The organism is Psychrobacter sp. AntiMn-1, from assembly GCF_001854065.1.
Taxonomy (GTDB): Bacteria; Pseudomonadota; Gammaproteobacteria; order Pseudomonadales; family Moraxellaceae; genus Psychrobacter; species Psychrobacter pacificensis.
The window spans coordinates 2825903-2883573 of record NZ_CP012969.1 but is presented as its reverse complement, the minus strand read 5'-3'; the positions used below and the strand labels follow the sequence as shown (position 1 = coordinate 2883573).

Below are 57671 nucleotides of genomic sequence, written 5' to 3'. Positions count from 1 at the left end.
GTTTCAGAGAGCGTTTCGTAAGCGTAAATATGACGAACACTCTGACCTGGCAGTGGTCTGGCAGCAACAAGACAAGCGTTGTATATAGCTCCATGGTCAAGGTGTAGATCGCCTTTGTGAGGTATATACATGGTATTTATATTCTTTTCTTTTATTAATAAGTTTAAGGCATTAGCAATTTTATATTGCGGATACTGCTCTAACTGTGGTGCAGGAAAATCATAAAATATTGTTTCTTTTACTTCTAATATCTTATGGGATTCTAACGCCTCAGCTCGAACAGACTCTATTCTCTCAGTGCTAAAAAGCTCGGGCGCACCCACTGCAGCATTCGTCATAATTGCAACGTATACATTATCTCCTTGGCGCACGTGTTTTGCTATTGTGCCACCGCATCCTAAAACCTCATCGTCAGCATGAGGCGCTACTACTAAAATATTTTTCATGATATTTTCCTAATAAGTTCTTGCAAATCTGCAATTTGTTTTTTTAGTTCGTATATTTCAAGTTCAACTTTATAGCCTAATAAGCTTCCTACTCTCAATTTAATCGAATCATCAAAAATAACTGAAACCCAAATCAGGCCATCACCTGTCTGAACCAAAAACTCATCTTTATTAGATTTTAAGATACGGCCTTGAACACCTTTTATTTTTAGATCTCTTTCTACTCTACTTGCCTTTACTTCTATTTTTTTCATGCCCGAATAAGTAAAAGCACCAGGATGTGGCTCAGATGCCGCTTTGATTAGACGGTCTATATCGTAAGCTGAGTAAGACCAGTCAATTAACCCATCTTCAGGCTTTCTTATGCCAAATTCTGTCACCATTAAGGCATCTTGCTCAACAGCTATTAATTTACCACTAGCTAACTGAGGTAACAAAGAATCTAATGCTACACTCATAGCTTCATGTATTTTATCTTTAACACTTTTAGCATTGTCCTCGCAAGAAACCTCAAAACTTTCTTGTGCTAATATAGCACCAGCATCGGCAGCTTCTTCGAGCATAAAAAAGGTAGCTGCGCCTTCTCGAGCCTCATATACTAACCAAGCCAAAGGAGCACGCCCTCTACCTTCAGGTAATTTTGTCGGATGAAAGCCGATGGCACCCAATTTAGGCGCATTAATAATGTCTTTAGAAACTAATTGAGATATACCAACGACAAACAAAAAGTCAAGATTTAATGCCTGAATTTTTTCAACATATTCATTAATTTTAACAAATGGAGTAAAGCTAATTGAGTGCTCTAAACAAAATGGTTCTAAATTACAATGTCCACTAACAAATTTAGTATTCTTAGGCTGATGACCAAATACTTCTACTACATTTAAGCCATAATCACATAACTTTTTCAGGGTTAGGGCGCTCGATCCAACACCACCGATCAATCCAACTCTCATTATTTCTTCCCCCATTTTTCACCAAACAGAACTATAAGAGCCGTTTTAGACATAATCTTTAAGTCTAATAAAAATGACTGATCTTCAACATATTCTCTATCAAACTCCCAACGCTCTTCCCAAGCCAAATGAATATTACCATTTACTTGTGCTAATCCAGTTAAGCCAGGACGAACTAACAAACGTTTTTTTGCGCTCTCATTGAAATCCTTTATCAGATTTGGCAAGCAAGGTCTTGGACCCACTAAAGACATATCTCCCTTAACGACATTAAACAGTTGAGGCAACTCATCTATTTTTAGTCTACGTATTACTTTGCCAACTTTAGTTACCTCAGGATCATCGTTAAATGTCTGCTTACTATCTCTTACATTGTCCGTCATACTTCTAAACTTATATAAAGAAAACAACCTACCTTTTTTACCTACTCGTTGCTGTTTAAAAAATAGCGGTCCTTCACTAGTTAGCTTTATTACTACCGAAGTTATAATCAATAGTGGTGATAAAATAACTATAAAAAAGGCACTAATCAAAAAATCAAAAGAACGCTTCATAAAAACTCTCTATTTCAATTTATTATTTTCATTAGAGACTATATCTAAATATAGATCTCACTTAAAAAATTTCAATTTCTTAACAATATGCTATTTCTTATAAAAATCTAAATAACTTCTCCACACCTTCTTTTGATCAAAAAACTCAACTGCCCGCTCTCTTGCTAATTTGTAATAATCTTCTGTTTTATTGCTAGCAGCAATGGTATTAATAGCTTTAATAACTGATGCTATATCTTTAAACTTGAATCTTCGACCAGTAATATCGTCTTTTACACTATCCTTGACCCCAACTACGTCATAAGCAAATGTCGGGATACCACAGCTAGCAGCTTCAATGGCCACGTTACCGAAACCTTCCCTGTAGCTTAAAAATAGATGCAAATCAGAACATTGAAAAATTTCATGTATCTCTGAAGTATGCGGAATGTAATAACCCTGTTTATTATCAACTATGTGTTCAACTATATCTTTCGAGGCTTTGTCTTCAAAACTTCCAACAAAAAGAAATTTAATATTTCTATTTTCTAATTTTTCTGCTAGATTATTTATATCCTCAATACCTTTGTCCTTACATACCCTACCTACAATACAAACTATATAATCACTCAAAGGAATATTAAGCTTATTTCTTAGCTCAGAGCGCTCTTCTAAACTTATAGGTTTAAATAACTCCGTATTTACTCCATTGAATGACCCCGACCCTAGCACCTTACCCTTTTCATTATTAATTAACTGCTCATCTCTACATTTGTCTAAAAGGGAGTTTGAAACGAATAAAACCTCATTAGAAGCAGCGAAACTTATTTTATCAAAAGATTGGAATGCCTTTTTCTTCAAGCCTTGATAGTTTTCATAAACTCTTCCTTGAACAATAGCAACTCGTCTATTTTGCAAACTACAAAAACTGGCTATACTACCTAATAATAACGCTTTAGGTGTCGAATAAACAACCAAATCAAAGCGATTGTAAGACAAAAATAACGTCAAACTTGTTAGGCAGATGAAGTCATTGAATATTGAGGGTTTTCTTACTAAAGGAAGTTTGATGACACGACCTATATTACGTCGTTTCAAATATTCAACTTCCTCTGCACTACCTCCACAGATTAGAGTCATATCTAATGGGCCTGACTCTTTAAAATACTCAAGTTGACCTTTACATAAAACATTGAAAGAAACTGCATCAGTCATTATAAAACAAGTCTTTTTGGTCATTACTATTTACCTCTGTCATTCTTGACATTTATTTCTAGAAAGGAAAAAGTGAGGGTTTCAGATTCTATCATTTAATCACTGCCGAACAAATCTCGAGTATAAACCTTATGACGTACATCGTTTAGCTCTTGCGATTCGCGATTACTAAGAATTATATCAGCCTCTTTCTTAAAATCTTCTAAGTCAACAATAACTTTTGAACCAAAAAAATCATCTTCCTTTAGAACAGGCTCATAAACTACTACTTCAATACCTTTAGCTTTAATTCGCTTCATTACTCCTTGCATTGCACTAGCTCTAAAGTTATCTGATCCTGATTTCATGATTAGACGATAAACACCCACAACTTTAGGTTGCCGTTTTATTACAGCATCTGCAATAAAATCTTTACGAGTACGGTTGGCGTCAACAATTGCTTTAATAATGTTATTTGGCACTTCATTATAATTAGCCAAAAGCTGTTTAGTATCTTTCGGTAAACAATATCCACCATAACCAAATGAGGGATTATTATAGTGACTACCAATTCGTGGATCTAGCTGCACTCCTTCAATTATCTGGCGACTATCTAAACCTAATGTTTCTGCGTAACTATCCAACTCATTAAAATATGCTACGCGCATAGCTAGATAAGTATTTGAAAAAAGTTTGACAGCTTCTGCTTCCGTACTCTCAGTAAATAATACGGTTACATCTTTTTTAATAGCAGCTTCTAGCAATAGATCAGCGAACTTTTTCGCTCTAGTTGAACGCTCACCAATAATTATTCTTGAAGGATAAAGATTGTCGTATAATGCTTTTCCTTCACGTAGAAACTCAGGAGAGAAAAGTAAATTATCGGTATTAAATAGTATTTTTGCTGACTCTGTATAACCCACTGGAACAGTGGATTTAATTACCATTACTGCTTGAGGATTGACTTCTAAAACAGAACGGATGACATCTTCAATACTTTTTGTATTAAAGTGATTAGTCTTAGGGTCGTAATCAGTTGGGGTCGCAATAATAACAAAATCAGCATCAAGATAGGCTGATTGAGTATCTAAAGTAGCTCTAAAATTTAAATCACCTTGATTCAATAGCGACTCAATCTCCGAGTCTTCAATAGGTGACTTTCTATCATTTAGCAACTTAACTCTTTCTGAAATAATATCTACTGCTATTACTTCATTATGTTGTGCTAATAATATTGCGTTTGATAATCCTACATAACCTGTACCAGCTACAGCTATTTTCATTTTTGATTTCCTAGTTTATAAAAGCTACAGTACCAGTCCACAAACCTATTTACTCCTTCCTGAACTTTAATCACTGGACGATAGTTGGTTCTAATGAACAATGCTTCGGTATCCGCCCAAGTACGAGATACATCACCTGGCTGCATAGGCATATAATTACAAATTGCCTGCTTATCCGTTGCTTGCTCAATAGCTCGAATGAAATCCATTAATGCTACAGGACTGCCATTACCTATGTTATAAACCTTATGTGGAGCTTGACCAAATTCAGTTTCAGGGGGTAGCTCGAGTAATCTAATGATACTTTCAACAATATCATCAATATATGTAAAATCACGTTGCATATTACCTTGGTTATACACATCAATAGGTATATTTTGAAGAATGTTTTTAGTAAATTTAAATAACGCCATGTCAGGACGGCCCCAAGGGCCATATACGGTAAAAAAACGTAAACCTGTAGCTGATAAACCGTAAAGATGAGAATAGGTATATGACATCAGCTCATTAGCTTTTTTAGTAGCGGCATACAAACTAACAGGTTCATCAACTCTATCGGTTACAGCAAAAGGAGTTTTAGAGTTCTCACCATATACGGAGCTAGATGAAGCATACAAAAGATGTTTGACTTCACTATGTCGACAGCCTTCTAATATATTAAGATGCCCAATTAGGTTCGATTCAGCATAAGCATGTGGGTTTTCTAAAGAATAACGAACTCCTGCTTGAGCTGCTAGATGAATAACGGTATCAAAACTCTCTCGTTTAAATAGTTCAGCTATACCTTCACGGTCAGCTAAGTCTAATTGAATAAAATTTACATTAGAAAAAACAGACAAATCATTCAATCGGGCACGCTTTAAAGAAACATCGTAATAATCATTAAGATTATCAATACCAATTAAATCATGACCCAAAACCGCTAATTTTTTAGCGACAGCATGACCAATGAACCCAGCCATTCCTGTTATAAGTATTCTCATAATATCTCTATTACTCTTTATTCAGATTTATTACAATGTCAGTTATCAAAACTCAATGATGTATAACTAATTTTGTAATGGGGCTACGATAAAAATCCAATTGAAAAGCTATTAAAAACTCTATTGGCTAATAAGATTATTTATAATATGTGCATTTAGGGACGTTACAAATACTTTAAACATAAACATAAACATAAACATACTACTCTAACGACTTTTCTATCCCTAAGCTAAATTTCTCTAAATCGCTACTATTCAAAGCTATATTTCTTCTGCTTATTAAAACACTTTCTTTGTTTAAAGTACTTAAACCAAGATATATAGTTCCTTTGACAGTTAACATAATAGTAGTCTTTGTAAGATAATACTTTGATAATGAGTATTTGTTATTAATCAGCACTTTAAACAAACTGGCAGAAGACTTAAAGTACTTTTTGTAGTACGAACCTTCAACTTCTCTATAGTATAACAAAGGAGAGGCAACAGCAAAAAAATTAGACCTATGCTTGGTCCTGTTCCAAAGCAATATGTCTTGAGAGCGTTCAGCAAATTCGTCATATCTATTAGATTTAAACCATTCGGTTTTTGCTAAGATAGAAGGGTGAATGAAACCTTCAACCTTTATTAAATCTTTAGATATTTTTCCTCTTACGCCTAAAATATTATTATTCTCATCAATAGATATAGCGTTAGAACCAAGCACATCTATATCGGGATTAAGTTCCATAATTTCGAATTGCTCTTCTAATCTAGAAGTATGCATTATGTCATCTGCATCCATCCGAGCTATATACTTAGTTTTTGCAAGATCTATTATTTGATTCAAACGTTTCGCAAGCTTTTTATTGCTTCCATCAGATACGATTATTACTCTCGGATCTTTGGCATATCTTTTCGCTATTTCTAGAGATCCATCTGTTGAACCGTCGTCAATCAGAATCAGGCACCAGTTGTTATATGTTTGATTGAACACAGATCTAATAGATTGATCTAAGTATAAACTGTCATTATGAAATGGAATACCAACTGTAATCATACTTTCAGACATTGAGAAACCCTAATTTTGAGAGGAGCTTTTGAAATTAAATTACGCTATAATGTTAAAATAAACAAATAGAGAAAGTAGTATAAAAAATAGTAATATAGTTCTTATAGTATTAGAATAAGAGCTTAAGGCTGGTGCAAGAAGAGGGGTAATTACAAACCATCCAAAAAGACCAAATCTATCTGAAAAATTCAATTGAAATGCCATGAAGAATAAAAAACTACTTAAACAATAAAATTTGATTAAGAAGTCGTAGAAATTATCATTCAAAGTCTTTCTTATCCTTAAAAATAGAGTAAGGAAAATTAGATTGAATATTACAAAATCAGGCCTAAAGCCAACTCTGTATCCATAATCCTGTACTTCTAAGTAACTTACTCTCCTATCACCAGCACCTTCTAATATATCTCCTAAAATTGGAGATATATTAAGTAAACTAAAATTTAAAGATGAAAGTAAAATACCAATGAAGAATAAAATCACGTAAAAGGCAACTCCAACTCTATTGAAAAGCAAAATACCCAAAGTAAAAAAAATGGGAATAACTGCCGTTGAGTGGAAACCCAAGCTAATCAAGAAAGAGATTGCTATTGCTCGGTAATCTTTATTTGGAAAATAGGATAGTCCTAACAAAAAAAACGATAGTGATACGCCCTGTCTAACAATATTTATAGATGTACTTAAAGAAAAAAACAAACTTAAAAAAACAAAAAAAACAAAAAGAAAATTTGAATTAAAGTTTACTGAGATTTTTTTTAGAGATCTATAATTCACAACATAAAATATACTCGAAATTACCAATAAGAAAACTTGATAGCTATTAAATATATTTCTTATTAACCCCATAATATAATAGAAAATAAAATCTGCTCTACTCTCTAAAAGTTTATTATCATATAGCCATACTCTATAATAATTTCCTGTATCAGTTCCTACGTCAAATGCTCTAAACCCTACTAAAAATATGAGTATAAATGTAAAGAAGCTAACTACATATTTAGAAACACTAATTATTTTTTTTGATTTATAAGAAACCTTATAATAGTTTTGATATACAATCAAAAAAAATGTACAAAAAGCAATACATAAATAAATTGTACTGTAAAGAAGATGGAAAAGACTATTATTAATCATTTAATATAAAACTCTTAATATTTATAGCATTAATTGCTATTTGCTAATTTTAAGAATGGTAGTTAAATAACCAACTCTTCTAAATAATATTACGCTAACCATTAAATGAATAATAAATTTTTGAAGATTCATCAGCTTTTTAACTGGATAAGTTTGTATAAAAATGAGTTATTTTTTTTGCATTTTCGGAGACATCAAAGCCAGCTAAACTCAACTTGCTCATTATTTCTTTTTCAGCGCATACTAGACTTCTTGTCTGCTGTAATCTTTCAACCCATTCTTCTACGGAATTAATAGGAAGGAAATCAATTAGCTCTAATCCTAAATCCACTTCAGGTGATACTTTTTCTGAGACTATCGTAGTTAACCCCACGACTTGGCTCTCTACTAGTACTACTGGAAAGCCCTCACTCAAAGATGGCATGATCATATAATCTGCTCCCGCCATCAGTTCGGTAATATCAGTACGTAACCCCAAAAGCTTGACCTTTTCTGATAACGATTTATCTTCTATCTCTTTGCTAAGAGCAATATTTAATGGGCCATCCCCGATAATATAAAGCGTAAAGTCAATCTGTTTCTCTTTAAGGCTTTCAGCAATACCTAATGAAAACTTATGGTTCTTGACTTCTATCAAGCGCCCTACTTGTATAATCTTTAGTTTATCATCATCGAATTCATCAGCTATATAATGACGTGAGTTCTTTGCGACTTCTATCATTTGCTCTATATCGACTGCATTTTGTAATAAGAGCACATTCTCTGTAGTACCAAATAGATAATTAGCAGCTAATTCACCACAAGCAATTTTATGATTAGCTATTTTACGATTTACTAATAACGCCCATTTTTCATAAACCTTTCTAGATATGTTTGAAGTGTTACCACTACTATTATGAGAATGTGAAATTCTATGTTTGACTCCTGCATTTTTAGCAGCAAGTAAATGAAACGCATTGCTTAGTGACATATGTGCGTGCACAATATCATATTCAGGACTACTGCGTAAGAATTTCTGTAGTTTCAACATTCTATCTATTTGATTACTTGCTATAATAGGAATGATTTTGCCGCCTAGTTTTTGAATCTCAAAATCGTAATCACCAACTTCATCAGTAAATGTAACAAAATCAAATTGAATTTTATTACGGTCTATATGCCGATATAAATTCATTAGCATCGTTTCTGCGCCAGCTCTATCCATTTTCCCTACAATATGCAATATTCTCTTCATACTAAAATCTCAAGCCAGTTCTGTTTAAAATTATCTAAACTATATTTTTCACTATTTTTTAGAGCGTTATGATGTAGATTTTTATAAAGAGTCTTGTCTTTAGTTATTGATTCCATTGCTTGTAAAAACGAAACTTCTTTATTTCTATAGTCAGCTATTAAAGCTGAGTCATCTAACAACTCTAAGACACCTGGTAGGTGATCAAATACAATAGCTGGTAACCCATAGGCTTGACTCTCGATCAAAACCAGTGGCGTTGCCTCTTTCCTTGACGGTAATAAAAAAACAGAGGCTTCTTTATAAAAACTCTTTATATCCTTAACCTTTCCATATAGCTCAATATTCTTAATATTCTTAGTTTTAACTAACTGTTCTAGTTTGGTTAATTGATTAGGCTTGATGCCAACTATACGTAGCTTCCAATCAGTATCCATAGCTTGCCATGCTTCAAGCAATATATCAAAACCTTTAACTTCTATGTCGTTACCAATAGCAAGGAACGTCTTTAAATGCGATTTATTCGATGTTTCTATATCCTGAACATCTATTGATAATGGATTATATATTAACCTACATTTATCCTTAATACGGCTATTGTACTCTATCCAAGACTTTATTTCGTGCTTAGAGAGTAGCACTATTTTTTGACAACGATATACCCCATAATGCCTAGAGACAGTAAATAATGGTTTCTTAAAGTTATCAGTGATGGAGAAGTGCTCCCAAAGTATCAGTTTGGTAGTCCGTGGTAATAACAAGCTATTAAATAAAATTGAATTAGAGTCTAAGTTAATAAAGTATTTAGTTTTATTAAATTGTAATATATTATAAATATCTAAAGTTCTTTTGACCAAGTTTTTCTTACCACTGGGCAACACAACAATCTGAACACGGGGATCTAGATGAAAGAAAGAGTCTCCTTCGTCACTTATAAATATAGTAATATCAAATTGATCTACCAATAAGTTAGACAGACAACAAAGCATGCGCTGAGTACCACCTGAATTTTTTAGATCTGATATCAAAAAAGAAATATTTTTATTCATAATATTTATTCACATATTCTTTAAGATGAGCTTACTACATCAACATTAGACCTCTTGCAAAAGTCATAGTTTAAGCTCGGAATTAATGATACCAGCAAACAGCTTCATTCTAAGATCATAGCGCTGACGACGGTTGCGATATTTATGAGCCACGATTTTAAACAACTTGATTAAGCCTATTTTATGCTCAACCACAATACGGAACTTTGCCAGATAGTGATTGGCCTGTTTGCATATCTCCAGTAACTGACCACCACGAGGTTTCTTAAATGGTGTGAAAGTTTGGTTATGTAACTTTGCTATACCCTGATAACCACTATCGGCTAATAGCTTGGCGTCACAAGGTAACCAGTCAGGACAAGTATCTTTATACAGCTTAAAATCGTGGATTGACCCTTTACAGGTTTGCACATCAAGTATCAAACCAGTTTGCCAATGAACGATAACCTGCGCTTTTAAGGTGTGTTGTTTTTTCTTGCCGCTGTAGTAGTCTCTTTGGTTTTTTTTGGACGCTCAATAGGGGTTTCGGTGGCATCGACAATGACGACTGACCAATTGATGTCCTCATCGACACGACTAGGCAACTTTTTAGGCAATTCAAACTTGCCAGAGTCAATCAGTGTGTCTTCTACTTTACGAATGATACGGCTAGCAGAAGACTCATGAATACCAAAGTCCATACTGATATGATAAAGCGTGCGGTATTCACGCCAATAAGTCAGGGCGAGTAGTATCTGCTCCTTAAGACTGAGCACACTTGGTCTGCCTGATTTGGTCTTAGATGCTTCATGCTCTTGCATGGCCTCAAGCATGTCATAAAAGGTGGCTTTATGAATGCCAGTGTAGCGTTTAAAACCAGCGTCACTTTGTTTGAGTAGCTTATCTATGTTTGGCATATCTATTAAGTAAGTAGAGTTCAATAATATACGTTGTGTCTTACAACTACTTTTGCAAGAGGTCTATTATAGAGTACTATTAGTTAGTACAGTATACTATTTTAAATACATTTAAAATATTGTTAAAACTTAAACTCTTTGATGAAAATTCTATATTAATATTTAATTTGAACTATAATATAAGCTACTAAAATATATAATGATAAACTATAATCTATTTATGATAAATAATCATAACTTGAAAAATTACCTACTGAATAATATTAGTACTATTAAAATCTAAGCTTTTTATATTAATAAAGTCATTTATAATAAATAAAACTAAACAACCCTTTTAAGTTTCAAGTAATTTAAAAACTTATATAGTCTTATTATATAATTCATATGTAAGATATCGGATAAAACCAACACCTTATGTTTTGAAGTAATTGCATTATCAAATATAAGATATTTTGTCGATTCAGGAAAAATATTTCGTTGAGTTATATTAGAACCTAGTAACACTCTAATTTTACTTTTATTCTTAATATGTGCTAAGAAACTATTATCATACTCATATTCATATAAATCACATATTTTATCAATTACTTTTATCGATGATGTTATTGAATCGTAGGTTATATTATTTGTATAAGAAGTTTCTACCTGTCTATAAAAGTAGACAATTTCATCAGTTATAGAAATCTTAACATTTTTTTTACTCAAAACCTTCATTAAGAACAGAAAATCTTCCATATAATTTATATTTTCTTCAAATTTAATATCCCTACAAAGATTTATTGATATCAATTTATTCCATAAAGACGCATGGTATTTCCCAGTAAAAATATTTTGAATAAACTCTTTTTTATTCAGTGTGCTGTGGGTTATAATGCTTTCAAATGAATTAAATTCTTTGATATAGGAACCGACTGCTATGTTTGAGTTATTATCAACTATTGACTTATAAAGATGCTCTATTGCTTCTTGTTTCATTAAATCATCTGAATCACAATGTATTACATATTCACCCTTCACACTTTCTAACCCCAGTTGTCTAGCTGCGGCTACTCCTGAATTAGGTTGATTAATTAGCCTAAATCTCTCATCTTCTTCACATACTTGCTCAGCAATTTCTTTACTTGTATCTGTGGATCCATCATTTATTAAAATAACTTCAATATTCTGGTAGGTTTGAGAAGCTATACTAAATAAACATTCCGATAAATAAAGTTCAGCATTATAAATAGGAACTATAATTGAAATCAAAGAGTTTTTATAATTCATAACCTATACCTTTTAAATAAACATAATGTGATTATATTTAATTACTTGCATTACTATTATTTAAATAGTTGTTTAGACATTCTAATATCAATTCTTCAGAATATCTTTTTTTAGGAAGACTTGCTTTTTTTGCTATGTCATGATAGTCAATATTGTCAATATCTTTTGATTTAACTCTAACATGCGATACTTGTGTTTGATCGATTGTTGAAAAAAAGTCTCTAAACTTGAAGTCATTACCATACAAATTGTCATCGTAAATTTCTAACCATACCCAAGGTATGTTGTAAGCTTGCGCAATAATAAGTCCGTGTAGCGACGTAGAAATACATACTTTAGACGAGGCGATTAAATCTACCACACTTTCCATATCGTTCTGTACATCTATGATCTTTAAACCTTTTTTATAAACGTTGTTTTTTGAGAAATCGGCTTTATGTTTATAATGAGGACAGATACCAATTTCTTTTGTTTCACTTATTAATGGTTTATAGAATAATGGCAAAATTAAAGCAGGATCTCCATATGCATCTTGATTAGAAATTTCTATACCAATTTTTAATAAACATTCAGCAGTTTTGGAGCCTCTAACCGATAAAACTTTCGGATTGTACATTCTAAGGTTCTTCGCTTGCTCAGTTGTAGGCTTATGCATTAAGCCACTGCCCCATATAACCATATCTTTCCTGTCAAGCATTTGAATAATACTTCCAACAGCCATAACTCCTGGGCTTTTTAGGTTCTTAATGTTTAGGATTGGCTTAGCAGTTATTTTAGAAACTAAATATGGGCCAACAAGATCTCCAAAGTTGAGCTTGCTATCCCAATAGTACACTGGCATAAAACCTTGTGATTCTTTAGATTTAAAGTCAAAGCGAGCTTGCGTATTCTCAAAAAATACCGATACTGATGTATCTTTATTTGAATAATTACGAGTAATTTCTATTAATTTTTTTGGAGTAATTTTTTTTATTATAGGCTTAATGCTCGTACTATTTTTTAAAGTATTATAAAAATCATTTTTATATTTCATTTCTATTCTTCCAATTTTATTGTCATTAGCTGTTAACCTACGAATAACAGCCTTAATGTATAATATCTCACATATGAATTGTAAGTAATAAACCAACGAAAAAAATATCAGTTATAGCCTTTTTTTTATTTGGCGTACTATTACATTTCTCTCAGATTTTCCAACTCCAAAAGTTACTATAGTAACTAAAGTTAGTATAGATATAAACACTGAATCTAGCCAAAACCCTAAAGTATCTAATATAAGAATGAAAAATAAATAATATAATATTCCTACTGAAGCAACTATCAACAATCCACGTCCTATTACCTCTTTGAGATATTCCTTTATCGGAAGAGATATTAAATTTTTAAGGATTAACAATCTTGCTAAAAAAGCAAATATAGAAATTACTATACCTACAAACAATACTACATAGGGCTCCCCACCCAACTTTAAAACAAGATAAGAGATAGGCAAGTTTAATAGCAATATTCCTCCTACTAAAGTTTGATACAGCTTTATTTTCCCAGTTGCTTGTGCAGAAGTCATTAAAGGAGCAGATATGCAATTAATAAGAATGTTGATTATAGTAAGTCTTAGAAATATAGAAGTATAGTCAGGCGTAGAGCCTAGCCATATATTTAAAACTAAATCTGTATTTACTAATATAGGCACAGATAGAAAAAATAGTAGAAAAAAGTTATATTTTGCCCCGTAGCATACTAGTTGGTGCATATACAACATATCTTTTGCTGCATATGATTTAATAATTTGAGGGTTTATAGCCACTTGTAAATTTTGTACAAAACTATTTAATGCGCCGGAAGCTTGTGTAGCAATAGCTGTAGCAGCGTTTACGGCAGGCCCAAAGAATATATTTAAAACTACATTAACTCCTTGAGAGCTCATAACCGAAGCAACATTACCCCACATATTCCAGCTAGTAAAAGATATCATAACGCTAAATATTTTTTTATCCCAAAAGAGTTTGAACCTAGAGTCCAAAAATTTATTTTCACAATAACTTTTATAAATTAAAAATATTATTATGGTTACTATTAAGCTTAATACTCCGTATATGATCAGTTTGTCTGTACCAAACCATGTAAGCATAAATACAATCAATAGTTTCAGTACTACACTAATAATACTTACCCGAGCAAACACACTCATTTCTTCGTTAGCAATGATCATTGCATTATAAGGTACACTGATTATATTCACCATGAAAGAGATAAGAGCTAAATGAAAAACCCATTCAGCGGCAAACATCCTATCCATTGGTATTGTCATTTGCGTTTTTAAAAACCATAGTCCAATGGTTTCTCCTAGAAAAAATATAGTTATAGCAATTAGAATATGAATATTCATACTCATGCTAAAAACTCCGCGTACATCTTTGGTCTGCGATTTACCTAATTCAAATGTAAGAAACCTTTGAGTAGCTGAGGACATGGCACTATTTAAAAAACCAAGCATCGTCACAAAACCAGCAACTACATTATATATACCAAAGTCTTCAACTCCTAAAGTTTGTAATATAACTCTTGAGGTATATAAAGCAACGCCCATGGTTAATAGCATACGGAAATATAACATTCCTGCATTTTTGGCCATGCGTTTGTATTTGTTATTTTCCATTTTAGGTATTAGCAATAATATCGTTCACATACCAAGGCATCGCTTTCTCGATACCTTCAATGATATCAAACTGCGGATCATAGCCTAACGCATTTTGTATTTTGCTAATATCAGCCTGACTATGACGCACGTCTCCTGCTCTAAAATCTCGATAGACGGGTTCTCGAGTGTAGCTGACTCCGTTAGCACTTAAATGTTCTTTAAGCGCTGAAAACAGTGTATTAAGGGTAGTACGACCACCAACGGCTACATTATAGATTTGGTTTTTAGCTTCTTCGGTAGCAGTCGCTGCCAAAATATTGGCCTGTACCGCATTTTCTATAAAATTAAAGTCGCGACTGGTATCGCCATCACCATTAATGAATACCTCATCACCTGCGATCATAGCAGCCGTCCACTTTGGTATTACCGCTGCGTATGCGCCATCTGGCGTTTGACGCTTGCCAAAGATATTAAAATAACGTAGGCCAATAGTATTGAAGTTATAAGTACGCGCAAATACCTCTGCGTATAGCTCATTGACATATTTGGTCACCGCATAAGGCGATAACGGATTACCAATAGCATCTTCTACTTTTGGCAATGCTGGATGATCACCATAGGTCGAGCTACTTGCCGCATATGTGAAACTCGATACTTGAGCATCGCGAGCAGCCACTAACATATTCAAGAATCCTGAAATATTAGTGTGATTAGTGTTGATTGGATCAGCAATAGAGCGCGGTACTGATCCGAGCGCAGCTTGATGCAGCACATAATCAACACCTGCGCATGCTTGCTCGCAATCGGCTAGCTCACAGATATCACCCTCTATAAAGCTAAACCTTGACCACTGCTCCGCGCTGACCACGCCCTGCACTTCATCGAGATTATGCTGAAAGCCAGTGGCGAAGTTATCTAGACCCACTACCTTTTGCTCTAACAATAGTAGTGTCTCAAGTAGATTGGAGCCGATAAAGCCTGCTACCCCAGTGATTAGCCACGTTTTAGGCGTCTGGACTAATGTTTCTTTGACTTGATTATAGGTTGTTGCTGTCATAGTGTTTCTCATATGCTGTTCTAAGTTAGCTTTAGCTTATAGACGAACATCTGTATCTTCTTTAGCAAACACATACTTCAGATCATAGAGCACATGACTCTCCTTACCCAAGCTTCTAATATACGCAATACCCATATCAATGAACTCACTGTGAGCAACCGCTAGAATGATACTGTCATAATGGTTCAATGCTGGCTGCGCTATTGGCGTAATATCGTACTCGCGCTCCGCTTCCGCATTGTCGATCCATGGATCATAGACATCGACCTCAATATTGTATTCTTGTAGCTCATGAACGATATCAATAACCTTAGTATTGCGGACATCTGGGCAGTTCTCTTTAAAGCTCAAACCTAAAATGAGTACTCTCGCGCCTTCGACTTGAATACGCTTTTTGATCATAGTCTTGACCAATTGCGTCACCACATACTCACCCATACTATCGTTTAGACGACGACCAGCTAAAATAATCTCAGGATTATAGCCGATAGCTTGCGCTTTATGGGTGAGATAATACGGATCGACACCGATACAATGACCGCCAACTAAACCCGGACGAAACGGTAAAAAGTTCCACTTAGTACCAGCAGCCTCTAACACCGCCTCGGTATCGATATTCATCTTATTAAAGATCACCGCTAGCTCATTGATCAGCGCAATATTGACATCGCGTTGGGTATTCTCAATGACCTTAGCCGCTTCTGCTACTTTAATGCTTGGTGCCTTATGTGTACCAGCGGTAATAATCAAGTTATAAACACTATCGATGAAGTCTGCGACTTCAGGTGTAGAACCTGCAGTTACCTTCAAAATATTAGTAACTCTATGCTCCTTATCTCCTGGGTTGATACGCTCAGGACTATATACTGCATAAAAGTCCTGATTAAAGATAAGTCCAGAAACATGCTCCAATACTGGAATACATACTTCTTCAGTTGCGCCCGGATACACTGTGGACTCATATACTACGATGTCGTCTTGTTTGAGCAAGCTACCAATAGCCTCTGAAGCCTTAATCAATGGGGTGAGATCTGGCTGTTTATACTCATCGATAGGTGTTGGTACAGTCACAATAAAGAAATTGCATTCTTGGAGATCCGCTATTTCTGAACTGAAACTCAAATGTGTTGCTTGAGATAACTCTTCATTATTTATTTCTAAAGTATGATCTGTACCTGATATTAGTTCAGCTATACGATCAGTATTAATATCAAAGCCGACAACTGAGTGATGCTTACCAAATTCAACTGCCAATGGTAGCCCTACATATCCAAGACCGATGACCGCAATTTTCGAATTTTTAATATTGTGCATAAGTTTTCTGGTGATGGTTCAAAAAGTAGGCTAACATTAGACATACCCATGATTGATGTAAAAGAAAGCTAAATCAAAGGCTTTAAAGTGATTTTCCAGCTTTTTAGAAAAGTTACAACTTCGCCTAAATGCTCGCCTTACTCGATGTCTGATAGTGCAATTATTACCTTCAATACCGACCGTGAAAAACTTGCCAATGACTTGGGTAAAGCCCTTAAAACCAGTAACAAAGCTATCCCAGGTATCACTAGCGATTTTAGCACAACTTACGCCTAAAGCTTTCAGCTTAGCTTTAAGCTTTTTGACAGTGTTAAGGTCTCGTTTTCCCCACACATAGGCAACAATTTCACCTGTGTCACGGTGATAGGCATAAATTAGCCATTGTTTGTTGGTCTTTTTACCTACGAATGTCCAAAGCTCATCTACTTCAAGACAGTCATATTGCCTTTGCTTGGGGGTTATTTGGTAGTGACACTTTTTTAGGGTGGCTAGTACTTTGCCTTTGCTAATTTTTTCAACGCAAGCGATGTCTTTTATGCCACTGCCTCGAACCATAAGATGGCGTATTTTGCTATCTTTTTGGGAGTGACAGCCTTGGTACGTTAAGGCATGGTCGCCAATAAACTGCCGTTTGCAGTCTTTGCATTTATAGTTTTGTTTACCATAGCTTTTGAAGCCATTTTTCTTTATACTGTCACTTAGACAGGCTGGGCATTTGATGTATAGTGTGATTTGCATTTCACTATTTTATCAATTTCTCAGCCTGTTTTTTTTCAGCCTACTTTTTGAACCACCACCAGTTTTCTCTGTATAGTATCTATCAATCGATATTACTAATTAGTATAACCATCAGGGTTTTGAGATTGCCATCGCCAAGTATCTTTCATCATGTCCTCAATAGACCTTTGGGCAAACCAATTTAGTTGTTGATGAGCTTTAGTCGCATCAGCATAACAACTAGCAATGTCACCAGCTCTTTTCTCTACAATTTGATAGGGAATGTTAGTGTTACTGGCTTTTTCAAATGCTTTCACCATATCTAAAACAGAATGGCCGCTACCAGTTCCTAGATTCCATACATGGTATCCTAGATTGTTAACTATATAATCTAATGCTCTTAAGTGCCCTTCAACCAAGTCCATAACATGTATATAATCGCGTATACCTGTCCCATCATGGGTAGCATAATCATTACCATAAACAGAGAGTTTATCTCTTTTACCAACTGCAACCTGAGCGATATAGGGCAAAAGATTATTGGGAGTGCCATTAGGGTCTTCACCTATCATGCCACTCTCATGTGCGCCAACTGGATTGAAATACCTCAACGTAGCTACTGCCCAAGTAGGATCAGACTCTACTACCTGCATTAGCATTTGCTCTACCGCCATTTTTGTATAGCCGTAAGGGTTCGTAGGCATATACATAGGGCATTCTTCAGAAATTGGTAATTCGTCTGGATCGCCATATACGGTAGCAGAAGAGCTGAATACTATTTTCTTTACGTTGTATTTTTGCATAGACCTTAATAGTTGTAGGCTTCCGCTAATATTATTATCAAAATACAACAATGGTTTTTCGGTACTTTCACCTACTGCTTTTAGACCTGCAAAGTGGAGGACAGCGTCGATATTATATTTATCAAAAATACTATTCAGGCATTCACTATCTCTTATATCACCTTCAATAAATATACACTGCTTATTACTTAGAGCTTCGACTCTCTTGATAGACTCGTAACTACTATTTAATAGGTTATCTAAAACAACTACTTTATGATTCGATTCTAGTAATTTCAGTAGCATATGGGAACCTATGTAGCCTGCTCCACCTGTTAATAGAATCATAGAAAGCACCTTATAAAATTTAATTCTGTTTTCGAAGAGTTTTACTAAAATGTTTGATTATGAAACCGATTGATACCCTGCGACAAAATAGCGAAACTCTTGTTTAAGCCAATCAACATCATAGTGCTGCGCTCTTTGCGCAAGCTCGTTCAATGTCTTTTCTATATCCGCCAAAGGAAAGCTAGATTCCATCGCTTGCATAATGAGCGGATGGTCGGTGTCTTCAACATTGTCTTCACCGATGATCAGCTCCTCATAGAGCTTTTCGCCTGGGCGCAGTCCAGTATAGGTGATTTCGATATCGCCATAGGGATGGGCTTCGTCTTTTACTTCAAAGCCGCTTAACTGAATCATACGGCGGGCGAGATCAACGATTTTTACCGGAGCGCCCATATCGAGGACAAACACTTCCCCACCTTTTGCCATTGCTCCTGCTTGAATCACTAAGTTTGCCGCTTCCGGTATCGTCATAAAGTAACGTGTGACATCTGGATGAGTCACAGTTATCGGCTTACCTTGCGCGATTTGCTTGGTAAATACGGGAACTACTGAGCCTGATGAGCCGAGTACATTACCAAAGCGCACCATACTGATAAGGGTATGATTGTTATTAGGGTTGTTCTTTTGACTCAGCGCCTGACAGACCAGCTCTGCTAGACGCTTCGTAGCGCCCATAACATTAGTCGGTCTTACCGCTTTGTCAGTAGATATCAAGACAAAGGTCTCTACCTTGGCTTCGATTGCAGCGCGGGCACAGTGATACGTGCCTTTGCTATTATTTATCGCACCTTCAAAAGGGTTATGCTCGACGATAGGCACATGCTTGTAGGCTGCTGCATGATAGACCGTCTGAATCTGATAACGTTTGAGTACACGTAGTAGATTGGCTTCATTAGTGACGTTACCAATGACGGCGATGACTTTGATACCTTGATAGATGTCTTTGCTAGCGACTCGAGCGATCAGCTCCTGATGAATACTATAAAGCGCAAACTCAGATAGCTCGTAGAGTACCAAAACCTTGGGCTTATTTATGATAATTTGCCGGCACAATTCGCTACCGATAGAGCCACCAGCACCGGTGACCAGTACGCATTTATCAGTGATATTATATCGTAATAAGCGCTCATCAGGCTCGACCGTCTGCCGGTCTAATACATCTAAGATATCGACTTTGCGCATACTACTGACAGTCACTTTACCATCGACTATCTCTTCTAGGCTTGGTAACTCTTTAATTTTAATCGAGATGCCTTCTAGCTTATCGATGATCTGCCGCTTGCTAGCACGGCTGATAGAAGGAATAGCTAAGAACACTTGCGAGATATCGAGCTTAGACACGACCCTCACTAGCTCATCAGCACCATAGATGCGCTTGCCTAACACATAAGCACCAGTAAGCTGAACATCATCGTCAACAAAAGCCACGACATTATACTTATGAGAGTTTCTGAGGCCCTCTAACAGCTCTTTACCCGCCTCCCCTGCACCATAAATGATGACATTATCAGAGTCATCATTGAGCTGACGCTGCGGCCGCTGACCTTGCCAACGTGCAAGTAGCTCGCGAATAGTTAAACGACTATTCCAAAGCCAAATAAAGAACAAAAACAAGTATAGAATAGGTACTGCCCGTGGCATACCGGGTATCAGATCAAGATAAAGAGCCCCTTGCGCGATGACGATCAGCAATAAGAACAGTTGTAGTACTTTGCCCATCGCCGAATCAAAGAAACTACGCGCAACACCTTTATAAAAACCTATAAGGTATAAACCAAACACCGGAACTAAAGCATACAAACATAGCGCAACTGGGCTAATATGATTGCCCATATAGCCATAGCGTGCTGCAATAGCGAAATATAAGCATACCGCTGACATCATAAAGTCAGCCGTCATCAAGATAGCTTGCTTAGCGCTGCGCGGTAGCGCTAGTAGATACTCAGCAACCCGTTGCGACCAGCTGGTCGCTTCCTGGTGCTGCTGAGTGCTAGTATGCTTGGACTTTATCGACATAATGAACAACTATTCTATTTATACTTTATAGGCTTATTTAAATATTCACAAAACCATAGTTAGCTATTATTACCATAGGCATAGCTATAGTGATAACTATATTTACTCATCAAGCCCTGTTGTACGTCATTAAGGACAATGCCATCGACTTGAATATCAGCCTTATGCATCTGCTTGATTGCATAAGCCACCTGCCCTTCTACCGATTGATCGTAGCGCGTGACCATCAGTACTTTATCCGCGTAATGCGACATAATCATCGCGTCTGAAGCCGCTAAAATAGGCGGCGAATCGATAATAATATAATCGTAGTGCTCATTAAGCTCGGTCATCATCTGCTCAAACTTATCACCTGAGAGCAAGGATGATGGGTTCTTAGGATGCTGTCCACGCGGCATAAAGTCGATGTTATCTATAGAGGTCGGATGTATAACCTTAGCTAACTCGATTTGCTGCGCTAAGTAATCCCCTAAGCCATTGTCAGGCGTCATATCGAACATTCTATGCAGCTCACCCAAGCGCATATCCGCATCTATGATCAACACCTTTTTATCGAGCTGTGAGAATACTTCAGTTAAGTTAGAAGAGATAAATGACTTCCCTACCCCTGGGCTCTCACCGGTGATTAAGATAACTTTAGCACGTTCACCGACTTTGCCTACTACTGGCATACCGAACATTAAGTTTGTTCTTAAGCTCTTTATCGCCTCGTAGCTCAAGCTATCGTTATCGACATGGGCCAATAGACGATTTGGTGACTTATTCTTCTTCCGTAGTCTGGTTAACAGTGGCGAGCGCGGAATAGTCGCAATGACTGGTACACCGGTCTTAGCCTCAAGGCGCTCAGGATCCTTGACTACGTTTCGTAATAAGTTTTTAAGCAGTACTAACATAGTTCCTAGCATGCCACCTAATAATAGCGCTAAGATCATGATTTGTAGCTTTTTAGGGGCGATAGCGTCAAAGGTGTTAATAGGCAAGTCAATAATACGTGCAAAGCCTGTTTGACCTGCTTTGGCTATTTGTAGCTGTTGATAGTTCTTAAGTAGATTTAAATAGATTTCTCTATTTATCTCGGTATCTTGTGATAACTTTAAGAACTCACGCTGTACTTCTGGTAGACCCGCAATGGTATTATCAATTTTCTGCTTGCGAGCATTCAATACCGCTATTTGCTCATTGATTTGAATAACCAGTGGATGCTCGTCAGTGTAATACGTTGTGAGATCTGCTTTTTTTAGCTTAAGCTCACTGAGCTGTGTGTCAATTTGAGAGTTCTCTGCTAATAAAATCTCTGCTTCTTGGCTGACATCGATGGTACCGTACTTAGTTCGAAACTCATTAAAAACTGCCTCAGAATCTTCTAGCTTTTTTCTTAGTAGCGGAATTTGAGTTTCCATAAACTCAAGCGTTCTAGTCGTATCTTCGGTACCACGAGACTGGTTTTGACCCACATAAGACAGGACGATTTCTTTTAAGATAAGACTGGTCTGCTGCTGGTTATTGCCGGTCATAGACAGCTCAATAATGCCAGTCTGTTTACCCTTTTCAACTACCGATAGCGCGCTATTTATTGTATTGGTAGTCTTTTGTAATGATTGCTTAGTCAGGCTAACAGCATGACTATTATCAGGTAAATCGTTTACCGTAATCTGGATCTGGCCATCCGTCCCTTTAAACTGATGGGGCTTGTTAAGCTGACCTTTAAACTCATCAAGTTCATTACTAAGTGTAAAACCTGTTTCAGAGCGAGTGAGAGTAAATGACTGATTTAAATAGCCTTGCGAGACATTGAATTGACTGATACTGGCTTGACCGTCTGTCGTAGTTAAGGACACTCCTTCTGGCGTATGTATAGCGGTATTTGTACGGTCATTGACAATTCTATCTATAGCGCCTACTTCAGGATCAGCCAGGTGGATACGTAGATGTAGCGAGTTAATCACCGGCTCTAAGATCATTCGAGAACGGATCAATTCAGCTTCCGCCTGCGCTTTGCTATCCTCAGCGCCGATTAGCTCTGAGATATCGCCGCCAAGCGCTGATATTCCTGATGACTTTTCATCGATCTGTATTAGAGCTTCAGATTTATAGGTCGGATTGACATAGCGACTATATAAGATACCAATCAATAGTCCCAGTATGGCAAAAAACAGTATAGTCTTCCAACCACGCAATAACGCTAATAGTAGCGCCATTAGGTCGATTTCATCGTCTTCTTTTTCGACAGCCGTTTTGGCACTATTTTGTGAATCTATAGTCATAACTTTGGGTTCATCATCTTAGATTAGTAGCTCAATATCAGTAACTCGATATCACTTAATTAGGGGTAAGCAGTTAGCTAATTTTATCAGCCCAAGGTTTTAGGCTATCGAAGATATCTTGCCGCGCCTTTTCAAACACAGCAAGATCATGGCGATATGGATCAGCGATGTCTTTGTCGATCCAATGACCAATACGGAAAGTCTTACCGCGGCAATGCGGCCAACGATCCTCAATCCATTTGCTTTGATTATTAGACATCGTCAAGATTAAATCCGCGCGCTTCACTAACGTCTCATCGATCTGTTTGGCAATATGCGCAGACATATCTATGCCGAGCTCTGACATCACTGCCAAAGCGTTAGGATCAGCACCATTACCGACTACAGCAGAGAGCCCAGCAGAGTCGATTGTCTTATTAGGATACTGCTGCGTAAGAGCCGCCTCAGCGATAGGACTGCGACAAATATTGCCTACGCAAACCACCAAAATATTATCAAATGCCATAATATTTGCCACCTATAAGCTTGAAACGCTTCTAATTGCTGAGGTTGAAGGAAGCAATGCACTGATCACACGGTTCCAACGCGTCAGGCCAGTTGGATCCACATAGAGAATATCATTAGGCTGCATCTCGAAGCGATTGGCCAGTGCGAGGCTAGTCAGACTTTGCATATCAGCATAATAAATATTGGTACGCTGGTAGTTTGGATTGTCACGGACTACATATACTTTGGCCGCATTAGCAGTAGCAGAGTTCAGACCTTTAGATCTGCCTAACACTTGCGCTAGGCTCAGCCCTTGCTCTAAGATAGGCACCGGCTCAATTTGACCAAACTCGCCTAAAACATAGACAGTGTTTCGATCTTGGCTATTAACATGAATAGAGTCACCGTCTTGGATATAGATCTGATTACCCGAAGCGCCTATCTGCCGTAGATCGCTTAAACCGATATTATAATTACGGCCATTACGGTTTAGTACGATACTGTTTGAATCGCCGGTCTCTGTCGCGCCGCCCGCTTTGGAGATCGCACTATATAGCGATACAGGCGCATCATCAATAGCAAACTCGCCAGGCTGTTTGACTTCACCATCGATAAAGAATTTATTACCGCGATAATTGATAATTTTCACTTGTGGATCAGAGTATTTCAAATAGCGTTGCAGTTGACTTTGTAAGGAAGCGGTAAATTGCGGTACGCTCAATCCTGCCGCCTTAACTCTACCGACTAATGGAAACTGCACAAAGCCTTGTTGGTCTACTGGGTATCCTGCAGATGCAGGACTATTATTGTTGCTAGATGAAGCGATATTCATATCTGGATAACCCACTAAATTAATAGCTAAGATATCACCTTGAGAAATACGGTACTCTTTTTTCTTTGAGCTCGCTATAAGCTGATAGATGTCATTCGTAGGACGGCTGACTTGTGGAGGCGGCAAGGTCGCTAAGTTAAGCGGCTGGATATTGAACTGCAGACCGTTTTCGGCAGTAAAGTCCCCTACTGGCGGCAAATCACCTGCTTGCAAGCCTGAATTGATCGTCGTCGTCGCGCATCCTGCAGACCATAAAGTCATGAGCAATAAGCTCGAGGTGCTTAATAGTTTAAAGGATTGACGCATAATGAAGACCTTTATAGAACATGATGACAGATAAAAAGTATAGATAACAACGATATATTACTAGTTTAGTAAGGCATTTATACTATAAAAAAAAGCCATAATAACATAATTGGTTAAAATTTCATCTATTGTTATTATTTTTGTTCACTTTTATCTACACTATTTTGTAGATATTATAGTCACTGACTACTGCTTTGTCGTTCAAAGTAGCGTAAAATAGCCAATCTAACTTTTTACATTGAGAAATGTAAACCCACCGACTCAAGGACATTAAGATGAAAGACGAAAAATTGCAAAAAGCACTCGCCCGTATGGGCCTTGGCTCACGCCGTCAAATGGAAGAAGTGATTAAATCAGGTCGCGTATCTGTTAATAACGGTCCAGCAACGATTGGTGACCGTGTCACACCAGGCGATGAAATACGTGTGGATGGTCGTCAGATCAAATATACCGCCGAAAATGAAAAGCGTCGCCGAGTGATCGCTTATTACAAGCCTGAAGGTGAAGTCTGCTCAGCAAAAGATCCAGAAGGTCGTCCGACTGTGTTTGAGCGCTTGCCAAAGCTCACTCATGATCGTTGGGTCATGGTTGGACGTTTGGATATCAATTCAACTGGCTTACTATTATTTACCAATGATGGTGAGATGGCGCATCGCCTGATGCATCCCTCTAGCGAAGTGACGCGTGAATATGCCGTTCGTGTGTTGGGTGAAGTAACTCCTGATATCGCCCGCAACTTGACTGCTGGTGTCATGTTAGAAGACGGCATGGCGCAGTTTGACGACATCAAAGAAGGCGGCGGTGAAGGGGTTAATAAGTGGTATCACGTTCAGCTCAAAGAAGGTCGTAACCGTGAAGTACGCCGCTTGTTTGAGTCACAAGGTCTGAAAGTTAGCCGCCTATTGCGTACACGTTACGGTACGATTGCCTTGCCAAAAGAGTTACGTACAGGTCGTTTCTTAGAACTCGATAAAAAAGAGATCAATACATTGACCGATTTGGTGAGCTTACGCCCACGTTATGGCACAGGTCTATATGGTGCGGCTAAAAAAAAGCAAGAGCGTATCAGAAACAAGCCGCTTAAAGCGCGTCGCACGGACACTCGTAATGACAATCGCAACAGCAGCGCGAAGCCTAAAAGCAGTGTTAGCCCTGCCAGCCGCGGTACGCGTAATAGTCGTGACCGCAATGATAAGCGCTAATTCAATTGATTTAACATTATTCTAAGTTTTTGATAGATTTAGAATAAACATAAAAAAGGGGTCAATGACTATTCATCATTGACCCCTTTTTTTATGTATTTTTTACAGGCCTCACAGTGACTCAGTATAAAAATAACGCCTCAGCTATCGTGGGTATTAATATAATGCGTCATGACTCGCAGCTCTTTTAGCTGCTCCTCGTCCATTTGTGCCAGTAGTCTATCCAAACGCTGTTCGATGTTATCTAAAACACTTTGCAATAACTCACTAGCCTCTAACCTCTTTTCACTATTCTCATTAGTGACATTTATATTTGTTAATTGGTAGTGAGTGGCTAGCATTTCGGGTAGCCGAGTTTGCAGCATTTTGTTCAACACAAACTGTGCTTCTGTTATGGCAGGTGTTTTATGTTGAGCTTGTAATGCTGCCTGATAAGCTTGATAGCTACTCACTTTGTTATCGATACGCTTTAATTGCCGTAGCTGCTGATCTGACAAGCTTTTTAAGTGCTTTTTATTTAAGTTAAGCTGTTCCCAACTTAACGTAACCAGTGACAATGGCGCATGATCATCTTGATATATAAGCACACCTGGAGTAATACCGACCGCTTTGTGCAATGCATGCCAGCCTTTTCTACCTAGATAAAAAGTCGTGACGGTCGTTACAATACCGATGCCTATTAATATACTCATAACTGCTCGCTACTCATCACTCAATTCTATGTATGACTACTTATCGTTGGCACTTAGCGTTTAATATCTTCTGCTACTGGATTTTTTACATCCGTGCTACTCAAAGTAGGTGACTCAATAGCCTCTGTTTCCTTACTGAGATTACTCAGCGGCTGCATTGTTGAATCCATATTTGGTTGATCAAAACGCGTTTGCAGATAGCGATTGGTCGCGAGCAGTTTTTGCCCATCTTGATGGTATGAAGCATTGAGTAAATCGTCAAACTGGGTATTGATCGTCTTAAGCACTTCTAACAATGCTTGTTTGCCAGTGACATCTGAATGTTTGATTTTGGTGGTATCAGCACGCGCGCCATCTGCCACATCTAAATCATGCAAGCGGCGATAGTCTGCCACAGCTTGCGGAATGTGTCGGTCCATCAGATTTTGGATCATAATATAAGTTTCAGTGACAGTGTCTTTATCATCAATTTTACCGTCATTATTGGTATCACCATAGATCAAGCGGAGTTTTTTGCCTTTTCGATTGAGTTGCTCAAGTGCTGATTTGACTTCAACGGGTAGGCTTTTCTCTGGTATATAGCCCAGTTGCGGCATGGCAGTATATTCCAGCATTTTGGGCGCGGTCACTTTTTTGATACCACGATACCCCAGATATAACCCAGCGGCCGGCAGCACTCCGTATAATACAAACATCACTAACATAGCAGTCACTTGGGTCATCGGGTTTTCCTTATTGTTTTGACAGAATAGTTTGGCAGATTTCTTGTTATTTTAATCAGTATTTTCAGCTAGGCGGTTTTAGTGTCATCAACTTTATTGCTTAGCACTGCTTTTATTAAACAAAAAAATAAGGCTCTATGAAAGCCTTATATTGTTATACATTGAGTCTGCACTGTTTTTGGATAATCTTTTATTTTATAAAATACGCTAGCTTTGCGTGCGGCTCTTGACGTAACGATGGGTTGAGGCAAGACGATTTAAAACGGTTTGATGCAGCTCATCCAATAGCTCATCAAGCTCATAATCAATTTCTAAAAACAAATCTGTCAGCATATCGCCTGCGGTCATCTTGCCTTGTACCATATTGTTTTTGGTGCGATGCGGACTAAAGCGCTGCAACTGCTCATAATGATGTAGCGCTTCTGGGATGCTCTCGGACACGAGCTTATCAATGACAAACTGACGTTCATTATGTTGCTGCTGCTGTTGCTCGTTTAGCTCACTACTCCACTCACGATAGCGTTTTAGCTTGCCATTGATACGATCTAATATCGCAACGGCTTCGATGGGCATAGCGTTTAGGGTGGCCTCATCGACCACATCAACAAGCTCAGTCATAATCGGACAACGTCCATGTTTGAGATACCATAGAGTATCTGGGGCAAAAGGTGGTCTGTTGGTCGGGCGCATGTGAGCACGATTGGACAAATAGCGATCAGTCAGCGGGGTTGATGAGTGAATATCATTTACCTGCGCCAATGCATCACGTATACGGTGTACCCGCTCAGGTGGCGTTAATGCAGCACGCTCGTGATTTGATTGAGTGCCGTCATTATTATGATGGATATCGATATTATCACTATTGTCATTTAAATTATGGTTAACACCCATCTCCTGCGCATTTTTGGCAGCTAACGTTGGTAGGTCATCTTGCGCTTGCCCAAATGACTTTAGCATTCTTGTCAAACTGACTACCATGACTTGCTCTGCCCCTCATCCAGTACACACACGTTGTGCTCGTATTGCATACGTTCATTCAATAGCGTATCTTAACAGGTTTTTGCTGACCTGCCAGTACGCAAAGTGTCAACATTTCTACTCTCTCCGCTCACTTCCTAAATGTTAAGCGCCTTGTTATGAATGCTCCCGATTATCTCTCTGGTTTTTTGCTTGGGTTATCGCTCATCATCGCCATTGGTTCTCAAAATGCCTTTGTACTCAAACAAGGTCTCAAACGTGAGCACATATTTTTTGTTTGCCTATTTTGTGCGGTAAGCGATGCGCTGTTGATATCAGCAGGTGTTGGTGGATTTGGTGCGGTCACCGCACGCTATCCGCATGTGATCGATATCGCAAAAATAGCAGGCGTTTTATTTTTATTAGGCTACGGCTTACAGAGTTTGTATGCCAGCGTACGCGTATCTCATGCGCTGACGGTCGAGGGACAAGTGGTGAGTAGCTTAAAAAAAGCGCTGCTGCTCTGCTTTGGCTTTACGTGGCTAAATCCACATGTCTACTTAGATACATTGGTGCTCGTTGGGATGGTTTCAACTGGCGCGGCTAGCAAACTTACCTTTGCCATTGGGGCAATTAGCGCGTCATTCTTTTTCTTTTTTGCGCTCGGTTACGGTGCACGCCTGCTCAGGCCGTTATTTGAAAAGCCAAAAGCTTGGAACATACTCGATGCGTTGGTAGGACTGCTGATGTTATATCTGGCTTGGCATTTATACCAAAGCTAAATACAATATTAGGCATTAAATCTAGATAAATTAAGAGGATTTTAAATGCTCAATATTAGACACAGAATAAATAGCTTAGATTAAAGCAGGAAACAGTGTGCGCAGACCGCTAACGATAATCTCGATAGACACGGCTGCTAATAGCATACCCATGATTCGGCTCATAATATTCAGACCGGTATCACCGAGCAAGCGGCTGATACGACCAGCAGCCATCAATGCCAAGTAGCAAAATAAACTAATGAAGAGACCAGCAATGATGATGGCAGATACCTGCAAAATGCCTGAGACTTGCGATGAATAAATAATAACGGTAGAAATACCACCTGGTCCAATCATCATCGGTATCGCAATGGGGACCACTGCGGATGCCATCGTCGGCAGTGCATCTTGCACGTGGTCAACATCGAAGTTCTCTTGATCAGGCTTAACAGGGTTGCCTTCACCGTTCATCATATTTAGTGAAATCAAGAACACCAATATACCACCAGCCAGCTGAAACGAGCCAATAGAAATACCTAGTGCTTTTAGTAAGGTCTCACCCGCCACCGTAAAAAAACTGATGGTGATAAAAATGGTCAGACAGGCAACGCGTGCCACCTTACGTCGATTTCTCATCGAATAGCCGCGAGTCAAATCCAAGAACAACGTCAATGCGCTAAATGGATTGATCAATACCATAAAGGCTAGGATTATCTTGATAATTTCAGTATTCACTGAGCGCTCGCTTGTCTATTGATACCACTGGTGCAAAAAGATAAGGCCATCGTGCGAGTGCGACGATGACCCAATAGGCAATTCATAATAGCATTGTAACATAGGCAGATAAGCGAGTTAAATCATTAACTTTGCTCGGTTACCCTTCTATGTCATCTTGGCGAAAAATCTAGCGAATATAAAAGCTATGACTCAGATAAAGCTGAAATAATTGATGGCCTATGCACTAAAATCTAAGCCAATATCCAAAGCGGTAGTACTGTGCGTTAGGTAGCCCATCGCGATAAAATCAACCCCTGTACTGGCGGCGGCTCGTACCGTTTCAGGCGTAATACCACCGGATGCTTCAGTCTTTGCGCGACCTTTACACATAGCAACCGCTTGCGATAGCGTTTCTGGCGACATATTGTCTAGCAATACCAAACTCACACCCGCCTCTAGCGCCTGCTCTAATTGCTCTAGTGTATCGACTTCAACCTCAATCGGAATCAGATGCCCAGCAAAGTGTTGCGCTTGCTCGATAGCCGTCTTTATATCACCGGCAATGGCGATATGATTGTCTTTGATTAAAATCGCATCATCCAGTCCCAAACGGTGATTGCGACCGCCACCGCAGCGTACCGCGTATTTTTGTACAATACGCAGACCTGGAATAGTCTTACGCGTACAAGTAATTTGTGCCGGATATTGCGCCACGCTATCGACAATCTGGCGGGTCGCAGTCGCAATACCGCTAAGATGCGTCATGAAGTTTAATGCTGTACGTTCTGCTGTTAGCAGATGGCGTGCATTACCTTTTACAGTAGCCAATACGGCACCAGCGGCGACTGTTTCGCCATCCTGCACTTGAGCCACAAACTCAATGCTTGCATCAACTAAGGCAAAAGACAACCGCGCCAAATCCATACCGCATATCACACCTGATTGTCGTGCCTTAATTTGTAGCTGGGCTTGTATATCTGCTGGGATAGTGGCTTGCGAGGTGACATCACCACGCCTGCCCAAATCTTCCGCTAGCGCATCTTCTACCAAAGGTTTAAGCAATACGTCATCCAATACTGGCTCTTTTTCAATTGTCATGTTTGACCCTTATGTAGGCGTAATATGAATAAAAACGTCCAAATATTTAAACTCAAAATGAGCATAAATATAGCGTAAAGTTGACGCTCCTGCAAGGGAAGGTGAAAAAGTTTTTATTGAGCAAGTCGATTTCTATATGAAATTGACCTAGCTGTATTTGTTAGTAGCAATTATTTACGCTTAGGAAGTTTGCTGTCCATCAATAAGCTTTGTAGCTCGATATCATGGCGAAAACGATAGAGTTTGGCGGGGCGACCACGCTGAGCACTACTACTCTCTCCTGTCTCCATCACAAGATTCTGAGATTCCAGCAAACGGCGAAAGTTTTGTTTGTGCAAGCGTATGCCTGATAAGGCCTCAACACTTTGCTGCAATTGGGATAAAGTAAACACATCTGGCATCAACCCAAAGATAAGCGGTCGATATTCAATCTTGGCGCGTAGTCTGGAGATAGCGGTGGCAATCACGCGGCGATGATCGTAATACATCGGTATGCCGATACGCTGAGACCAGTCGCTTGGCAATTGAACCGTTTGGTAATTAGGCGGATAATTGGGCGCTTCTGGTATCAGTCCTGCTTCATACAGCATCTCGTAGCGCAGCAGCACATGCTCTGCGATCCATTCTCTGCTTTCATCAGTCTTATCGCCAACTGGTTCAGTTTCTATGAACTCGCTATCTGTCAAAAACTCTTCGCTAAGTCCCCAGCACAAACCAATACGTTGACGCCTGCGCTGCCGGGCAATAGAGTCTTCGGCGCTACTCGCCCACTCCAATAGCATAGGGATGATAAAGTCCATAATGATACTAGGCATACCATCCAAATGATTTTCCCACGGGAAATAATCATACCAATTTCGCCATAGCGCTTGGCTTTGCAATGCCTGCATTTGAGTTTCTTGTACCAGACCAAGGTAGCTGACGTACACCAATGCATGACCATCAACGTTACGTCTGTTGGTATCAACAAAGGTATATAGCTGCTCTAAATATCCGAGCGGCTGCTGCGTCTGCTCTTCTACCCATTGACGCACGCCTGCCTGTAGCGAGCGATGTAATGGCATAAGCGGCCCATTTGGCAACAGTTTGCCTTGGTCAACGGTTAGGACACGAGCGATATGATCGGTAATCGCGACCAATACAGCGACCACTTCAGTTGTGCCGCTACCTTGCTGGTGCGCATGTGAATAAGACAACGTCATAGTTTTGGGGATTATCCTGTCTCTTTAAAATGGCATAAAAGGGTTCTCAAGGCTGATAATGATGGTACGCCTCAAATCTAAAACAGTATAACGTGAATCTTGAAATATCATAGTCTGGCGTTGTAATCAGACAACATCAAAATGGTCCTTCTACTATCAAAGATGGTGCAGAAACATGCTAGAGAATCTCTATCACATAACCAAGAATAAATGATGACAAATGATGACAAATGATGACAACAGAGGAAATAAATCAGTAAACCTATAAAAAACACTTGTATTTATACTCAAAATGAGCATAATTAAAGACCAATTAAATTTATTTAACCAAACATCTTGTTTTAGCACACCATTTATCACTATAGCGCCAACAGAGGTTGCCATTATGAAAAGTTATCCTTACGACGCACCCATCATGAGTACCGACAATCGCATCGCCACTCAGATGAACATCGAATATGCCAGAGCAAAAATGCCAGCAGACTTGCCTCGTGCTGAAAGACTCGTGGTTGAAGAAAACATCAAAAAACTCTTAAAAGACAATAACGCGGTACTCGTTGCACACTACTATGTCGATCCTTTTATCCAAGACTTAGCCCTTGCGACAGGTGGCTGCGTCGGTGACTCGCTTGAGATGGCTCGGTTTGGACAAGCCCATAGCGCCCAGACCCTAGTTGTCGCTGGTGTACGCTTTATGGGCGAATCAGCAAAGATTTTAAGTATGGAAAAAACCGTGCTCATGCCAGATTTGGAGGCGGAATGTTCGCTCGATTTGGGTTGCCCTGCTGACGAGTTTTCCGCATTTTGTGATGCCCATCCTGAGCGTACCGTGGTCGTTTATGCCAATACCAGCGCCGCGGTAAAAGCCCGCGCTGACTGGGTTGTGACATCATCGGTCGGTATCGATATCGTCCGTCATTTGCATGCACAAGGTGAGCCGATCATCTGGGGGCCTGACCGTCATTTGGGCAAATACATCGCTCGTGAGACGGGTGCAGATATGCTGCTTTGGCAAGGGTCTTGCCTCGTGCATAATGAGTTTAAAGCCACTGAATTGCTGCAATTAAAAGCCGAACATCCAGAAGCCAAGGTCTTGGTACATCCTGAGTCGCCCGATAGCGTGGTGGCACTTGCTGATGTTGTTGGCTCAACCAGTAAACTGTTGCAATCAACGTATGAGATGGATGCTGACACCTTTATCGTTGCAACTGACCTAGGCATATTGCATGAAATGCAAAAACGCTCACCGAACAAACGCTTTTTGGCAGCGCCTACCGCTGGTGAAAGTGCGAGCTGTAAGAGCTGTGCCTTTTGTCCTTGGATGGCGATGAATGGCCTAAAAGGTATCGAGCAATGCTTGACCAATAACAGCGGTGAGGTACTAATGACGCCTGAGCTTGCCGCCGCTGCTAGAAAACCCTTACAACGTATGCTTGATTTTGCTGAATCGCAAAAGCAACGTGTGGCCGCCAGTGGCGATATCGTCCAAGATCGTGCATTGTTTGCCAATGTTGGGGCAGCCTAGCATGAGTAAGCCGCTCTCAGCCAATCAAACCCGTACCACCATCCCTGATAACTGTATTCCTGATAACTGTAGGAGTAGTCGCATGAGCCATATTGTCAAAACTGACGTCCTTATCATTGGCGCTGGACTGGCAGGCTTGAGTACAGCGTTATCGCTACCAAAGTCACTGAATATCACGGTTTTGAGTAAAGCGGCACTTGAGGTTTGCTCAAGTCACTATGCTCAAGGTGGCATTGCCGCTAGTCTAGACAAAGATGACTCTGTGTCTGACCATGTTGCTGATACCTTAGTGGCTGGTGCCGGGCTCTGCACACCCGATAATACTGCCCGTATCTTGGGTGCAGGACAGCAAGCGGTTCAGTGGCTATGCGCGCAAGGTGTCCCTTTTACGCAGAACTCACCTAACGCTTTGGATAATACAAGCGCACAGGAATTTTCTCAGTTACAGACTAGCGACTTGCATTTAACAAAAGAAGGCGGTCACGGCTGTAGACGCGTCGCCCATGCGGACGATGCGACGGGTCGACACGTGATGGACGCATTAACCATCAAAGCGCAAGCTGCTACCAATATCACTATTTTGCCTTATCATGAAGCGCTTGAGTTACTGACACTGCCTATAGCGAGCGACAAGCCTTTTTTTACAGATAATAGCGATGCTAAGCATTGCCGAGGGGTGCTTGTCTTTGATCATATCAATGGGCGCCCGCTCACCTTTCATAGTCGTGCAGTGGTACTGGCTAGTGGCGGCTTAGGTCAATTATTCAAGCGTGCCAGCGCGCCTAACGTCTGCGTCGGTGATGGCGTGATGATGGCATGGCAAGCAGGCTGCCGCTTGGCAAACTTGGAGTTCATTCAGTTTCACCCAACAGGCTTAGCGCTAGATGACAGCAGCTTTTTGATATCTGAGGCACTGCGCGGTGAAGGTGGACGGTTATATTGTCCAAAGACGGGTGTCCGCTTTATGTTGGACGTGGATGCCCGTGCTGAATTGGCACCGCGCGATATCGTCGCTCGGGCGATAGCCGCGCAGATTGATAACAACGGGCTTGGCTACGTGCATCTTGATGTCAGTCACTTAGCCACTGACTTTATAAAAGCGCATTTCCCGCAGATTTACCAAACGCTATTAACGCTCGGGATTGATATCACGACAGATCCTATTCCAGTTGCCCCGACTGCGCATTATAGCTGTGGCGGTGTGGTGACTGATGCCAATGGATTGACGGATGTACCAGGACTTTATGCGGCTGGTGAAGTCGCTTATACAGGGCTACATGGGGCGAACCGCTTAGCAAGTAATTCGTTGTTGGAGTGCGTGGTGGTTGGTCGTAATATCGCAGACCATTTGCCTCAGTATGTCACCCGTTTAGCAAACGCAGAGAAGATGAATAATGATGCTTATCGTGACATAAATCAATCCGTCATTGAATCTTGGTCAGTGCCTACGCTCACAGATGCGCATTCAATTATTTTGACTGATACGTTATTTACAGCGTCCGAATATGACAATGATGACAAGCTATCTGGCGCTGAGGCGGACATGACCAAAATCACTGCCGCACTAAAAGTGCTCATGACCACTAACATGGGTATCACCCGTAGCGCGGGACAATTAGAACAAGCATTAACCCAAATACAAAAGTGGCAAGTTTCGCTTGCCAGTACTGAGCTTGGACAACAAAATATCATTAAAAATGACAGCCCCACGAACATACATGAGCTGGCATATTTTCAATTAACCAGACAGCTTGCTTTAGCGACCTTAATTATTCAGTCTGCTTATCAGCGTATGGAGAGTCGCGGCGGACATTATCGCCATGATTATCCAAAGCTATCGGATATACCTCGGGCAAGTGTGGTTGAGCCGCAGCGTGAGCCATATCAGCAACATATCTCCTCTGCTCAATCTATAAATATATCGAAAACGCTAAACAATATGTGGAAAACGTTGATTGCTTGACGGAGCAGTGTGCACATCAACGTTCTAGAAAAAGTCAGCCAATAGCAGAGATTGATTGACTTGTCGCAAGTCCTATCAGCTCACAAAATATCAATCAATGTAGGCTACCTAGTGGGTTTTTAGTATTCGGTCAGGGTTATGGTACAATCGCAAGCTTCCTAAAATGTCTTGTTAAAATCGCTGCGAGCTGACCACCATGCAAAGCCTAATTACCCTCGTTTTGGTCTTGATGCCAATGTTTATTGGCTTTGCCATTCCGTCTAACCCAACCATGACCAAACTAGCCGATACAGGCTTGTCTTATTTGGTCTATCTTATCTTGGCACTGATCGGTATTGAGCTATCACAGGTAGAAGGGCTGGGTAACCAAGTTGGCGAAATTGCACTGTACGTGACTGTCTTATCCATATTGACGATAGGCACAGGATTGTTTGCACTGATGGTTTTTGATCATGTACGACCGTGGCATGCCAAAAAACCAAGCGTCAAATCTAAAGAGCATCGTGTCAGTATTCGAGGTAGCCTATTACAGGTCGTCTGCGTGGTAATTGGGATGGTGATTGGCTACTTCTTGCCTGCTGACTATATGCCGCCTGAAAACTCTATGACGGTCATGCTGATGATTTTGATCTTGTTGGTCGGTATTGGCTTAAAAGGCTCAGGCATTACACTAAAAGAAGTCATGCTCAACAAGCGCGGCGTCGAGATGAGCGTCATTTTTACGCTATCGGTGTTGGTTGGTGGGCTTGTGTTTGCCTTACTATTTACCGATGTGTCGTGGACGAAAGGCTTGGCAATGGCATCAGGGTTTGGTTGGTATTCGCTATCCGCGATTGTCATGACCGATGCTTACGGCGCGGTATGGGGCAGTGTCGCGCTATTTAATGATTTGATACGGGAATTTTTTGCGCTGCTATTCATTCCTGTATTTATGCGCAAATATCCTTCGGCTGCGGTGGGGCTTGGCGGCGCGACGAGTCTCGATTTTACCTTACCGATTATTCAGCAATCAGGCGGTCTCAAGGTCGTGCCACTAGCGATTAGCTTTGGCTTTTTGATTAATATCATCTCGCCGGTGCTGATGGTGGTGTTTTCGGCGTTGGGGTAGATACAGATTTTTAAGATTGAGTACGATTTAGAACTCGTCACATATCTTTGAAGCTGAGTCAACCGGATCATTATAAGCGTTTATTTTTGGCTCTGTCGCTAGTCCATAGACTCGACGATTCATGGATTTTCCCTCTTCGGTGTCAGCTGATGCAATAGGCGCTCTGATACCACAGTCAAAAGTACTCAAACGACTAGGCTTGATGTCGTGTTTTAAAATAAGGTAGTTTTTGACCATCATAGCTCTATTTTTAGATAAAGCACTTAACGCCTGCCCCATTTCATCTTTCGAAATATGAGCTTCAATTTTCATAGTAGCGGTATCGTACTTATTCATCTGCTCTGCTACTTTATCAAGATCAAGCTGGTACTCTTTTGATAACTCACTACTGTCTTTGGCAAAAAAGGCTCGGTATTCCATTTTTAGACCGACACCAATAAGAGTAAATGGACAGCCTCTATCATCCACTACTGTATGAAGTGGCGTTTGTGGACACTCGTCTATATCACCAAGCACTCCATCGCCATCGGAATCCAAAACTGCCGGAACGACGGGCGCTACGATAGGCGCTTGCTGATTAGCCGTTACCGATTGCAGTGCAGCTTGACAAGCTGATAACGTAAAAATACTGCTAAAAATACCCATAGCTAAATAAACTTTTGATGTCATGGTAAAGTCCTTTTTAATAGATCTCTTGCAAAAGTACCAGTTCATTGACTTCCACTGACGGAGTTACAAGGGCTGACGATGACTTATGCAAGAAGTCTAATAATTATTTTGTCCTTTTAAAAAAAGCTACATTTTCACTTATCAGGTTCAGTCGCAAGCGCATAAACTCGACGATTAAACATATCGCCTTCTTCACTGTCTGAAGGCGCAGTTGGTCTAGTTGCGCCGTACTCAACTACCGTGATACGTTTAGGTGAAATATTAAACTTTGACATCAAATAGTTTTTAACGTTGTCGGCTCGAGCTTGCGCCAGTGGATTGGATTTGTTTAAATCGGCGCTATCAACCTCACTTTTGGAACTGTGACCTTCAATCCGTATCGTTGCTGTCTTATGTTCTTGCATTCTTTTACCGACATTATTGAGTTCATCTTGGTACTTTGGCAAAAGCTCACTGCTGTCTTTATCAAAAAAGGCGCGATACTCGATTTTTAAACTCATGTCAGGTCCCATAATGAAGTGGCAGCCTCTGTCATCCACTACTACATTACTTTCCATTTTTGTATTTGGACATTGGTCGATGTCATCAGGCACGCCATCGCCGTCTGAGTCCAAAACAGGAGTCGCAACGATATTTGTTTGCTGACTAACCATTATTAATTGCGGCGCAGTTTGACAGGCGGATAATGCCAAAGTGCTGCTAAAAATAATAATTGCTGAATACATACATTTTTTCATGACCAATTCCTTGTTAAGTTAAACCCCACTCGCCTGCTTCGCAAACAGGCGCATCAACGGCTTAATTTTGCCAACGCGGTACATGCCTTCGCTACGCAGTTGCTGAATAGGACGAGTTTGTGCAAGCGACCCTGCAAATAACCAGTTCAGTGCCGAAAAGCTGTGCATCATCAGGCTATTATGCGGACGACGCGAGCGCTCATAATGACGCAGCGTTTGATTACTGCCCCACAGCGTGCCGCCACTACGGGTAAAGTCATGCATCAACTGCTCACACAATACTTTTACATCGAGCATACCGAGGTTCAACCCTTGGCCTGCTAGCGGATGCACGCCATGGGCGGCATCACCGATGAGTACCAAGTTATCAGCGACGTAGTTTTTTGCTTGTTGTGCTGCTAAAGGAAAACTGGCGATGGACTCAATCTGCTTTATAGCACCCAGCTCGTAATGACTTGCCGCTGCGAGTTTATCTGCGATAAAGCGGTCGTCTTCCTCTATTAATGCCAATGCCTGATTGGGCGGCAAGGTCCATACGATAGATTGCCAATGTTGTGGATTTGCCTTATCGTCATCAGTAATATCCGCTAGCGGCAAGAGCGCTAGCGTCCCCGTTGGCAACATGGCTTGACGAGCAGTCGCTTGATGTGGTTTCTCTGTTTGAATCGCACAGCAAATCGCGGTTTGATTATAATCGAGCGTATCAAGTCCAATGCCTGCTTGTTGACGGACAAATGAGCCACGCCCATCAGCACCAACCAACAGACGCGCATCAATCGCTGTCCCATCATCCAAGGTCACACGGTAACCTTGCTGTGCACCTAGCCAGTCCATATTGACCACTTTATGCCCAGCGATAACGGTCAGATAGTCGCTGACATCCGCTTTATGCAAACGCTGCCATAAGGCGTGCTCAATAACGGCTGGCTCCACCATACTACCGAGTATCTCAGGCGCAGCGCTTTGGTCATGACTGTCACCAAATAATAGCTCGCCCATGCCGTTCAACTGCCATACCTGCATTTGCGAATAGTCGGCTTTACGCTTGGATGCGGTAATGTGTTGCCACGCGCCAACCTCTGTAAGCAAATTAATACTCGCCAAACTAAGCGCATAGACACGCGCGTCACGTTTGCCCAGCACCGCTTGCCACGCAGACTCGTCACGGGCAGGACGGGCATCAACCAAGGTCACTGGCATTTTGTTCTGCACCAGCTTTAGCGCGAGCGTCGCGCCAACGATACCGCCACCGATAATCAGCGTATGATTGTTTTTCATAAGGTGTCTCTCAATATTGCTCAATATTAGAATGCTTATTATCAATCTCAATTACATATAGTTGATTCAGTTTAAAAGAGAGACAAGGCAACCGAGTGCAGATGTATAGGCAATACTGCAAGCGAGGTTAACGCTGTCACTCTTTTAAAGAGGATTAACTATAGCGCTATGACTTTAAACCCATCGCGTAGGTTGCCACCAATGGCTTGATATTTGGCAATTTATCAAAGGCCAGTAATGCCATATTACGTACAAACTTAATGGCGGGATTAGGATGGGTAAAGCCATGTACCACGGCATCACAGAATCGAATCACCCGCTTTTGATCCGTTTGACGCGCTTTTTCATAGCGCTTTAGTAGTTGTGCATTACCGATGTCTTCGCCTTTGAGCACTTGTGCGCTCATCATTTGCGCCAATACATGAGCATCTCGCATACAAAGATTAAAGCCTTGACCCGCGACAGGATGCAAAGTATGAGCGGCATTGCCCATGATAACGCAGCGACCCTCGACCTGCTTATCTGCTAGCACACGCGATAACGGATACGCGCCGCGGCGACCAGCGGCGACAAACGTGCCCGCGCGTTGTCCAAACGCTTGCTGTAGCGTCTGCAAGAACTGCGCGTCGTCTTCTAGATATTTGGTTTCTTCACCTGTTGGACAGACCCAAACCACAGATCGTCTATAACCTTGTTGATAGGTGTCATTGCCGTCGCCCTCTGGATCTGTCAGTGGCAGCACAGCTAGCGGCCCTGCTGGGCTAAAACGCTCAATCGCTACATGCTCATGCGGTCTATCGGTCTCTACCACACCAACGATAGCGGTTTGCTGATAGTCATAGGTTGTGGTGCCGATATTTAACAACTGACGTACCGTAGAGTCGCGCCCATCACAAGCGACTAACACGCTGGCTTGTAGCTGTTGCTCGTTTTCTGCTGCGTCATCGTTGCTAAAGCTCAGCATCACGCCATCCACTTGTTGGGCAACGGTATTAACGCTGGCATTATCAATCAAGGTAATAAGTGGTGACTGCTGTGCGGCTAATAAGAGCTTACGCCCTAGCCACGCGTTCTCAATGACTTGTCCAAACGACTCTACTTTCTCCTCGGCTTTGTTGAGCTGTGCGCGCCCAAAGCTACCTTGCTCACTAATTTGCACGCTATCAATTCGGCAGGCATGGCTTTGCAATTCATCCCACAATCCAATCTCTTGATAGATCTGTACCGTACGCCGAGATAACGCTGTATTACGACTGTCCAAATAATGACTGCGCGTACGGTCATCGGTCGGACTGATGGTTGGATAACGGTTTTTTTCTAATAGCGTGCTAGCAATGCCGTGATGCGCCAGTAGTAAGGCAAAAGACAAACCGACATGACCGCCACCGACGATAAGCACTTGCTGGTCGGTGATTGCTTCTCTTCTTTCAGGTAGGCTTTTAGAATTGGATAAAGGTGAACCTGTCTCTTGCATCGTTGTTGTTCCTATTATAATTGTTGGGCAGACACGTCTTTAGCGATTGATAGTCGTTTTATTGGATAGCCTTTATCTGGTAAAGGCCGCTTCTGACTCAATCGTAAAGTGCTGTAATATCGCTCATAGATTACCACAAATTGCCTATCATGCTGCGCTCTTAACCGTAGACAAATCGTTCGTCCATCCTCATCGCAAGCAAGGTTTATATCGGTAAAATCAGTAAAAACTCAACTTATCAATATTTCAATGCGAGCGTTACTTTTCACTGATGATGTTATCTAACCGATAAATGAACTTAATAGACATGCTGTTGACTCGATTTAGAGTAGTGTGTTGATTGCAATCGACATACAAAAAGAACGCTATCTGCTCAATGTATCGCTTGAATTTTAAAAATTCTCTACCATAATGAAGGCAAGACTTTTATTTATTATCTTCCACAAAACCAACAATAATATTACCGTCATTTTTAGTATTTACTATAACTACTCAACACCCATATAACGCTACTAACTACTTTATCTCTGAAACCCGTGACGCTATCAAAATGAAATCACAGCGCCGGGCATACAATACAAGGATAATCGCTTGACTGATACCATGAGCCGCCGTATAAAGTTTGAATCCCTAACGCCAACACAGCTCAAAACCGTGCTTGGCGAATATAACAACCACATGAAATACATCCAAGAACGCCTCGATATCAAAATTATGCAACGTCAAGGCGATTTTTGCTTAAGTGGCGATGTGACCGCTGTCGAGCGCGGTGAACGTATTATCTATAAGATGGTCGATGAAGCCCAAAACACCAAGGATATCAGCGCAGAAGAACTGCATCTGATTATCCAATCTAGCATCTCGCGTGATGAGGATATGGACGACGATGAGCAGGATGATGATATCGAGGATGCAGAATCAGATGAGGCCAATGAGTTTACGCCCGTCAGTCTGCGTACGCGCAAAGGTCGCATCATACCGCGCGGTGGCAACCAGCAGCGCTATGTAAAAAACGTCTTAAGCTCTGATGTGTCGTTTGGTATTGGCCCTGCTGGTACTGGTAAAACCTATCTTGCGGTCGCTTGTGCAGTCGATATGCTAGAACGTAACGAGATTGAGCGTATCCTACTCGTACGTCCAGCCGTAGAAGCTGGCGAAAAACTAGGCTTCTTGCCTGGTGATTTGACGCAAAAGATTGACCCTTACTTGCGTCCATTGTATGACGCGCTCTATGAGATGATCGGGTTTGAGAAAGTTGGCAAGATGATCGAAAAACAAATCATCGAAATCGCCCCGCTTGCGTATATGCGTGGTCGTACGCTCAATAACTCCTTTGTCATTTTGGATGAAGCACAGAACACCACGCCTGAACAGATGAAAATGTTTTTGACACGTTTGGGCTTTGGCTCACGGGCTGTGATTACTGGTGACATCACGCAGGTCGATTTGCCACGCGGTCACAAATCAGGTCTCGCGCAGGCGATGGAGATCTTAAAAGACATCGAAGAGATTCATATCACCAAATTTGATTCAAAAGACGTGGTACGCCATCAGTTGGTACAACAAATCGTTGAAGCGTATGACGTATACGATGAAGCGCAAATGGCTCTAGAAGAAAAACGTAAGTTTGAACGTATCAAAGAACAAGAACGTAGACAAGCTGTGGCTAATGCTGCTGCCAAACTATAATATAGTCAATCCACTATAAAAGCGTTATAGCATTAACCTCGCTTGAAGTATGACATATACATCTGCACTCGGTTGCCTTGTACCGCTCTTAAATTGGATCAACTATAATAACGCTAGAACAATTTACTATAAAGATTTATATTGCATAGAAAAACTGGATTACTAAAGTAGTCCGGTTTTTTCTTGGCAGAGTTTGCTTAGGTTTAGCATTACTTGGGTGAGGCATGGTCTAGATTGAGTATAGCCAACTAAACACGCCCATTTATAATAAAACAGGATACCGATATGAACCAATTTGACAGTAATAATAGCCACCAAGATCATAGCGCCACTAATGACGATGACAGCTTGGTAGCACTGGATATTAATGCAGCCGATAGTATCGATGATGAGACGCTTGATACGTTTTATGATCGTAAGTATCTATTATCTGTCATGATGGCGACTTTAGATTATATGAACGCGCGCATCAATGAAGGGCTGACACTACCCTACTTTGCAGATATCGATTCTGAGCTGTGGCAAGAAAAACCTAAAACCTTGGATATATATATTACAGATGAAATCGAAGGCCAAGCCCTCAATTTAGAGGCACGCGGTAAGGACTATGCGACCAATATTTTGTCTTATCCAAGTGAGTTGCCTGTCGCCATCATCGGACTAATGCCAACACTGTCTCTTGGTGAGCTTATTATCTGTCATGAGGTCATGGTACGTGAGGCACAAGAGCAAGACAAAACCGTGGCACAGCACATCAGTCATTTACTGATACATGGCGTGCTGCACCTACTGGGTTTTGATCATGAGCTCGGAGAGGCCGAGCAAGATGAGATGGAGCGCTTTGAGATTGAGATTTTGGCAGGCCTAAACCTACCAAACCCTTATCTTTGATTCGGTCTTAATCAATCTTTAGTGGTCGGCAGCTTTTGTGCTTGACCCATTTGATTGATCATTTGATCCAAGCCTTTGACATGGATACTGCGCTGCGGGAATGGAATCTCAATATTCTCATCATCCAATGCGTGTTTGAACTGCTCAAGCAACTGGCACTGCATGGTCCACCAGTCAGCATTGGTTGTCCACACGTTCAATGTCAAATCAACTGAATTGTCACCAAGATTGGTCACTCGTACAATAGGCTCAGGATCGGTGAAAGACAACGGGTTATTTCTGGCGAGGCTCAGCATCAGATCTTTGGCCGTTTTGATATCTGCATCATAGCCAATGCCCACGGTGATATCGACGCGGCGATTGGGTAGTGCTGTATAGTTGACCACCGCTGAGGTTGTGATGTCGCTGTTAGGAATAATGATGTCATGATTGTTAATGGTCGTTAGATGCGTGTTGACCAAGGTAATCTCGGTCACTGTACCCGTATAGCTGCTGATTTGCACATAATCACCGCGTACAAATGGGCGAAAAGTCACGATCATAATGCCAGCGGCAAAATTTGATAATTGATCCTTTAGTGACAAACCAACTGCAACCGCGGCACCGCCCAAGATAGCAACGACCGAGGTGGTCTGTACGCCAACTTTGCTAAGTGCGGCTAAGACTACGACAACCAATAGCACGCCATACAACAGACGGCTTAAAAAGCCAGAGACTGTTTCATCTAAATGACTACGCGCCATGAGACGGCCAAAAAAGTCGACGGCTTTTTTGGCAAGCCAGCGCCCAACGATAAATATAAGTATTGCCAAAGCCACCTTGATGACTATCTCTAATGCATTGCTGGTGAGCGTTGCAACATCTACTGTAAAACCTAAAAATTCCATACTAACTCTTTACTCGATAGCGGTGTGTTATAAATTTGGGTGTCGATTAATCTTAATTGCCGATTAATCTTAATTATTGTCGTCAAATATTATGACGTATTCGTTGATATTCTATGTTTATTTATCGTGTCACTGATTTTTTATCGCTTTAGTTTTGTAGTTTTCGTTTTGTGGCGTCAGTAGGTGACATCCACTTCGTCGCTATAGCGATAAGTACGTATCAGTCGTAACTCGACAATATCACTCATCTCTTTGGTAAATTGTCCAAAAGGTGCTGCTTGTCGTACTGACTGTTTTGCGGCCTCATCCAGTATCGTCGAATTTGAGCTTTCTAGCAGACGAATGGCTTTGATATTGCCATTATTACTAATAATGACCATGAGCCGCACTTCACCCGTAATGCCTTGCGCCCGTGCTTGCACAGGATAATGCAGATTGCCGACACGCTCGACATGCTCACGGAAGGTATTGATATAGTCAGCTGCTGCCCCGCGCGTGGTCGAGTTACTATCCATAGTGACCACTTTGGATTTGGTCGCATAGACTTGCTGACGTTGAGACAATTGCGCTTCTAAAGTAGCGATTTGCTTACGCAGACGCGCTTCTTGTGCCATGATGTCATCTTGTGCTTGTTTGCTATCATTATCCGACTCTACGCTCGCCTGACGCCAGCTTAACGTGGTGCGCAGATAGCTCTCTTGGTAGCGCTGCTGTCGAACTTGGCGCTGTAGATTGATGACGTCTTGTGTCTCGCTCATTTGCTCAGCAGACAATGGACTCATTTGGTCATTCTCTTGTCTTAGTCGCTCCTCTATGGTGCCGCCGCCTTCTTGTGAGGCGTTGGCAATAAAATGCGCGTCTTCGTTTGGCTGCATATTATCGGTGAGCGCCTTTGCCACATCCTGCATCATGGCAGCCGGGTCTTTACCCATCGAAAAGCTGATGCCAAAAATAATCAATACGTGTATGGCGACCGCAATGACAATCGCTACAGGTAAGCTCACATCACGCTTGGGAGGCTGCGCCGAAAAATGGTAGCTCTGTGAGTCTTTGATATAGGCCACAATGGGTCTCAGCTGATAGGTAAGGGTATGGTTTATAAATGAGCATGTAGTGATATGCACGATATATGTCGGCGCTATCATAACATGACATAGAATTAAGTCGCTAGCCCAACCGATAGTGTCGAGAGATGGCGCTAATCAGTCATTGTTTACAACCTTTCATCTACTTAAAACAAATCTCTATCACTAAAAATGTTATAAAACAGGTATCGTCTTTATGATATCAAATGAATTGTCATAAAACGCATGTGTCCATTTTGAAGCCACGGTATTTGTTATATACTGTTTTAGAATGGTAGTGCTAAGCCCTATAATTATAAGGATAATAAGTTTGAGCGACTTTGATAACGTGAATAATTCAGACAGTTTTGACGAGCTCTTTGAGAACATCGGCTATCGTTTTGACGAGTCACTTGATAGTGGTTGGGAGCGTATCGCTCAATCGGTTAAAGACATCTATCATAAAACGACAGACAAACTCGAAGATGAGATATCCCTACCAGTCGCACAAAAATACGTCAACGAGGCGCTACAAAGCTTTGTAACGGATAATGTAAAAGCCATACTAGAGCTGCGCGTTGAAATGCATGATGATTGGTTTCGCTTATACTGCACGGTTAATGCTGGCGGTATTTACGCTGAAGTGGCCAGTAATTTTAGTTTGGTCCATGTGCAGCTAGATCGTAATGTCCAACGTTTTGTGTTTGGTCAGCAGACGTATACCGATATATTAAATCTACGCTGCGAGTCTTTTGTTAAGCGCCAAGGGATCAAGCTTGCTATTTGGTTTTATCATAGCGTCCTTAAAAAAGACCCATTGGGCTTTATTCTCTCCTACGTCAATATTGCTCGCCCAAAAGACGAAGTGATTTACCTCGATATTAACCGCTGGCTAAAAAACAACAAAAAGATCATGAGTACGTTGTATAAAGTACAGGTCAACTATGGAAAGCTTGAAGAAGAGCAAATGGTTTTGAAGGCGCAGATTAACTATCGTGACTTATTGGCCTCAAGCAATAACGAAGATATCATTAGCGACGATGATGAGCCGCAATTGATGCAAGGCCCCATCAACCCTGTAGACGATGCCACCGAACCCAGCCAAGAATAACGATCCATAAACGATGTCTCCAAAAAAACGCTACATCTCACAGGTTATTAGCCTGATAGATGTAGCGTTTTTTATTAAATAAGACAATCGTCAGCTGCCCCTACCAATAGTTCTCAACAGCGATATTACCCTCACCTCGGCGATTCATCACCAATCCTAGTGTCTTCAATGCCTCTTTGGTATCATCCACCATATCTGGGTTACCACATAGCATGACATGCGTCGTATCGACATCCAAATCGATACCCGCGCGCGCTTGCAACGTGCCTTCTAATAACAGCTTTGGTAGTCGCTCTGATAACGCGCCGTCGACAGACTCACGGGTGACGATAGGAATGAAAATCAGCTTTGCAGGATTATCAACCAGCGAGCCAAAATCGTCTTGCAAGCGCTCGATTTGCTCAACGTACGCAAGCTCATCCGTCGAGCGTGCGCTATAGGCTAGCACGATATGCTCGTAATCTTCCCATGTCTTTAGGTCTTGTAGCATCGATAAAAATGGTGCAAGACCAGTGCCTGTGGCAAGCAGCCACAAGTCCTTAGGCAGGGGTTTTTGGTAACGCGCCAAGGTCAAAAACCCAAATGGCATGGTATTAAGTAATAGCTCATCGCCCACTTGTAGATGCTGCAACTGTGAGGTAAAAGCACCGTCAGGAATAACAATAGAAAAAAACTCTAGTACCTCATCAAAGGGCGAAGACACAATCGAATACGCTCGAAAGATATCTTCATTCAATGCTTCATTAGAGACTTCATCACTTGCCTTAACCTGTTGGTAATATTTTAATTGACTCGGATTGACACCCAAGCGCACAAACTGTCCGGCAGTAAACTTAAAACTATCAGGACGGCTGACGGTAAAGCTAAATAAATTTGGCGTCCATGTGGTTTTGCTGAGCACCGTTACCGTTTGAATATTATCACTCATAACTGTTCATCACTCATATTTTATTAAATGGTATTTTTATAAGATAAGTTTGCCAAAGACAAAAATTAAGCAAAAAAAGATGCGCCAAGCTTATCATAAAGCGGGCGCATCTTGGTTTTTTAACCGTAACAACAGATAAGCAACAAATGGCTTATCTTATCGCATAAATCATTGAATCTACCAAATACGAGCCAAGCTTGCCCATTCGATCATACTATTTGGCAAAATACCAAAGAACAGGATAATGGCCGTCACCGCAATAACCATAATACCGCCGGTACGAATACCCCATTGTCCGGACACGTCAAACTCGATGAACTGCTTAGGACGCTTGAACAGTGTGAGTAACACGCGCAAGTAGTAGAATAGACCAATCGCACTACCTAGGATAATCATCGCAGCTAAGAACCAGTTGGTTCCTTGTACAGCAGCCAATATCGCAAATAGTTTGGTGATAAAGCCTGCGGTCAATGGAATACCAGCCAGTGATAACATCATGATAGTCATCACTGCCGTCAATACTGGACGACGCCAGAATAGCCCTTGATAATGTGTCAGCTCATCGGCCTCACCAGATAGGCGATATGGACTCGACATCAATGTCACCACACCAAAGGCACCGATAGACGTAAAGGCATACACCGCCATATACATACTAGAAATGCTATCAGCAGCAGCGCCAATACTGACGATGACGATCATCACATAACCCATATGGGCAATGGATGAATAACCCAATAGACGTTTGAGGCTGGTCTGACGCACAGCTAACAAGTTACCTACCAAGATAGACAAGGTTGCCATCACCATTAATAACATTTGCACCGATGGCAATGCCAATAAAGAGGTATCGATTAAGAATCGAACCGCTAGCGCCATCATGGCAACTTTTGAGACAGACGCCAAAAAGGTCGCGATAGGGACAGGCGCGCCTTCATAAACATCTGGTGTCCACATATGAAAGGGAGCTGCAGAAAGCTTAAAGGCGATACCAAACATCATCATCGCCGCACCCAATATCAGTAGTGGCGATTCAAAAATATTGCCCAATACCATGCTGATTGGCTTAAATGCCAACGAGCCAACCTCTGCATAAATAAAGGCCATACCCATGAGTAAAGTCGCTGACGCTGTCGCCGACAGTACTAGATATTTTAGTCCTGACTCAAGCGAGCGGTTACGCATATAAGTATAAGCGAGCAAACCATATAAAGGCACTGACAGCATCTCAAGACTCATAAAGAATGATGCCATATGCTGCGCGCTTACCATGAGTAATGCACCAATGGTCGATAGCAGCATGAGCAAGTATAGCTCTTCTTTATTGTCTTTTAGATCGGCCAGATACGCATACGATAGCGTACAACACGCCAAGGCACAAACTAGAACTATCACCATATTGAACTGTGCAAAGTTATCAATCACAAATAACTGCTCAGCATTTGGCGCAATAGCACCGCTTTCAATAAAGCCCGTCATTTGCCCAAGTAACGTAACCAGAGCAATATTCAAACCGACTACGGTGATTGTACCAGTGACCATATGCGAGCGCTTGATAGTGATGGCAATCATCACCACGAGTACCGTAATCACTACGGCGATAATCGGTGCGTAAGGCACAAGCCCTATCAAATCATTCATTGTAATCTCATTCATGACTTAACGTGCCTCCATTACATCAAGCAGTTGCGACGCATCTACCTGTGTCACTTGACTGTATATATATGCATTGTTGATCCACTGCATCGCGTGACTTGAGGTATCAAGGAACGGCTGTGGATATAATCCGAGCCAGACCAAACCAGCCGCTAACATCAATAGTAATGACAGCTCGCGCTTGCCCAAATCTTTTAATCTACGTGCAGGCAAACCATGTGACTTAGTCTCTCGCTCTGCCAATGCAGCGATGTTGTTTTCACCAAATAACGCGCGATAAATCAAAATAAGCGAGTATAGACCTGCAAGCACCAAGCTGAATGTCGCAAATACCACAAACACAGGATACTGAGCAAAGGAGCCAAATAAAATCATAAACTCGCCAATGAAGTTACCTGTACCTGGAATACCAAGCAACGCCGCACAGAAGAACATCAATATCGGTGCGTAGTAACGGAACTGTCCCCACATACCACCCATCAAGGTCAAATCACGTGTATGCAGACGCTCATATAGCTGCCCTGCCATGATAAATAGTGCGGCTGAGCTAAGCCCGTGCGCAAGCATCTGAATCATCAGACCTTGTAAGCTGAGCAATGTTCCAGCATAGATTGCTAATACCACAAAGCCCATATGCGAGATACTGGTATACGCTAGCAAACGCTTCATGTCGGTCTGCATAAACGCGAGCCAAGCACCGTAGAAGATACCAATCGTCCCCAAGGTAATGGCAATCGGTGCAAACTCTTGTGACGCTACTGGGAATAACGGCAACACAAAACGAATCAAACCATAGGCGGCAGTTTTAATGAGCACACCTGCCAAATCCACCGAACCTGCCGTTGGTGCCTGCGCATGCGCATCTGGCAACCAGCCATGAAAAGGTACAATAGGCAACTTCACCGCAAAACCAATGAAGAAGCACAGCATGATGGGATATTCCCAGCCGCCAAGTGACGTACCGAGTAAGTCATTATAGTTAAAGCTGACCACCCCAGTTTGGGCGTAGCTGATAATGACCAATACCAAAATACCGATGAGCATGATAAGCCCAGACGCTTGGGTATAGATAAAGAATTTGGTTGCGGCGTATTCTTTGGTTTTGCCAACCACATCATGACCCCAAAGCGCGATCAAGAAATAGATAGGAACCAGCATCATCTCCCAAAAGAAGAAGAATAAGAACAGATCAATCGCTAAGAAAACCCCGATAACGCCGCCCAAACTCCATAGCAAGTTTAGGTGGAAAAAGCCAACGCGGCGCTGAATCTCATTCCACGAACAGGCAACAGCTGCCACACCAAGCAAACCTGTTAAGGCTACCATCATCAGTGACAAACCATCTAGCGCCAAGTGAAAGCTAATACCAAAGCTCGGTATCCACGGCACACTAAATTCTGCGACCCAAGGCACGGCAGCATCTGGCGCGATGACCTGCTTACTCATACCGCTAAAATCACCCTGCTGCCAAAGTATTAATGACAAAGCAAAGGTCAACATCATACCGATCAAGGCAATCCAGCGCGGCAGACGTTTATTAAATCGCTCCACCAACCAGCATAGCAATCCTGCAATAAAAGGAATTGCGATTAATGCTGGTAGCATCCACGTTTGTTGTAACTCCATCATCTTTACACCACCGTTATCATTACCAGCACCAGCAATACAGCCATACCCAAGCCAAAGCTTGTGGCATAACCTCGAAGAGACCCTGTTTGCGTCGCAGACAATACTTTATTACCTGCCGAAGCCAGCTTAGGCAAGAATAGCCACGTTTTATCGATAGGGTCGGCTTTTAATAAGCGGCCGATGAACAAAAAGGGTTTTACAAAAATTATATCGTATAGCACATCGAAACCTAGACCGTGATAGCACCAATGATATAGCGCCCCGCCAATACGTGAGCGCTTAAAGCTTATGAGCATGCGACCTTTATTGACGACATATAATAGTGCTGCCAATATCAAACCGGCCACCATCGCACCCATCGCGATATACTCTGCGGTGTGCTTAGCATGGTCTTGACCCGCGACTTCTAATAAGTGACCTACGCTCTCTGGCAATACACCTTGTAGTGGCGGCGTAATCCAAGCACCAACAGCGGTAGACAATACAAGTAATACCGTCAAAGGTAACCAGTACGACACCCCTGATAGCTTGTGCGCATGGGTTTTTTCTTCACCGAAGAATATGATCCAAATCATACGGAACGTATAGATTGCGGTTAAGAATGCGCCGAACACACCCATATAGAATAGTACTAAGTGACCTGTGGCATAAGTTTCCCAAAGAATCGCTTCTTTAGAATAAAAACCAACGGTAACCCAAGGTATCGCCGCGAGCGCACCGCCACCAATGATATAACACCAAAATACCAATGGTATCTTTTTACGCAGACCGCCCATCTTAAAGATATCTTGCTCATGATGTACGGCAAGAATGACCGCACCTGATGCCAAGAACAACAGCGCCTTAAAAAAAGCATGGGTCATCAAATGGAAGATTGCCCCTTGCCACGCACCCACGCCAAGCGCTAAGAACATATAGCCAATCTGACTCATGGTTGAATACGCAAGGATACGTTTAATGTCTGTTTGCGCGAGCGCACAGAATCCAGCAACGACCAGCGTCAATGCCCCGACGCCACCAACCCAATATAATAAGATGCCTGGGGTCAACTCAAACAATGGATGCAAGCGGGCAATCAGATAAACGCCAGCCGTTACCATTGTTGCCGCGTGAATCAATGCCGATACGGGTGTTGGACCTGCCATCGCATCAGCAAGCCATGTGTGTAGTGGCAACTGCGCTGATTTACCCATCGCGCCGCCGACCAACATCATGGTAGTTAGCATCATCGTTGGGTTGTTTACATCGAACACTTCTGGCGCGCGCGTAATAATCTCTTGAATATTAAGCGTACCGAATTCGCGGAATAATAAGAACAAACCAAAGGCTAAGAACACATCACCAACACGCGTGACGGTAAAGGCTTTCATCGCGGCGCGACCATTGGCTCTGTCATGGTAATAATAACCAATCAATAAGTACGAACAGATACCCACGCCTTCCCAGCCAAGATATAGCAAGAACAAATCATCTGCGAGTACCAGTAACAGCATGCTGGCCACAAACAAGTTCATATAGCTAAAGAAACGGGCAAAGCCAGTGTCGCCTTTCATATACCAAGAGGCAAACAGATGAATCAAAAAGCCAATCCCAGTAATGATGCCTGTCATAGTCAATGCCAAACCATCAAAGCTCAAGCCAAAATGCGGCGCAAAGTCGCCAACTTGGAACCATGTCCATAGCGGAACTTCAATTACCGTTCCAGCTGGATTGGTGGTCAAAAAGGTATAGCTAACGACTAGCGTACATAATGCTGATAACAGCATGCTACCCACGCCAACAAACGCTGCGACCGTCTCTGATAATTTGTCGCGCATAAAGGCTAAAATCAAAAAGCCAATGAGCGGGAATATAAAGGTTAATGGTAATAAACTCATGACATCATCCTTTCATCTCATTGGCGCTATCGACATCGAGATGCCCACGCTGATGATAAAAACGCAATAATATTGCCAGACCAATCGACGCTTCAGCCGCGGCCAAGGTCAAAATAAAGATAAACATAATCTGCCCGTCTGGATCGACCCAGCGACTACCTGCCACGACAAATGCTAGTGCTGCCGCATTCATCATGATCTCAAGACTCATGAGCATAAATAAGAAGTTACGTCGTACCATGACGCCGCACAGACCAATAGCAAATAAAATACCTGCCAAAATCAGTCCATGGCTCATGGGTATCATACCCAGTACATTTTGCGCCTCAGCAACTGGCTGTACTAAGCCTGCCACCTCGTGGGCAAACGGCACGTTTGACACCTCTTGTGCCACGCTTGCTGCTAGTACCATTAGTCTGCCTCCTTGCGCGTCACTTTGTTCGCACCTGTGTTCATACCAACATAGTCATGCGGGTCAACATCTTTATATTCATAAGGCTTAGCCATTTCTACGCCATCATGCTGTGTAAGCGCACTGTCATTGTCATATTGTTTGATACTGCCTACACTTGGCTGAACGTCTTGACTCGCATGACCGACGATCTCTTCATCAATCGACTCTTTACCTAAGTGATAAGCGGCAACCAAAGCCGCTAATAGTAACAAAGCTGCAATTTCAACCAGCATGATATATTTGGTAAATAGCACCGTACCGACTGCTTTGGCAGAGATAGTCGTGCCACCCATCATAACGGCTTCATCATGACCCATACCAATCATTGCATAGAGCACAACGGCAACGATTATCGTCAATCCTGTCGGTATCGCCCAAGTACCAGCATCGAGCCAACGCTCTTCGCGCTCGTCATTACTCATGCCCAAGTTCAGCATCATGATAACAAAAACAAATAGCACCATAATGGCACCAGCATAAACAACAATCTCTAGCGCACCTGCAAACGGCGCTCCTAATACAAAGAATATCCCAGCAATTGCCAGCAACGATACAATCATCGATAAGATAGCATGCACTGGATTGGCCTGAGTCACGACGCGCAGACTGGCAAATATCGCCACTGCCGCCAGTGAATAAAACCCAGCCAGTTCAGGATGGTTCAAAATATTCATCATGGTAGCAAGCTCCTTAGATCAATCGGTGCAGACTCGTTTTGTGCTGCACCTTTTGGTTTATCTGCTACCGCCATACCTGTCACACGATAATAGTTATAATCAGGGTATTTACCTGGTCCTGAAATGAGCAAATGCTCTTTTTCATAGACCAAATCTTGGCGCTTATATTCACCCAGCTCAAAATCTGGGGTCATTTGAATCGCTGTCGTTGGACAGGCTTCTTCACACAATCCACAAAAGATACAGCGTGAGAAGTTAATTCGAAAAAACTCTGGATACCAGCGTCCATCTTCACGCTCGGCTTTTTGTAATGAGATACACCCTACCGGACATGCCACCGCACACAAGTTACAAGCCACGCAGCGCTCGTCTCCATCAGGATCACGCGTAAGGACAATACGTCCACGAAAACGCGGCGGCACAGGTACCGGCTCTTCAGGATAAAGGATGGTGTCACGCGGTCTGAGTGCATGACTATTGACCATCCACATGCTGCGGACAATGGTAAATATACCAATGACGGTCTTTTTTATGGTAGTAAACATGGGATTATTATCCTTATCAGCTTTACCCTAGTTCATCAGTGATGGCTAGTAATGACTATAACGTTGGGGAAAAGATCAAAATGACCGCAGCAGTGATTAATAGATTAATCAGCGTTACTGGCAGACATACTTTCCAGCCAAAGTTCATCACCTGATCATAACGCGGACGCATGAGTGAGCCTCGAGCCAAAATAAACATGGTCATAAAGAACAGCGTTTTAATCATGAACCAAAAAACTGGTGGAATAAATGGGATATCTAAATTGAACGGCGCAAGCCAACCGCCAAAGAACAAGCAAGTCATCAAGGCAGAAATCAAGACAACGTTGACATACTCACCAATGAAGAACATACCAAACTTCATGCCCGAATATTCGACATGATAGCCTTCAGCCAGTTCTTGCTCTGCTTCTGGTTGGTCAAATGGATGTCTGTGCGTAACCGCCACACCCGCGACCACAAAGGTTAAAAACCCAAAAAACTGCGGAATGATATACCAGCCGTCGACTTGTGACTCAACAATGGCGCGTAAGTTAAATGAACCTGTCAGTGCAACAACGCCCATCAACGACAAACCTAAAAACACTTCGTAACTGATCGTCTGTGCAGCTGAGCGCAAACCACCGAGTAGCGAGAATTTGTTAGCAGATGCCCAACCACCGAACATCACGGCGTAAACAGCAATACCCGCCATGGCAAAGAAAAACAAAATACCAATATCCCAATCAACCACGCCAAGTGTTGGCGAGATAGGAATAATGGCAAATGAAGCCAGTGCCGTGAACATTGCGACCGCAGGTGCCAAGGTGAACATAAACTTATCAGTAAAGTTTGGTGTCCAATCTTCTTTAAAAAAGATTTTGAGCATGTCAGCGACTAACTGCAACGAACCAAAAGGCCCAACACGGTTTGGACCATAACGATCTTGCCATAATGCCAGCATGCGGCGCTCATAGACAATCATCATTGCGGCAACCAATACCACGACCAAAAAGATGACTAGCGATTGACCCACCAAAAACAGAATAGACCAAGTATCAAAGCTCATGCTACCCGCCAAAAAACTTGGCACATCAGGGATAATACGGGTAACTTGCATATTACACCTCCTGTGTGGTGGTCGGCGCTGCGTTCATTTGCGCTGTGACGTTATTGTTCATCATATCGTTAGCCATGCTACCCATCATCGTTACTGGTGCGTCTACTTTCCGTACCGACGCTGGCATTGATGGGTGAATGATACTCACCTGCCCGACTGGGTAACCGATACAGCCTTCTGCCAAATAACCAACCAGCTGTACTGGCAAGGTGATTTGTTGCTTGTCAATTTCAATCGCCAAGTAATCACCAGCAGCAATATTCCAGTCTTTGGCATCATCTATACCGATACGCCATGCTGCAACTGGCAGCTGCTCTGCGACGATTGGGCTACGTGATGCCATCATTGAGCTGGCATAGATGTTATGAATCGGTACTAGCTTCGCTTGGCCTTGTTGTAAGTCAGTTGTATTCGAAGACATGGCTTCTGGCGCCACATATTGACGAGTGGCTAGACGCTCTAGCTGATCGAACAAACGCACCCCTGGATCACCATTTTTCAGATGTCCGCCGACTTTGTCTTGGTATTTGTTCCATGCCTGCGGGGAGTTCCAACCTGCCGCATTGGCAAAAGGAATCATCGAGCTTGGTGCTTCTTTACCGCTATAACCTTCCATTGAGAAGGTCAAACCAGTGTCCAAATCTTTTGGCTGCATCGGCTCATGCACTGAGATTGGCGCACGCATAGCAGTACGACCTGAGTAACGGCGCGGTTGACGCGCGATTTTCAGACCAGTCATACGGTAGTCCGCTTCAGGCGCAGCGCCTTTGATACCTGCAAGCTTAGGATGGGTGGCAATCAATGCATTGATAACATCATCTAGCTGCGTCCAGTCGACATCACGACCTTCAATACTGCTATGCACAGCATGTATCCAGCGCCAGCCTTCTTTAATACTGCTCATCGGATGGTAGTATTCGTTGTCATAAACTTGGAAGAAACGCTGCGCACGACCTTCAGCTGATATCAATGTGCCATCCGCTTCTGCAAAGCTAGCCGCTGGCAATACAATATCGACGTCCTTATGCCAATCAAGCAGCTGATGATCTAACGCAATGACCGTTTTATCAGTCAGTAGCTGTGTCAATTTATTGGCATCAATCGCATCTGTTAGCTGGTTTTCTGCAACCACAACCACATCGTAATCAGTGGCTAGCAGCTCTTCAACTGACTGACCGCCAAGCATACAAACGCCCATGCTGTTGGCATCAGGAACCGTTAGATAGATACCGGCTTGCGCATGATAGCTATCATTCACTTCTTTTAGCTCAAGCTTGGTTGCAGGCTCACGCTCGACATCGTCTTGTGCTTCTGTATCAACGCCCGTTTCCGGTTTGTTGGGTTTAGCAGACAAGTCTTTGTCTTCGCTTTGCTGAGCAGTTGCTGTTTGTGCTTCAGCGGCGCGAACCTGCTCATTATGTGCCTCAACTTGCTGCTGTTCCGTTGCTTTAATCGCAGCACGTTTTTGTGTTAATGCTTGAGTAATCTGTGCCGCCGCTTCTATTAATGCGGTAGACGACAGGCTAGTACCAGAGATGATTAATGGCTTATCCGCTTGAACCAAATCATAAGCGATCTGCTGAGCCAATGCTTGCATCGCATCCACATTAGCGTCTTGTTCAGCCGCTTGTGGGTCCGCTACTTCTGCTAAATCATCAGCGAAGTTAGCAATTTCATCAGCGACTTTAAAACCAAGTTTAGTGATGTCTTCAGGTGTCGCGACTACGCTCACTTTACTGATGTCTTCTAGCTTGGTTTGGGTCACATCAATGACATAAACTGGGCTTAATGCATCTTGCGCGATACGCTTAACTGGTTCAGCAAGCCAAGGCTGCGTTTGCAGCGCCGCCGCCATTTTTAGGCCTTCGTTCTTTGCGGCTTGGCGTACTGATAGCGCCACTCGTGATGAGGTTTGCGTGATGTCCTCACCTAATACGAGCACTGCATCATGCGTTTCGATATCGGTCATGCTAGGGTTATAAATGCCTTCCGTGCTAAGCACTTCGATGCATTTATTGACCAGTGCTTGTTGCTGATGATTCAGACCTGTTGAGAAGTTATCAAAGCCAACGAGGTTTTTTAGGGCAAAGTTAGTCTCAAGGCTGGCGCGCGGCGAGCCAATACCAATGACTTTTTTATCTTTGATACGTTTGATGGTTTCATCAAGAGCATAGTCGATATTGATTTTGACATGTTTATCATTGATGCGCTCAAGCGCTTGGGTTGGACGATCAGCGCGGTTGACATAACCGTAACCAAAGCGACCACGGTCACATAAGA

51 protein-coding genes and 1 pseudogene (2 of these 52 running past the window's edge) are annotated in these 57671 nt (G+C 41.6%); 8 read left to right on the top strand and 44 right to left on the bottom strand.

Annotated elements, in window-relative coordinates; translation table 11 throughout:
• The 23 genes and pseudogenes from AOT82_RS12495 to AOT82_RS12385 all read right to left on the bottom strand — a co-directional run.
• Positions 1-446: the 5' portion of a PIG-L deacetylase family protein gene (locus AOT82_RS12495; RefSeq protein ID WP_083328957.1), read on the bottom strand. 235 nt of this gene lie to the left of the window's left edge; the window shows 446 of its 681 coding nt (coding positions 1-446); its start codon is at positions 444-446; its stop codon lies beyond the left edge, outside the window.
• Positions 443-1417, bottom strand: a complete 975-nt coding sequence (locus AOT82_RS12490) for a methionyl-tRNA formyltransferase (RefSeq protein WP_083328956.1) — start codon at positions 1415-1417, stop codon at positions 443-445. Before AOT82_RS12490 ends, AOT82_RS12495 begins: the two co-directional genes overlap by 4 nt.
• Positions 1402-1956 (bottom strand): sugar transferase, encoded by a 555-nt coding sequence (locus tag AOT82_RS12485; RefSeq protein WP_071003348.1) that lies wholly within the window; start codon positions 1954-1956, stop codon positions 1402-1404. Before AOT82_RS12485 ends, AOT82_RS12490 begins: the two co-directional genes overlap by 16 nt.
• A 90-nt stretch (positions 1957-2046) precedes the next feature.
• The gene (locus AOT82_RS12480) at positions 2047-3150 is read right to left on the bottom strand and encodes a glycosyltransferase (protein WP_197496699.1); all 1104 of its coding nucleotides are present in this window, start codon (positions 3148-3150) and stop codon (positions 2047-2049) included.
• A gap of 95 nt (positions 3151-3245) precedes the next feature.
• On the bottom strand, positions 3246-4412 hold the full coding sequence (locus tag AOT82_RS12475) for a nucleotide sugar dehydrogenase (RefSeq protein ID WP_071003345.1): 1167 nt from the start codon (positions 4410-4412) through the stop codon (positions 3246-3248).
• Positions 4409-5395: an NAD-dependent epimerase gene (locus AOT82_RS12470; RefSeq protein ID WP_071003343.1), complete on the bottom strand. Its 987-nt coding sequence runs from the start codon at positions 5393-5395 to the stop codon at positions 4409-4411. The genes AOT82_RS12475 and AOT82_RS12470 overlap by 4 nt, the downstream gene beginning before the upstream one ends.
• A gap of 202 nt (positions 5396-5597) precedes the next feature.
• Positions 5598-6443: a glycosyltransferase family 2 protein gene (locus tag AOT82_RS12465; RefSeq protein WP_071003341.1), complete on the bottom strand. Its 846-nt coding sequence runs from the start codon at positions 6441-6443 to the stop codon at positions 5598-5600.
• A gap of 39 nt (positions 6444-6482) precedes the next feature.
• A complete protein-coding gene (locus AOT82_RS12460) occupies positions 6483-7574 on the bottom strand; it encodes an EpsG family protein (protein WP_071003339.1) in 1092 nt (363 codons plus the stop codon).
• A 139-nt stretch (positions 7575-7713) separates the two neighbouring features.
• The gene (locus AOT82_RS12455) at positions 7714-8808 is read right to left on the bottom strand and encodes a glycosyltransferase (protein ID WP_071003337.1); all 1095 of its coding nucleotides are present in this window, start codon (positions 8806-8808) and stop codon (positions 7714-7716) included.
• Positions 8805-9854 carry a glycosyltransferase gene (locus AOT82_RS12450; RefSeq protein ID WP_071003335.1) on the bottom strand — a complete coding sequence of 350 codons (1050 nt, stop codon included), beginning with the start codon at positions 9852-9854 and terminating at the stop codon, positions 8805-8807. The genes AOT82_RS12455 and AOT82_RS12450 overlap by 4 nt, the downstream gene beginning before the upstream one ends.
• A gap of 63 nt (positions 9855-9917) precedes the next feature.
• Positions 9918-10301: pseudogene (locus AOT82_RS12445) on the bottom strand (transposase family protein); the annotation flags it as partial.
• Between the two features lie 8 nt (positions 10302-10309).
• A complete protein-coding gene (locus tag AOT82_RS12440) occupies positions 10310-10750 on the bottom strand; it encodes an IS5/IS1182 family transposase (protein WP_071003275.1) in 441 nt (146 codons plus the stop codon).
• Between the two features lie 321 nt (positions 10751-11071).
• Positions 11072-12016: a glycosyltransferase family 2 protein gene (locus AOT82_RS12435; protein WP_071003333.1), complete on the bottom strand. Its 945-nt coding sequence runs from the start codon at positions 12014-12016 to the stop codon at positions 11072-11074.
• A 37-nt stretch (positions 12017-12053) separates the two neighbouring features.
• Positions 12054-13049, bottom strand: coding sequence for a polysaccharide pyruvyl transferase family protein (locus tag AOT82_RS12430; protein WP_071003331.1), 996 nt, complete (start codon positions 13047-13049; stop codon positions 12054-12056).
• A gap of 111 nt (positions 13050-13160) precedes the next feature.
• On the bottom strand, positions 13161-14672 hold the full coding sequence (locus AOT82_RS12425; protein ID WP_071003329.1) for a lipopolysaccharide biosynthesis protein: 1512 nt from the start codon (positions 14670-14672) through the stop codon (positions 13161-13163).
• A 1-nt stretch (position 14673) separates the two neighbouring features.
• Positions 14674-15711, bottom strand: a complete 1038-nt coding sequence (locus tag AOT82_RS12420; RefSeq protein ID WP_071003327.1) for an NAD-dependent epimerase/dehydratase family protein — start codon at positions 15709-15711, stop codon at positions 14674-14676.
• 36 nt (positions 15712-15747) lie between these two features.
• Positions 15748-17025, bottom strand: a complete 1278-nt coding sequence (gene tviB / locus AOT82_RS12415; RefSeq protein WP_071003325.1) for a Vi polysaccharide biosynthesis UDP-N-acetylglucosamine C-6 dehydrogenase TviB — start codon at positions 17023-17025, stop codon at positions 15748-15750.
• Between the two features lie 36 nt (positions 17026-17061).
• Positions 17062-17763, bottom strand: a complete 702-nt coding sequence (locus AOT82_RS12410) for an IS1 family transposase (protein ID WP_071001266.1) — start codon at positions 17761-17763, stop codon at positions 17062-17064.
• A gap of 95 nt (positions 17764-17858) precedes the next feature.
• The gene (gene galE, locus AOT82_RS12405) at positions 17859-18872 is read right to left on the bottom strand and encodes a UDP-glucose 4-epimerase GalE (protein ID WP_037059832.1); all 1014 of its coding nucleotides are present in this window, start codon (positions 18870-18872) and stop codon (positions 17859-17861) included.
• A gap of 57 nt (positions 18873-18929) precedes the next feature.
• Positions 18930-20888, bottom strand: a complete 1959-nt coding sequence (locus AOT82_RS12400; RefSeq protein ID WP_083328955.1) for a polysaccharide biosynthesis protein — start codon at positions 20886-20888, stop codon at positions 18930-18932.
• Positions 20889-20947: 59 nt separating this feature from the next.
• Entirely contained in the window at positions 20948-23152 is a 2205-nt protein-coding gene (locus AOT82_RS12395; RefSeq protein WP_071003324.1) for a polysaccharide biosynthesis tyrosine autokinase, read from the bottom strand.
• Between the two features lie 73 nt (positions 23153-23225).
• Entirely contained in the window at positions 23226-23657 is a 432-nt protein-coding gene (locus AOT82_RS12390; RefSeq protein WP_025647174.1) for a low molecular weight protein-tyrosine-phosphatase, read from the bottom strand.
• 12 nt (positions 23658-23669) lie between these two features.
• A complete protein-coding gene (locus tag AOT82_RS12385) occupies positions 23670-24776 on the bottom strand; it encodes a polysaccharide biosynthesis/export family protein (RefSeq protein ID WP_083328954.1) in 1107 nt (368 codons plus the stop codon).
• Positions 24777-25051: 275 nt separating this feature from the next.
• On the opposite strand from AOT82_RS12385, the gene rluB reads away from it, so the two are divergent.
• Positions 25052-25978 carry a 23S rRNA pseudouridine(2605) synthase RluB gene (gene rluB, locus AOT82_RS12380; protein WP_071003322.1) on the top strand — a complete coding sequence of 309 codons (927 nt, stop codon included), beginning with the start codon at positions 25052-25054 and terminating at the stop codon, positions 25976-25978.
• Positions 25979-26118: 140 nt separating this feature from the next.
• On the opposite strand, the gene AOT82_RS12375 is transcribed toward rluB, so the two are convergent.
• From AOT82_RS12375 to AOT82_RS12365, 3 genes are all read right to left on the bottom strand, one after another.
• Positions 26119-26670, bottom strand: coding sequence for a hypothetical protein (locus AOT82_RS12375; RefSeq protein WP_071003321.1), 552 nt, complete (start codon positions 26668-26670; stop codon positions 26119-26121).
• A gap of 53 nt (positions 26671-26723) precedes the next feature.
• Entirely contained in the window at positions 26724-27392 is a 669-nt protein-coding gene (locus AOT82_RS12370) for a hypothetical protein (RefSeq protein WP_071003319.1), read from the bottom strand.
• Between the two features lie 207 nt (positions 27393-27599).
• Positions 27600-28349 (bottom strand): hypothetical protein, encoded by a 750-nt coding sequence (locus AOT82_RS12365; RefSeq protein ID WP_071003317.1) that lies wholly within the window; start codon positions 28347-28349, stop codon positions 27600-27602.
• Between the two features lie 179 nt (positions 28350-28528).
• Here AOT82_RS12365 and AOT82_RS12360 point away from each other — a divergent pair, with 179 nt between their 5' ends.
• Positions 28529-29131 carry a LysE/ArgO family amino acid transporter gene (locus tag AOT82_RS12360; RefSeq protein ID WP_071003316.1) on the top strand — a complete coding sequence of 201 codons (603 nt, stop codon included), beginning with the start codon at positions 28529-28531 and terminating at the stop codon, positions 29129-29131.
• Between the two features lie 75 nt (positions 29132-29206).
• Here the strand turns inward: AOT82_RS12360 and AOT82_RS12355 are convergent, their stop codons facing one another.
• The 3 genes from AOT82_RS12355 to AOT82_RS12345 all read right to left on the bottom strand — a co-directional run bounded on the left by AOT82_RS12355 (position 29207) and on the right by AOT82_RS12345 (position 32130).
• Entirely contained in the window at positions 29207-29848 is a 642-nt protein-coding gene (locus AOT82_RS12355; RefSeq protein ID WP_083328953.1) for a MarC family protein, read from the bottom strand.
• A gap of 219 nt (positions 29849-30067) precedes the next feature.
• On the bottom strand, positions 30068-30928 hold the full coding sequence (gene nadC / locus AOT82_RS12350) for a carboxylating nicotinate-nucleotide diphosphorylase (RefSeq protein WP_071003314.1): 861 nt from the start codon (positions 30926-30928) through the stop codon (positions 30068-30070).
• A gap of 170 nt (positions 30929-31098) precedes the next feature.
• Positions 31099-32130, bottom strand: a complete 1032-nt coding sequence (locus AOT82_RS12345) for an NUDIX hydrolase (RefSeq protein ID WP_071003312.1) — start codon at positions 32128-32130, stop codon at positions 31099-31101.
• Between the two features lie 385 nt (positions 32131-32515).
• Between AOT82_RS12345 and nadA the strand changes: the two genes are divergently transcribed.
• The 3 genes from nadA (at position 32516) to AOT82_RS12325 (ending at position 36726) form a co-directional block, all read left to right on the top strand.
• A complete protein-coding gene (gene nadA / locus AOT82_RS12335; RefSeq protein ID WP_071003308.1) occupies positions 32516-33655 on the top strand; it encodes a quinolinate synthase NadA in 1140 nt (379 codons plus the stop codon).
• Between the two features lie 82 nt (positions 33656-33737).
• Positions 33738-35618, top strand: a complete 1881-nt coding sequence (nadB, locus tag AOT82_RS12330) for an L-aspartate oxidase (RefSeq protein ID WP_156771016.1) — start codon at positions 33738-33740, stop codon at positions 35616-35618.
• A 196-nt stretch (positions 35619-35814) separates the two neighbouring features.
• Positions 35815-36726 (top strand): lysine exporter LysO family protein, encoded by a 912-nt coding sequence (locus AOT82_RS12325; RefSeq protein ID WP_071003306.1) that lies wholly within the window; start codon positions 35815-35817, stop codon positions 36724-36726.
• Positions 36727-36753: 27 nt separating this feature from the next.
• Here AOT82_RS12325 and AOT82_RS12320 read toward each other — a convergent pair whose 3' ends face one another.
• The 4 genes from AOT82_RS12320 to AOT82_RS12305 all read right to left on the bottom strand — a co-directional run bounded on the left by AOT82_RS12320 (position 36754) and on the right by AOT82_RS12305 (position 40884).
• The gene (locus AOT82_RS12320) at positions 36754-37395 is read right to left on the bottom strand and encodes an OmpA family protein (RefSeq protein ID WP_071003304.1); all 642 of its coding nucleotides are present in this window, start codon (positions 37393-37395) and stop codon (positions 36754-36756) included.
• 134 nt (positions 37396-37529) lie between these two features.
• The gene (locus AOT82_RS12315; protein WP_071003302.1) at positions 37530-38132 is read right to left on the bottom strand and encodes an OmpA family protein; all 603 of its coding nucleotides are present in this window, start codon (positions 38130-38132) and stop codon (positions 37530-37532) included.
• A gap of 18 nt (positions 38133-38150) precedes the next feature.
• Positions 38151-39410, bottom strand: a complete 1260-nt coding sequence (locus tag AOT82_RS12310) for an FAD-dependent monooxygenase (protein WP_071003300.1) — start codon at positions 39408-39410, stop codon at positions 38151-38153.
• A gap of 166 nt (positions 39411-39576) precedes the next feature.
• Positions 39577-40884, bottom strand: coding sequence for a UbiH/UbiF/VisC/COQ6 family ubiquinone biosynthesis hydroxylase (locus AOT82_RS12305; RefSeq protein WP_083328950.1), 1308 nt, complete (start codon positions 40882-40884; stop codon positions 39577-39579).
• A 603-nt stretch (positions 40885-41487) separates the two neighbouring features.
• On the opposite strand from AOT82_RS12305, the gene AOT82_RS12300 reads away from it, so the two are divergent.
• Both AOT82_RS12300 and ybeY read left to right on the top strand, forming a co-directional pair.
• The gene (locus tag AOT82_RS12300) at positions 41488-42573 is read left to right on the top strand and encodes a PhoH family protein (RefSeq protein ID WP_071003785.1); all 1086 of its coding nucleotides are present in this window, start codon (positions 41488-41490) and stop codon (positions 42571-42573) included.
• Positions 42574-42858: 285 nt separating this feature from the next.
• Positions 42859-43464, top strand: coding sequence for an rRNA maturation RNase YbeY (ybeY, locus tag AOT82_RS12295; RefSeq protein WP_083328949.1), 606 nt, complete (start codon positions 42859-42861; stop codon positions 43462-43464).
• Positions 43465-43475: 11 nt separating this feature from the next.
• On the opposite strand, the gene AOT82_RS12290 is transcribed toward ybeY, so the two are convergent.
• A complete protein-coding gene (locus AOT82_RS12290) occupies positions 43476-44351 on the bottom strand; it encodes a mechanosensitive ion channel family protein (protein WP_071003298.1) in 876 nt (291 codons plus the stop codon).
• A 176-nt stretch (positions 44352-44527) separates the two neighbouring features.
• Positions 44528-45415 (bottom strand): energy transducer TonB, encoded by an 888-nt coding sequence (locus AOT82_RS12285; RefSeq protein ID WP_227517151.1) that lies wholly within the window; start codon positions 45413-45415, stop codon positions 44528-44530.
• Positions 45416-45746: 331 nt separating this feature from the next.
• Between AOT82_RS12285 and AOT82_RS12280 the strand changes: the two genes are divergently transcribed.
• Positions 45747-46526, top strand: coding sequence for a hypothetical protein (locus AOT82_RS12280; protein WP_227517150.1), 780 nt, complete (start codon positions 45747-45749; stop codon positions 46524-46526).
• 100 nt (positions 46527-46626) lie between these two features.
• On the opposite strand, the gene AOT82_RS12275 is transcribed toward AOT82_RS12280, so the two are convergent.
• From AOT82_RS12275 to nuoG, 9 genes are all read right to left on the bottom strand, one after another.
• Positions 46627-47454 carry a ferredoxin--NADP reductase gene (locus tag AOT82_RS12275; RefSeq protein ID WP_058024558.1) on the bottom strand — a complete coding sequence of 276 codons (828 nt, stop codon included), beginning with the start codon at positions 47452-47454 and terminating at the stop codon, positions 46627-46629.
• A 177-nt stretch (positions 47455-47631) separates the two neighbouring features.
• On the bottom strand, positions 47632-49110 hold the full coding sequence (gene nuoN, locus AOT82_RS12270) for an NADH-quinone oxidoreductase subunit NuoN (protein WP_071003293.1): 1479 nt from the start codon (positions 49108-49110) through the stop codon (positions 47632-47634).
• A gap of 3 nt (positions 49111-49113) precedes the next feature.
• Positions 49114-50736 (bottom strand): NADH-quinone oxidoreductase subunit M, encoded by a 1623-nt coding sequence (nuoM, locus tag AOT82_RS12265; RefSeq protein ID WP_197496796.1) that lies wholly within the window; start codon positions 50734-50736, stop codon positions 49114-49116.
• 5 nt (positions 50737-50741) lie between these two features.
• Positions 50742-52616, bottom strand: a complete 1875-nt coding sequence (nuoL, locus tag AOT82_RS12260) for an NADH-quinone oxidoreductase subunit L (protein ID WP_071003289.1) — start codon at positions 52614-52616, stop codon at positions 50742-50744.
• A gap of 4 nt (positions 52617-52620) precedes the next feature.
• Positions 52621-52929 carry an NADH-quinone oxidoreductase subunit NuoK gene (nuoK, locus tag AOT82_RS12255; RefSeq protein WP_025653102.1) on the bottom strand — a complete coding sequence of 103 codons (309 nt, stop codon included), beginning with the start codon at positions 52927-52929 and terminating at the stop codon, positions 52621-52623.
• A 98-nt stretch (positions 52930-53027) separates the two neighbouring features.
• Positions 53028-53747 carry an NADH-quinone oxidoreductase subunit J gene (gene nuoJ / locus AOT82_RS12250; RefSeq protein ID WP_071003287.1) on the bottom strand — a complete coding sequence of 240 codons (720 nt, stop codon included), beginning with the start codon at positions 53745-53747 and terminating at the stop codon, positions 53028-53030.
• Positions 53744-54292 carry an NADH-quinone oxidoreductase subunit NuoI gene (gene nuoI / locus AOT82_RS12245; protein ID WP_010198902.1) on the bottom strand — a complete coding sequence of 183 codons (549 nt, stop codon included), beginning with the start codon at positions 54290-54292 and terminating at the stop codon, positions 53744-53746. The genes nuoJ and nuoI overlap by 4 nt, the downstream gene beginning before the upstream one ends.
• A gap of 55 nt (positions 54293-54347) precedes the next feature.
• Complete coding sequence (gene nuoH / locus AOT82_RS12240) at positions 54348-55340, bottom strand: NADH-quinone oxidoreductase subunit NuoH (protein WP_186475404.1); 993 nt, start codon at positions 55338-55340, stop codon at positions 54348-54350.
• 52 nt (positions 55341-55392) lie between these two features.
• Positions 55393-57671: the 3' portion of an NADH-quinone oxidoreductase subunit NuoG gene (nuoG, locus tag AOT82_RS12235; protein ID WP_071003283.1), read on the bottom strand. 790 nt of this gene lie beyond the right edge of the window; the window shows 2279 of its 3069 coding nt (coding positions 791-3069); its start codon lies beyond the right edge, outside the window — the gene reads right to left on this strand; it ends in the stop codon at positions 55393-55395.

What these genes read in the sequence shown, in the direction of transcription:
- AOT82_RS12275 (WP_058024558.1), bottom strand. Translation starts at nt 47,454, where the DNA reads ATGAGTGATAATATTCAAACGGTAACGGTGCTCAGCAAAACCACATGG.
- AOT82_RS12300 (WP_071003785.1), top strand. Translation starts at nt 41,488, where the DNA reads ATGAGCCGCCGTATAAAGTTTGAATCCCTAACGCCAACACAGCTCAAA.
- AOT82_RS12410 (WP_071001266.1), bottom strand. Translation starts at nt 17,763, where the DNA reads ATGCAAATCACACTATACATCAAATGCCCAGCCTGTCTAAGTGACAGT.
- AOT82_RS12320 (WP_071003304.1), bottom strand. Translation starts at nt 37,395, where the DNA reads ATGACATCAAAAGTTTATTTAGCTATGGGTATTTTTAGCAGTATTTTT.
- AOT82_RS12470 (WP_071003343.1), bottom strand. Translation starts at nt 5,395, where the DNA reads ATGAGAATACTTATAACAGGAATGGCTGGGTTCATTGGTCATGCTGTC.
- AOT82_RS12420 (WP_071003327.1), bottom strand. Translation starts at nt 15,711, where the DNA reads ATGACAGCAACAACCTATAATCAAGTCAAAGAAACATTAGTCCAGACG.
- AOT82_RS12460 (WP_071003339.1), bottom strand. Translation starts at nt 7,574, where the DNA reads ATGATTAATAATAGTCTTTTCCATCTTCTTTACAGTACAATTTATTTA.
- AOT82_RS12475 (WP_071003345.1), bottom strand. Translation starts at nt 4,412, where the DNA reads ATGAAAATAGCTGTAGCTGGTACAGGTTATGTAGGATTATCAAACGCA.
- ybeY (WP_083328949.1), top strand. Translation starts at nt 42,859, where the DNA reads ATGAACCAATTTGACAGTAATAATAGCCACCAAGATCATAGCGCCACT.
- nuoL (WP_071003289.1), bottom strand. Translation starts at nt 52,616, where the DNA reads ATGAGTTTATTACCATTAACCTTTATATTCCCGCTCATTGGCTTTTTG.
- nuoI (WP_010198902.1), bottom strand. Translation starts at nt 54,292, where the DNA reads ATGTTTACTACCATAAAAAAGACCGTCATTGGTATATTTACCATTGTC.
- nadA (WP_071003308.1), top strand. Translation starts at nt 32,516, where the DNA reads ATGAAAAGTTATCCTTACGACGCACCCATCATGAGTACCGACAATCGC.
- AOT82_RS12370 (WP_071003319.1), bottom strand. Translation starts at nt 27,392, where the DNA reads ATGACCCAAGTGACTGCTATGTTAGTGATGTTTGTATTATACGGAGTG.
- AOT82_RS12325 (WP_071003306.1), top strand. Translation starts at nt 35,815, where the DNA reads ATGCAAAGCCTAATTACCCTCGTTTTGGTCTTGATGCCAATGTTTATT.
- nuoM (WP_197496796.1), bottom strand. Translation starts at nt 50,736, where the DNA reads ATGGAGTTACAACAAACGTGGATGCTACCAGCATTAATCGCAATTCCT.
- nuoH (WP_186475404.1), bottom strand. Translation starts at nt 55,340, where the DNA reads ATGAGCTTTGATACTTGGTCTATTCTGTTTTTGGTGGGTCAATCGCTA.
- AOT82_RS12450 (WP_071003335.1), bottom strand. Translation starts at nt 9,854, where the DNA reads ATGAATAAAAATATTTCTTTTTTGATATCAGATCTAAAAAATTCAGGT.
- AOT82_RS12480 (WP_197496699.1), bottom strand. Translation starts at nt 3,150, where the DNA reads ATGACTGATGCAGTTTCTTTCAATGTTTTATGTAAAGGTCAACTTGAG.
- rluB (WP_071003322.1), top strand. Translation starts at nt 25,052, where the DNA reads ATGAAAGACGAAAAATTGCAAAAAGCACTCGCCCGTATGGGCCTTGGC.
- AOT82_RS12425 (WP_071003329.1), bottom strand. Translation starts at nt 14,672, where the DNA reads ATGGAAAATAACAAATACAAACGCATGGCCAAAAATGCAGGAATGTTA.
- AOT82_RS12290 (WP_071003298.1), bottom strand. Translation starts at nt 44,351, where the DNA reads ATGGAATTTTTAGGTTTTACAGTAGATGTTGCAACGCTCACCAGCAAT.
- AOT82_RS12400 (WP_083328955.1), bottom strand. Translation starts at nt 20,888, where the DNA reads ATGTCGATAAAGTCCAAGCATACTAGCACTCAGCAGCACCAGGAAGCG.
- AOT82_RS12430 (WP_071003331.1), bottom strand. Translation starts at nt 13,049, where the DNA reads ATGAAATATAAAAATGATTTTTATAATACTTTAAAAAATAGTACGAGC.
- AOT82_RS12440 (WP_071003275.1), bottom strand. Translation starts at nt 10,750, where the DNA reads ATGCCAAACATAGATAAGCTACTCAAACAAAGTGACGCTGGTTTTAAA.
- AOT82_RS12465 (WP_071003341.1), bottom strand. Translation starts at nt 6,443, where the DNA reads ATGTCTGAAAGTATGATTACAGTTGGTATTCCATTTCATAATGACAGT.
- galE (WP_037059832.1), bottom strand. Translation starts at nt 18,872, where the DNA reads ATGATTCTATTAACAGGTGGAGCAGGCTACATAGGTTCCCATATGCTA.
- AOT82_RS12305 (WP_083328950.1), bottom strand. Translation starts at nt 40,884, where the DNA reads ATGCAAGAGACAGGTTCACCTTTATCCAATTCTAAAAGCCTACCTGAA.
- AOT82_RS12395 (WP_071003324.1), bottom strand. Translation starts at nt 23,152, where the DNA reads ATGACTATAGATTCACAAAATAGTGCCAAAACGGCTGTCGAAAAAGAA.
- AOT82_RS12490 (WP_083328956.1), bottom strand. Translation starts at nt 1,417, where the DNA reads ATGGGGGAAGAAATAATGAGAGTTGGATTGATCGGTGGTGTTGGATCG.
- nadC (WP_071003314.1), bottom strand. Translation starts at nt 30,928, where the DNA reads ATGACAATTGAAAAAGAGCCAGTATTGGATGACGTATTGCTTAAACCT.
- AOT82_RS12390 (WP_025647174.1), bottom strand. Translation starts at nt 23,657, where the DNA reads ATGGCATTTGATAATATTTTGGTGGTTTGCGTAGGCAATATTTGTCGC.
- nadB (WP_156771016.1), top strand. Translation starts at nt 33,738, where the DNA reads ATGAGCCATATTGTCAAAACTGACGTCCTTATCATTGGCGCTGGACTG.
- AOT82_RS12360 (WP_071003316.1), top strand. Translation starts at nt 28,529, where the DNA reads ATGAATGCTCCCGATTATCTCTCTGGTTTTTTGCTTGGGTTATCGCTC.
- AOT82_RS12485 (WP_071003348.1), bottom strand. Translation starts at nt 1,956, where the DNA reads ATGAAGCGTTCTTTTGATTTTTTGATTAGTGCCTTTTTTATAGTTATT.
- AOT82_RS12365 (WP_071003317.1), bottom strand. Translation starts at nt 28,349, where the DNA reads ATGCTAAAGTCATTTGGGCAAGCGCAAGATGACCTACCAACGTTAGCT.
- nuoJ (WP_071003287.1), bottom strand. Translation starts at nt 53,747, where the DNA reads ATGATGAATATTTTGAACCATCCTGAACTGGCTGGGTTTTATTCACTG.
- AOT82_RS12455 (WP_071003337.1), bottom strand. Translation starts at nt 8,808, where the DNA reads ATGAAGAGAATATTGCATATTGTAGGGAAAATGGATAGAGCTGGCGCA.
- AOT82_RS12435 (WP_071003333.1), bottom strand. Translation starts at nt 12,016, where the DNA reads ATGAATTATAAAAACTCTTTGATTTCAATTATAGTTCCTATTTATAAT.
- AOT82_RS12385 (WP_083328954.1), bottom strand. Translation starts at nt 24,776, where the DNA reads ATGCGTCAATCCTTTAAACTATTAAGCACCTCGAGCTTATTGCTCATG.
- AOT82_RS12345 (WP_071003312.1), bottom strand. Translation starts at nt 32,130, where the DNA reads ATGACGTTGTCTTATTCACATGCGCACCAGCAAGGTAGCGGCACAACT.
- tviB (WP_071003325.1), bottom strand. Translation starts at nt 17,025, where the DNA reads ATGCACAATATTAAAAATTCGAAAATTGCGGTCATCGGTCTTGGATAT.
- AOT82_RS12375 (WP_071003321.1), bottom strand. Translation starts at nt 26,670, where the DNA reads ATGAGTATATTAATAGGCATCGGTATTGTAACGACCGTCACGACTTTT.
- nuoN (WP_071003293.1), bottom strand. Translation starts at nt 49,110, where the DNA reads ATGAATGAGATTACAATGAATGATTTGATAGGGCTTGTGCCTTACGCA.
- AOT82_RS12315 (WP_071003302.1), bottom strand. Translation starts at nt 38,132, where the DNA reads ATGAAAAAATGTATGTATTCAGCAATTATTATTTTTAGCAGCACTTTG.
- AOT82_RS12310 (WP_071003300.1), bottom strand. Translation starts at nt 39,410, where the DNA reads ATGAAAAACAATCATACGCTGATTATCGGTGGCGGTATCGTTGGCGCG.